Origin of the sequence: Paenibacillus sp. YAF4_2, assembly GCF_052113225.1 — a bacterium.
GTDB lineage: Bacteria > Bacillota > Bacilli > Paenibacillales > Paenibacillaceae > Pristimantibacillus.
The window spans coordinates 115,343-173,013 of record NZ_JBFRCT010000005.1 but is presented as its reverse complement, the minus strand read 5'-3'; the positions used below and the strand labels follow the sequence as shown (position 1 = coordinate 173,013).

The 57,671-nt window shown below is 48.7% G+C and carries 50 protein-coding genes, 1 pseudogene and 1 riboswitch (2 of these 52 running past the window's edge); of the genes and pseudogenes, 14 read left to right on the top strand and 37 right to left on the bottom strand.

Translation table 11 applies throughout. The features are described from left to right. From AB4Y93_RS13865 to rbsK, 7 genes are all read right to left on the bottom strand, one after another. A protein-coding gene (locus AB4Y93_RS13865) for an SDR family oxidoreductase (RefSeq protein WP_441892839.1) crosses the window boundary here: on the bottom strand, positions 1 to 269 show its beginning. The gene continues 580 nt to the left of window position 1, outside the view; 269 of the gene's 849 nt are visible here — the first part of the coding sequence; its start codon is at positions 267 to 269; its stop codon lies off the left edge, out of view. A 1-nt stretch (position 270) separates the two neighbouring features. Then, a complete protein-coding gene (gene uxuA / locus AB4Y93_RS13860; protein WP_441892837.1) occupies positions 271 to 1,344 on the bottom strand; it encodes a mannonate dehydratase in 1,074 nt (357 codons plus the stop codon). A 35-nt stretch (positions 1,345 to 1,379) separates the two neighbouring features. Next, complete coding sequence (locus tag AB4Y93_RS13855; RefSeq protein ID WP_441892835.1) at positions 1,380 to 2,084, bottom strand: GntR family transcriptional regulator; 705 nt, start codon at positions 2,082 to 2,084, stop codon at positions 1,380 to 1,382. 128 nt (positions 2,085 to 2,212) lie between these two features. After that, the gene (locus AB4Y93_RS13850; RefSeq protein ID WP_167278342.1) at positions 2,213 to 2,473 is read right to left on the bottom strand and encodes a hypothetical protein; all 261 of its coding nucleotides are present in this window, start codon (positions 2,471 to 2,473) and stop codon (positions 2,213 to 2,215) included. Between the two features lie 159 nt (positions 2,474 to 2,632). Then, positions 2,633 to 3,124, bottom strand: a complete 492-nt coding sequence (locus AB4Y93_RS13845; RefSeq protein ID WP_441892833.1) for a hypothetical protein — start codon at positions 3,122 to 3,124, stop codon at positions 2,633 to 2,635. A gap of 138 nt (positions 3,125 to 3,262) precedes the next feature. Beyond that, positions 3,263 to 3,994 (bottom strand): polysaccharide deacetylase family protein, encoded by a 732-nt coding sequence (locus tag AB4Y93_RS13840; protein ID WP_441892831.1) that lies wholly within the window; start codon positions 3,992 to 3,994, stop codon positions 3,263 to 3,265. A gap of 98 nt (positions 3,995 to 4,092) precedes the next feature. Then, on the bottom strand, positions 4,093 to 5,022 hold the full coding sequence (gene rbsK, locus AB4Y93_RS13835; RefSeq protein ID WP_441892829.1) for a ribokinase: 930 nt from the start codon (positions 5,020 to 5,022) through the stop codon (positions 4,093 to 4,095). Between the two features lie 264 nt (positions 5,023 to 5,286). Between rbsK and AB4Y93_RS13830 the strand changes: the two genes are divergently transcribed. After that, complete coding sequence (locus tag AB4Y93_RS13830) at positions 5,287 to 5,700, top strand: hypothetical protein (protein ID WP_441892827.1); 414 nt, start codon at positions 5,287 to 5,289, stop codon at positions 5,698 to 5,700. A gap of 37 nt (positions 5,701 to 5,737) precedes the next feature. On the opposite strand, the gene AB4Y93_RS13825 is transcribed toward AB4Y93_RS13830, so the two are convergent. From AB4Y93_RS13825 to AB4Y93_RS13815, 3 genes are all read right to left on the bottom strand, one after another. Continuing rightward, complete coding sequence (locus tag AB4Y93_RS13825; RefSeq protein WP_441892825.1) at positions 5,738 to 6,448, bottom strand: HAD family hydrolase; 711 nt, start codon at positions 6,446 to 6,448, stop codon at positions 5,738 to 5,740. An 88-nt stretch (positions 6,449 to 6,536) separates the two neighbouring features. Next, positions 6,537 to 8,315 (bottom strand): AAA family ATPase, encoded by a 1,779-nt coding sequence (locus AB4Y93_RS13820; RefSeq protein ID WP_441892823.1) that lies wholly within the window; start codon positions 8,313 to 8,315, stop codon positions 6,537 to 6,539. A 123-nt stretch (positions 8,316 to 8,438) separates the two neighbouring features. After that, the gene (locus tag AB4Y93_RS13815; protein WP_441892821.1) at positions 8,439 to 8,921 is read right to left on the bottom strand and encodes a DUF6530 family protein; all 483 of its coding nucleotides are present in this window, start codon (positions 8,919 to 8,921) and stop codon (positions 8,439 to 8,441) included. A 377-nt stretch (positions 8,922 to 9,298) separates the two neighbouring features. Between AB4Y93_RS13815 and AB4Y93_RS13810 the strand changes: the two genes are divergently transcribed. Continuing rightward, positions 9,299 to 13,054: a DUF7507 domain-containing protein gene (locus tag AB4Y93_RS13810; RefSeq protein WP_441892819.1), complete on the top strand. Its 3,756-nt coding sequence runs from the start codon at positions 9,299 to 9,301 to the stop codon at positions 13,052 to 13,054. Positions 13,055 to 13,110: 56 nt separating this feature from the next. On the opposite strand, the gene AB4Y93_RS13805 is transcribed toward AB4Y93_RS13810, so the two are convergent. Next, the gene (locus AB4Y93_RS13805) at positions 13,111 to 13,482 is read right to left on the bottom strand and encodes a winged helix-turn-helix transcriptional regulator (RefSeq protein WP_441892817.1); all 372 of its coding nucleotides are present in this window, start codon (positions 13,480 to 13,482) and stop codon (positions 13,111 to 13,113) included. 157 nt (positions 13,483 to 13,639) lie between these two features. On the opposite strand from AB4Y93_RS13805, the gene AB4Y93_RS13800 reads away from it, so the two are divergent. From AB4Y93_RS13800 to AB4Y93_RS13785, 4 genes are all read left to right on the top strand, one after another. Then, positions 13,640 to 14,854 carry an MFS transporter gene (locus AB4Y93_RS13800; RefSeq protein WP_441892815.1) on the top strand — a complete coding sequence of 405 codons (1,215 nt, stop codon included), beginning with the start codon at positions 13,640 to 13,642 and terminating at the stop codon, positions 14,852 to 14,854. Positions 14,855 to 14,952: 98 nt separating this feature from the next. Continuing rightward, complete coding sequence (locus AB4Y93_RS13795) at positions 14,953 to 15,801, top strand: aldo/keto reductase (protein ID WP_441892813.1); 849 nt, start codon at positions 14,953 to 14,955, stop codon at positions 15,799 to 15,801. Positions 15,802 to 16,347: 546 nt separating this feature from the next. Then, entirely contained in the window at positions 16,348 to 16,995 is a 648-nt protein-coding gene (locus AB4Y93_RS13790) for a TetR/AcrR family transcriptional regulator (RefSeq protein ID WP_441892811.1), read from the top strand. A gap of 28 nt (positions 16,996 to 17,023) precedes the next feature. Continuing rightward, on the top strand, positions 17,024 to 19,228 hold the full coding sequence (locus AB4Y93_RS13785; protein ID WP_441892809.1) for an MMPL family transporter: 2,205 nt from the start codon (positions 17,024 to 17,026) through the stop codon (positions 19,226 to 19,228). A gap of 323 nt (positions 19,229 to 19,551) precedes the next feature. Here AB4Y93_RS13785 and AB4Y93_RS13780 read toward each other — a convergent pair whose 3' ends face one another. From AB4Y93_RS13780 to AB4Y93_RS13755, 6 genes are read right to left on the bottom strand one after another with little or no spacing between them, the layout of a single operon-like run. Then, a complete protein-coding gene (locus AB4Y93_RS13780) occupies positions 19,552 to 20,550 on the bottom strand; it encodes a Rieske 2Fe-2S domain-containing protein (protein ID WP_441892807.1) in 999 nt (332 codons plus the stop codon). 46 nt (positions 20,551 to 20,596) lie between these two features. Next, entirely contained in the window at positions 20,597 to 21,625 is a 1,029-nt protein-coding gene (locus tag AB4Y93_RS13775) for a BMP family protein (RefSeq protein WP_441892805.1), read from the bottom strand. Between the two features lie 37 nt (positions 21,626 to 21,662). Further along, positions 21,663 to 23,186, bottom strand: coding sequence for an ABC transporter ATP-binding protein (locus AB4Y93_RS13770; protein WP_441892803.1), 1,524 nt, complete (start codon positions 23,184 to 23,186; stop codon positions 21,663 to 21,665). A 10-nt stretch (positions 23,187 to 23,196) separates the two neighbouring features. Further along, the gene (locus AB4Y93_RS13765; RefSeq protein ID WP_441892801.1) at positions 23,197 to 24,135 is read right to left on the bottom strand and encodes an ABC transporter permease; all 939 of its coding nucleotides are present in this window, start codon (positions 24,133 to 24,135) and stop codon (positions 23,197 to 23,199) included. Further along, positions 24,136 to 25,290, bottom strand: a complete 1,155-nt coding sequence (locus AB4Y93_RS13760) for an ABC transporter permease (RefSeq protein ID WP_441892799.1) — start codon at positions 25,288 to 25,290, stop codon at positions 24,136 to 24,138. A gap of 22 nt (positions 25,291 to 25,312) precedes the next feature. Further along, a complete protein-coding gene (locus tag AB4Y93_RS13755) occupies positions 25,313 to 26,698 on the bottom strand; it encodes an amidohydrolase family protein (RefSeq protein WP_441892797.1) in 1,386 nt (461 codons plus the stop codon). Between the two features lie 324 nt (positions 26,699 to 27,022). Here AB4Y93_RS13755 and AB4Y93_RS13750 point away from each other — a divergent pair, with 324 nt between their 5' ends. Continuing rightward, positions 27,023 to 27,481, top strand: a complete 459-nt coding sequence (locus AB4Y93_RS13750; protein WP_441892795.1) for an Lrp/AsnC family transcriptional regulator — start codon at positions 27,023 to 27,025, stop codon at positions 27,479 to 27,481. Positions 27,482 to 27,532: 51 nt separating this feature from the next. Here AB4Y93_RS13750 and AB4Y93_RS13745 read toward each other — a convergent pair whose 3' ends face one another. Both AB4Y93_RS13745 and bglX read right to left on the bottom strand, forming a co-directional pair. Further along, the gene (locus AB4Y93_RS13745) at positions 27,533 to 29,359 is read right to left on the bottom strand and encodes an APC family permease (protein WP_441892793.1); all 1,827 of its coding nucleotides are present in this window, start codon (positions 29,357 to 29,359) and stop codon (positions 27,533 to 27,535) included. 150 nt (positions 29,360 to 29,509) lie between these two features. Then, positions 29,510 to 29,690: riboswitch (cyclic di-AMP (ydaO/yuaA leader) on the bottom strand. Between the two features lie 297 nt (positions 29,691 to 29,987). Then, positions 29,988 to 32,159, bottom strand: a complete 2,172-nt coding sequence (bglX, locus tag AB4Y93_RS13740; RefSeq protein ID WP_441892791.1) for a beta-glucosidase BglX — start codon at positions 32,157 to 32,159, stop codon at positions 29,988 to 29,990. 174 nt (positions 32,160 to 32,333) lie between these two features. On the opposite strand from bglX, the gene AB4Y93_RS13735 reads away from it, so the two are divergent. The 3 genes from AB4Y93_RS13735 to AB4Y93_RS13725 all read left to right on the top strand — a co-directional run bounded on the left by AB4Y93_RS13735 (position 32,334) and on the right by AB4Y93_RS13725 (position 35,843). Further along, positions 32,334 to 33,485 carry an acyltransferase gene (locus tag AB4Y93_RS13735; protein WP_441892789.1) on the top strand — a complete coding sequence of 384 codons (1,152 nt, stop codon included), beginning with the start codon at positions 32,334 to 32,336 and terminating at the stop codon, positions 33,483 to 33,485. Between the two features lie 759 nt (positions 33,486 to 34,244). Then, positions 34,245 to 34,643, top strand: coding sequence for a VOC family protein (locus AB4Y93_RS13730; RefSeq protein ID WP_441892787.1), 399 nt, complete (start codon positions 34,245 to 34,247; stop codon positions 34,641 to 34,643). Between the two features lie 84 nt (positions 34,644 to 34,727). Continuing rightward, positions 34,728 to 35,843 (top strand): PdaC/SigV domain-containing protein, encoded by a 1,116-nt coding sequence (locus tag AB4Y93_RS13725; RefSeq protein WP_441892785.1) that lies wholly within the window; start codon positions 34,728 to 34,730, stop codon positions 35,841 to 35,843. Between the two features lie 312 nt (positions 35,844 to 36,155). Here AB4Y93_RS13725 and AB4Y93_RS13720 read toward each other — a convergent pair whose 3' ends face one another. The 3 genes from AB4Y93_RS13720 to AB4Y93_RS13710 all read right to left on the bottom strand — a co-directional run bounded on the left by AB4Y93_RS13720 (position 36,156) and on the right by AB4Y93_RS13710 (position 41,384). Then, entirely contained in the window at positions 36,156 to 37,835 is a 1,680-nt protein-coding gene (locus AB4Y93_RS13720) for an S-layer homology domain-containing protein (RefSeq protein ID WP_441892783.1), read from the bottom strand. 76 nt (positions 37,836 to 37,911) lie between these two features. Next, positions 37,912 to 40,104 carry a metallophosphoesterase gene (locus tag AB4Y93_RS13715; RefSeq protein ID WP_441892781.1) on the bottom strand — a complete coding sequence of 731 codons (2,193 nt, stop codon included), beginning with the start codon at positions 40,102 to 40,104 and terminating at the stop codon, positions 37,912 to 37,914. Positions 40,105 to 40,274: 170 nt separating this feature from the next. Then, positions 40,275 to 41,384, bottom strand: a complete 1,110-nt coding sequence (locus AB4Y93_RS13710; RefSeq protein WP_441892779.1) for a HupE/UreJ family protein — start codon at positions 41,382 to 41,384, stop codon at positions 40,275 to 40,277. 162 nt (positions 41,385 to 41,546) lie between these two features. Between AB4Y93_RS13710 and AB4Y93_RS13705 the strand changes: the two genes are divergently transcribed. Next, on the top strand, positions 41,547 to 42,788 hold the full coding sequence (locus tag AB4Y93_RS13705; protein WP_441892777.1) for a YibE/F family protein: 1,242 nt from the start codon (positions 41,547 to 41,549) through the stop codon (positions 42,786 to 42,788). 59 nt (positions 42,789 to 42,847) lie between these two features. On the opposite strand, the gene AB4Y93_RS13700 is transcribed toward AB4Y93_RS13705, so the two are convergent. The 3 genes and pseudogenes from AB4Y93_RS13700 to AB4Y93_RS13690 form a co-directional block, all read right to left on the bottom strand. Then, positions 42,848 to 43,132, bottom strand: a complete 285-nt coding sequence (locus AB4Y93_RS13700) for a hypothetical protein (protein WP_441892776.1) — start codon at positions 43,130 to 43,132, stop codon at positions 42,848 to 42,850. 203 nt (positions 43,133 to 43,335) lie between these two features. Continuing rightward, positions 43,336 to 44,079, bottom strand: a complete 744-nt coding sequence (locus AB4Y93_RS13695; RefSeq protein WP_441892775.1) for an SDR family NAD(P)-dependent oxidoreductase — start codon at positions 44,077 to 44,079, stop codon at positions 43,336 to 43,338. 38 nt (positions 44,080 to 44,117) lie between these two features. Continuing rightward, a pseudogene (locus AB4Y93_RS13690) lies at positions 44,118 to 44,627 on the bottom strand (SDR family NAD(P)-dependent oxidoreductase); the annotation flags it as partial. A gap of 15 nt (positions 44,628 to 44,642) precedes the next feature. On the opposite strand from AB4Y93_RS13690, the gene AB4Y93_RS13685 reads away from it, so the two are divergent. Then, the gene (locus AB4Y93_RS13685) at positions 44,643 to 45,539 is read left to right on the top strand and encodes a LysR family transcriptional regulator (RefSeq protein WP_441892773.1); all 897 of its coding nucleotides are present in this window, start codon (positions 44,643 to 44,645) and stop codon (positions 45,537 to 45,539) included. Positions 45,540 to 45,606: 67 nt separating this feature from the next. On the opposite strand, the gene AB4Y93_RS13680 is transcribed toward AB4Y93_RS13685, so the two are convergent. After that, the gene (locus AB4Y93_RS13680; RefSeq protein WP_441892772.1) at positions 45,607 to 46,407 is read right to left on the bottom strand and encodes a hypothetical protein; all 801 of its coding nucleotides are present in this window, start codon (positions 46,405 to 46,407) and stop codon (positions 45,607 to 45,609) included. Positions 46,408 to 46,574: 167 nt separating this feature from the next. On the opposite strand from AB4Y93_RS13680, the gene AB4Y93_RS13675 reads away from it, so the two are divergent. After that, a complete protein-coding gene (locus AB4Y93_RS13675) occupies positions 46,575 to 46,871 on the top strand; it encodes a hypothetical protein (RefSeq protein ID WP_441892770.1) in 297 nt (98 codons plus the stop codon). A gap of 66 nt (positions 46,872 to 46,937) precedes the next feature. On the opposite strand, the gene AB4Y93_RS13670 is transcribed toward AB4Y93_RS13675, so the two are convergent. The 11 genes from AB4Y93_RS13670 to AB4Y93_RS13620 all read right to left on the bottom strand — a co-directional run bounded on the left by AB4Y93_RS13670 (position 46,938) and on the right by AB4Y93_RS13620 (position 57,546). Then, the gene (locus AB4Y93_RS13670; RefSeq protein ID WP_441892768.1) at positions 46,938 to 47,144 is read right to left on the bottom strand and encodes a cold-shock protein; all 207 of its coding nucleotides are present in this window, start codon (positions 47,142 to 47,144) and stop codon (positions 46,938 to 46,940) included. Positions 47,145 to 47,225: 81 nt separating this feature from the next. Beyond that, the gene (locus AB4Y93_RS13665) at positions 47,226 to 47,426 is read right to left on the bottom strand and encodes a cold-shock protein (RefSeq protein ID WP_012772304.1); all 201 of its coding nucleotides are present in this window, start codon (positions 47,424 to 47,426) and stop codon (positions 47,226 to 47,228) included. A 308-nt stretch (positions 47,427 to 47,734) separates the two neighbouring features. Continuing rightward, positions 47,735 to 48,664 carry a hypothetical protein gene (locus tag AB4Y93_RS13660; protein ID WP_441892766.1) on the bottom strand — a complete coding sequence of 310 codons (930 nt, stop codon included), beginning with the start codon at positions 48,662 to 48,664 and terminating at the stop codon, positions 47,735 to 47,737. 60 nt (positions 48,665 to 48,724) lie between these two features. Beyond that, complete coding sequence (locus tag AB4Y93_RS13655; RefSeq protein WP_167278320.1) at positions 48,725 to 49,612, bottom strand: carbohydrate ABC transporter permease; 888 nt, start codon at positions 49,610 to 49,612, stop codon at positions 48,725 to 48,727. A gap of 19 nt (positions 49,613 to 49,631) precedes the next feature. Beyond that, positions 49,632 to 50,534, bottom strand: coding sequence for an ABC transporter permease (locus AB4Y93_RS13650; RefSeq protein ID WP_441892764.1), 903 nt, complete (start codon positions 50,532 to 50,534; stop codon positions 49,632 to 49,634). A 74-nt stretch (positions 50,535 to 50,608) separates the two neighbouring features. Then, entirely contained in the window at positions 50,609 to 52,312 is a 1,704-nt protein-coding gene (locus AB4Y93_RS13645) for a hypothetical protein (protein ID WP_441892762.1), read from the bottom strand. 188 nt (positions 52,313 to 52,500) lie between these two features. After that, on the bottom strand, positions 52,501 to 53,280 hold the full coding sequence (locus AB4Y93_RS13640; RefSeq protein WP_441892760.1) for a response regulator transcription factor: 780 nt from the start codon (positions 53,278 to 53,280) through the stop codon (positions 52,501 to 52,503). Beyond that, on the bottom strand, positions 53,255 to 55,024 hold the full coding sequence (locus AB4Y93_RS13635; RefSeq protein WP_441892758.1) for a histidine kinase: 1,770 nt from the start codon (positions 55,022 to 55,024) through the stop codon (positions 53,255 to 53,257). Before AB4Y93_RS13635 ends, AB4Y93_RS13640 begins: the two co-directional genes overlap by 26 nt. A gap of 181 nt (positions 55,025 to 55,205) precedes the next feature. Beyond that, positions 55,206 to 56,156, bottom strand: coding sequence for a nucleoside hydrolase (locus AB4Y93_RS13630; RefSeq protein ID WP_441892756.1), 951 nt, complete (start codon positions 56,154 to 56,156; stop codon positions 55,206 to 55,208). Between the two features lie 89 nt (positions 56,157 to 56,245). Beyond that, a complete protein-coding gene (locus AB4Y93_RS13625; RefSeq protein ID WP_441892754.1) occupies positions 56,246 to 57,001 on the bottom strand; it encodes an AraC family transcriptional regulator in 756 nt (251 codons plus the stop codon). Positions 57,002 to 57,054: 53 nt separating this feature from the next. Continuing rightward, positions 57,055 to 57,546, bottom strand: coding sequence for a hypothetical protein (locus tag AB4Y93_RS13620; protein ID WP_441892752.1), 492 nt, complete (start codon positions 57,544 to 57,546; stop codon positions 57,055 to 57,057). 122 nt (positions 57,547 to 57,668) lie between these two features. On the opposite strand from AB4Y93_RS13620, the gene AB4Y93_RS13615 reads away from it, so the two are divergent. Continuing rightward, positions 57,669 to 57,671, top strand: partial view of a hypothetical protein gene (locus AB4Y93_RS13615; RefSeq protein ID WP_441892750.1) — the start only. 285 nt of this gene lie beyond the right edge of the window; 3 of the gene's 288 nt are visible here — the first part of the coding sequence; the start codon lies at positions 57,669 to 57,671; the stop codon falls past the right edge of the window.

Here is a 57,671-nt window from a genome sequence, read left to right as displayed (position 1 = left end):
ATATCACAGCTGCCGAGTGACTCAAGTACAATCGCGCTAGCCTGCTTCACGCTCTCCGCATCCACCACGTTACAGGCAACAGCAATCGCTGTTCCGCCTGCTTCGCGAATATCACGTGCTACGGCTTCGCCTTTTTCCGCGGTCCGATTCAGGATCGCAACCCTCACACCCTGGCGTCCAAGCTCTCTGGCCATCTCCGCGCAGAGCACACCGCTTCCTCCGGTGATAACTGCAACTTTTCCTGCTAGATTCTCATGATTAGGTACCATGTTAGGCATTCCCCTTTCTATTACGTTCAAGTCCATCCCATACTCCCCACAGATACATGATGCCAAGCGCGCGGTCATACAGACCGTAGCCAGGGCGGCACTCTTCATCCCAAATATGACGGCCATGGTCTGGACGCACATAACCTTGGAATCCACTCTCGTGGTACGCCCTTACCACTTCGGCAATATCGACGGTACCGTCACTCGATTTGTGGGAAGTCTCGATAAAATCACCATTCTCATACACGCGTACGTTACGGATATGCGCAAAAGGAATCCGGTCCGCAAATTCACGTACGAGCGCTGGAATATCGTTATCTGGATTCGCGCCAAGCGAACCGCTGCACAGCGTCAAGCCGTTCGAAGGGCTGTCCACCAGCTTCAGCAGTCTCGCCAGATTATCGCGATTCGTCACGATGCGCGGTAGGCCAAATACCGAGTAAGGAGGATCATCCGGGTGGATGGCCATCTTGATATCATGCTTCTCGGCTACAGGAATGACCTGCTCCAGGAAGTATTGAAGGTTGTTGAAAAGATCCTCTTCCTTCACGTCCTTATAAGCCTCGAACAAAGGCGCAAGATGCTTCAGGCGCTCCGGTTCCCAGCCTGGCATCGAATAGGAAGAATTTCCGGCAATGCTCTCTACCAGCTCTTCCGCACTCATGCTTAGGATTTTGGCTTTATCGAAGAATAGCGCAGTAGAGCCATCTTCCATTTCTTTAAACAGATCGGTCCGCATCCAATCGAAAATCGGCATAAAGTTGTAGCAGATGACTTTAACGCCAACTGTCGCCAGCTTCTCGATCGTGCGTTTGTAGTTCTCGATATATTTGTCTCTTGTAGGCCGGCCAAGCTTAATGTCATCGTGTACGTTTACGCTTTCGACGACTTCCAGATGGAAGCCATTCTCGTCGGCAAGCTTCTTATAAGCCATGATTTTATCCATTGGCCATTCTTCGCCAGCTGGAACGTCATGCAGTGCCCACACGAGTCCCTCAACACCTGGAATTTGTTTAATTTGCGTAAGTGTTACAGAGTCATTACCTTCCCCATACCAACGAAATGTCATTTTCAATGTCCATTCACCCTCCCCAAGATTGTTCGCTATCGTTAGTCTATAAAATAATCCGGATGAGCTTTCCGCAACTGCGGCAGCTCGTTGTCCAGCTTACGAATATGCTGCGCAAGCCGCTCAGCCACTAGCTGCTCGCTTCCCGCACGAATCGCTTCATACAAGAGACGGTGCTCCTCTATTACACGATCTGTATGGCCAAATTGGTCTATAGCCAGATACCTTGCCCGATTGAGATGCCCGCGCATGTAATAGATCATCTGCAGCAGCGTATCATTACCGGCAAGCTCAAGAATAGCGCGGTGAAAAGCCTCATCCAGCTGCAGAAACTGTGCAATATCTTTTGCATCCGATGCAGCCTGCTGCTGCTTCAGCATTGCTTCGATCGAAGCGCTTGCAGCGGATCGATCACGTTCGCCCCATTTGGCAGCTGCAAGCTTGAAGGCCCCAAGCTCAAGCTGTTCCCGGATAAAACGGGCCTCGCTAACCTTACGCGCAGAGATAAGCGCGATTCGCGTCCCCCGCTGCGGCAGCACCTCCAGAAGCTGTTCGCTGACGAGCAGCCGGATGGCTTCCCGCACCGGTGTGCGGCTTACCTTCATCGTGTCGGCCAGCTCATTCTCGTAAATCATCGTGCCCGGTGCAAGCCGGAACGAAACGATGCTCTCCCGGATCGATTCATAGATCTGGTCGCCTAGCGTCTTGCGCTGCTTCTGCGGCTGCAGCGGCGATAATAACGTCATCTATGCCGCCTCCTTTCCTGTATGATTTCTATCTTCTACTTTACTTGTATTCTTGTATACAAGTAAAGACCTAAATTTTTTTTGAGCCTAACGATGTCCCGCATCGTTAAGCTCGTCCATTTCTACCGTTAACTAAACTCCGTCAGAATCAAGATGAGCGTGAGCGCCGATATACAAATAATTCCGCCAATTATGGAAAACAGCATGCTGCCAACTCTTCCCCGCTTGGCATCCTCATACCCTTGAATAAACAAGACGATGCCTAACAAGATCACAACCAGACTAGTCGATACACGGCTCGGGATATTCCCCGTTACGCCTAATATGATCAAAACAAGATATGCGGCTGTTGCAGCGTATTTGATGGTCCGCCACCGTTTCAGTCTCATCCCGCCATCAGATCCCCCTTGCCAAAGTTTCCACTTCCACAAGCATGTACCAAAGATTATACAGGATATGGAATCTTCCTGCGACAGAAAAAAAGGACCGCTGCCGGTCCCCTTCCAACCGGAATGTCAGCCGGACTTCGGCTTGCCATCCCCTATTAATCACCCGTAATAGGTTACATCCACTGTTGAACCAATTGGCATCAATTCTTCGGCATAATAACGGATTTTGCTCTTCGCATTATCTGTGAAAGGAGAGTGGCTGTAAGCGGCCAAATGCACAGTTCCCGTACGAACATCATACCGGTTGAAGGAGACAACAACCCCTGCAAACAAATTGTTCAAGACCGTAAACACGGCCGACTGGTCCAATTTGCCCCGCAGCGCAGTCTTTCGGAGATCCTCATCAGGTGAATCGCTAGGCACTTGATCCTTCGCCGCCTCGTCATAGGGCTTTACCATTACGCAAATATCAGGTGACATCCACTCGCTTGCATAACGGTGCAGCTTGGCGGCATCTTCTTCGGACAACGCAAGCTGGTCGTCCCATGCATAAATAATCGCTTTATGATGACCACAGCTGCGAATGGTGACATATCGAATATGCGGAAAACGTTGTCTAACTGCTTGTTCCCACCAAAGACGAGTTCCCATCGCAATACCACCTTTTCCCGAGTATTTTGGCATCCTCCACAAAACTGATAGCGCTTACAATATTGTATGGCTCACCGTTCAAACTATGCCTCAAAGCAGGGAAAGGTTCAACCTTTCCCTCTTCATTTTAACTGCGGTTTAATAAGGATTCAATACACTATCGCGATCATGAATCAGGTCTGAAACCGTGACCATCTCGAACCCTCGCTTCTGCAGCTCCGGTAAAATCAGCTTCAAAGCTTCAACAGTCTGCATCGAGCGCGGAACATAGTCGTGTAGCAGAATTATGTCCCCATTACGGGCGTTGTTCAGCACTTTGTTTACGATTTTGTGCACGCCGGGGGCGCGCCAGTCATTCGTATCCTGATGCCAGGACCATAACACTGTGGTGTAGCCGTACTTCTTGGCAATGGCAATCATTCGCTCATTATAAAAACCGCCCGGCGGGCGGAACAATAAGGGCTTCTTGCCTGTCAACTGCTCTAAAGCCTGCTCTGTCCGGACGATTTCACTTTGCATCGTTTCGGTGTTCTTTTTCTGCAGGAAATACACATGGTTAAACGTATGGTTCGCGACCTCATGCCCCTCTGCGATTTCCCTCTTCACCGTCTCCGGGAAGCTTTCTACCCGGGTACCCACAACGAAGAAGGTAGCCTTCGCATGATATTCCTTCAGAAGATCCAGAATCAGCTCCGTTGTTTCCGGGTATGGACCGTCATCAAACGTAAGAGCGATCTTCTTGCTCTCACCTGGCACTTCCCAAATGATCTCGCCGCGGCTTTCATAATAAGCTCTGTTTTTGGTTACTTCCGGGGCAGTAAAACCGCATAAAAGCGCCGTTACCGCCGCACCCAATATGAGTCGTCTCATAGCAATGGCGTTACTCCTCCTTAGGATGGCATCACAGGTATTATTCCGCAATTGTGCCGCCATATCCCTATCCGGCGAAAACGCTGTCCGCGACGTGATTAATTGCCTTGTTCTTTTGCAAAGCGAGCGACTTCGTCCTCTGTTGGCATACCGGTCTGCGCTCCAAATTTGGTAACCGCCAGCGCCGATGCCATTGAGGCATAATCCACCGCATCCCTAAGTGTCCGGCCGGAAGCTAGTGCTACGGCTAGTGCAGCATTATAGCAATCTCCTGCTCCAGTGGTATCGACAACCGGCATTCGATAGCCTGCAACCCTGATTAGCTGACCCTCAACTTCATCCAGGTAAGCCGAGCCGCTAGCACCAAGCGTCGTCACAACATGTGCAGCGCCAAGCTCCATCATCCGGTGAATGGCTGGCTCAAGTGAATTTCCGTCTGCACTCATTGCGGTATATCCGCTAAGCTCCGTCCGGTTTGGCGTAAAGTAATCGACCAGACCAAACAGTTCTTCCGGCAGCTCCTGGGCAGGTGCAGGATTAAGAACAACAAGCTTGCCAAGCGACTTCGCTTTACGTGCTGCATACAGCACCGTCTCCACCGGAATTTCAAGCTGCAGCAGCACGATATCTGCCTCCTTCAGCTTGTCCTCGCAGCGGTCGATATCTGTCGGCTCCACAAGTCCGTTTGCCCCAGGAACCACAACGATACTGTTGTCCCCTTCTGCCACGTAAATGGATGCAATACCGGACGCTGTGCCAGAAACCCTCCGTACACCAGTAATATCTATACCGTCCTTCTGAAGGCTCGCAAGCAGCTCTTCGCCAAAGGCATCATCTCCTACCGCTCCGATCATCGCCGTATGAGCGCCGAGACGTGCTCCTGCAACCGCCTGATTCGCTCCCTTACCGCCCGGGATAAAGCGAACGCGCTCTCCGGTAATCGTCTCTCCTACCTGCGGATAAGCTTTGGTCTCCACAACAATATCCATATTTAAGCTGCCAATGACGACAAGCTTTGGTCTGCTCACAGCTGATCCCTTCCTTCTTCGTAATTGCGGCGACTATACCACAGCATGTGGAAAATAGCAATTGAACTCCTTCACCCTTATAAATAGGCTGGGTTAAGTGTCCATTTCATAGATTAGTGGTCTCGAATCTAGTAACTTCTTCCGCCCCGAGCATAACTTAATAGCATAGTAGAATTCATTATCCTATCTAATAAAGAGGATTATCGATAGGCCGGCAATCAGATTTCCAATTATTTACGGATGATGAAGGCTATTAATCTTCAAATGAAAGGTAGTGATAAAATAATGGGATTTATCTATGTATATTCTACTGGTCCAGTTGAGAACACAATTGGTGGCGGCGCCACCCCTGGCGCTTCTGAAACGGTGTATGCTAAAGCGCTAAACAACAGCAACTGCAAACGCGCCAGAGTCATCATTCGCCTGTATCGTCTGAACGGCCATAAAGAACTTGTTGAAACAAGAACATTAAGCCTTGCTCCTCTTTCTTCAGGTTTTGCCGTTCTTGATGTAGCCGAACTTGTACAATACGAAGTTCGTTTCGTAACGTTCAGCAAAAAAGTTCTTGTATCCGCTTGGGGCAAGGACGCTGAAGGCAACCTGGTCGCTGCTCAGCGCTTCACACAAGCTGAGCTGCATAAAATCGTTAAAAAAGCTCACAAAAAACACGGCAAGTAAGCAAAGAGACCCGGAACCTCCGATCCGGGTCTTCTTTCTATAGCAGCAGCCGGGCTAATTGTTCATAGCTAACCGCAGTATGGGTTGGGACATGCTCCATCGATTCCGGATTTGCTCCGCGGTGGTTGAACCAGATGACTGACCAGCCCGCTTCCAATGCGCCGATAACGTCATTACGCCAGGAATCACCAATATAGATGCTGTTCTCCGGCCTCGTTCTGGTCATTTCATTAACATGGGCAAACACTCTCGTATCCGGCTTGTCCCATCCAACCTTGCCAGATATGAACTGCCGCTCCGGCGGGATAAGATGATCCAGCTCCATAGCCCGAATTTTCTTCAGTTGATGATTCTCTGCGCCATTAGTCAGCAAACCTACTACATAACCGGCCTTCACCAGCCGTTCGATCAGCTCCTTGGCCCCTTCGAACATCGTAATGTTAAACTGACATCCGATATATGCAGCTTGCATGGCGGAGGCCTGCTCTTCGCTCAGCGTAATCCCAAATTCCGCAAGGGATAATTCGAATCTGCGGCGGCGCATCAGCTCCGTGCTTGCCCCGCTCTCCATGACGCCTGCTCCGCCCATCTCCAGTGACAATTTATCACTGTAATAACGCATCCGGTGATACGCCTCTTCATAAGGAAATCCTTCCCGCTCGCCCACAATCGCCGATACGGCTTGACGGAAAGGGGATAGATGATCGTATAACGTATCGTCTACATCAAAAAATACACCTTTTATCAAGTTACAACCGCTCCTCTCTTGCTATGCCTCTTATTGTAACATCGGAACTGCAAAAGACCCAGCCGCATGGGCTGGGTCTTCCTAACACTTACGATTCAGGTTCCCGATGTTCAGGATCGGAATCCGACGTTTCCTTGTCCTCTTCCTCTTCATCTTCCTCCGCAACCAACTCAGCTGCTGGCGATTTCGATCCCTTGACCGCAGCCGTGACGGACAGCTTCACCTCAGACGGCTCCGGACGGGCTCTGCCGTACAAATCCTTGTAGATCTGCTCGATCTCCTCACCCGTCAAATCGCCATACCGCAGCAGATCCTCGGCAATGCGATGAACAAAGTCCGCATGATCCTTGACCAGCTTCTTCACCTGCTGCATTTGATCCTTCAGCAGCTCATTAATCTGAGGACGGAGTGCCTTGAGCGCATCCAATCTCGATCCGGCTGCGAGGAAGCTGTACAGCTCATCGCCCATCCCGACCATGCCAAGATAAGCCCCCGCACTCTCCGTTGCCTGCCTGAGATCGGAGGTAACTCCGTTCAGCTTCTTCCCGAGAAACTCTTCCTCTACCGCACGGGCAGCAAGACAGACCTGGATATGGGCCAGAATCTCACTGTCACTCCGGTTATACCGCTCATGCATCGGCTTCGTAGCCGCAAGCCCAAGCGATCCACCCCGGCGGATAATGGTAACCTTCCATACCCGGTCATGAGGCTTAAGCAGAAACTGGGCGACCGCATGCCCTGCTTCATGATAAGCGACGTTCCGCTTCTCATCATCCTTCATCGAGCGAAGCGGCTGCTTGAGACCCCATTCATAGGTCTCCATCGCAGCACGGAAATCCTCATAGCCTGCTACCTGCGCACCCCGCTGATGCGCAATAACGACAGCTTCATTAACAATATGCTTAATCTGCGCCGGACTGTATCCGATCGTATCAAGCGCGGCTTTCTCTGGTGTAAGCGTCGGATCGCATTTCACCTTCTTGAGATAGTAGCCAAATACGTCTACACGTCCGTCATAATCCGGCGAATCCACCCATAGCTGACGGTCGAAGCGTCCCGGGCGCAGCAAGGCCTGATCGAGCACATCGGGCAGGTTCGTTGCGGCAATAGTAAGGACAGGCGGGCGTTCTGCCTTCTTCCGCAGCAAGCCGAGCTGCCGAAGAAATTTCTTGAACTTCGAGCTGTCGAGGTTCGGTGGGTCCATCTGCAGAAGCAGCTCGTTAAGGAGTCCTGTTCCGCCACCCATACCGAGCATCCCCATACCTCCGCCACCGCCGCCCTGCCGGCTCATGCCAATGGCATCCACTTCATCAATGAAAATAATGCACGCCCCATACATAGTGGCAAGCTTACGGGCCTTTTTGTAGATGCGCATAACCTTCATGTTGCCGACGCCAAAAAACATGTTCTGGAAGCTGGGAGCTGAAGCGTAAGCGAACGGTACCTGAGCCTCGTTGGCAATAACTTGCGCCAGATAAGATTTCCCCGTTCCTGGCGGTCCGCAGAGCAAGAGGCCTCGAATGGCTTCGCCGCCCATCTTCTTGAAATCCTTCACGCCTTTCAGCAGGCTGACAATCCGCTTGGCATTCTCCACAATTTCCGGGTTGCCCCGGTAATCATCCCAAGTGGCGCCGGTCTCCCCCGGCAAAATCCAGTATGTCCGCCCTCTCGCAAGAAACCAGAATAAGGCGACGAACTGGATAATCATGAAGAAAACGGCGTACAGCATACTGAGCACAAAGCCTGCAATGCTAAGCGTGACTCCCCAAACCGGCGGTCCTCCAGCCCAGATAAGCGAAACCAAGATGACGAGGACTACGAGCCTGAGGAGGAATCTACGCCACTTGATCCACTGATAACTCCTCATGGCTTCACTTCCTTTTACGGTATGCCTTATTCTATGAAATGGCATTCCGCGCCATGACTAACATTCTCATGAAGCATCAAGTGGAAGAAGATTAACATCCTCCGTCAGAAGGACGAACATCTATTAATATCCAAGCTCTTTCAAAATGCGGGACAACGTGCGCAGACGCTCACCGTTCAGCTCATCATCATCACTAAGTGCCTGGCTGAACAGCTTAATATCCTGATTAATTTTCTCATTATCCGTGCATACCTCTACCGTCATCGCGTCTCCCTGCAGGCCAATCCGGTCCAGCGTTGGATGGTTCGGATCGTATAGATTCTCATACCGATATGAGTCCTCACGGAAATGCTGCATCGAACGTGTGACAAGGATCGCAAGATCGAGAACGCGGTGAAGCGGCAGTTCTTCGGATTGGCGTGACCATTTCTCCCCCGTATAACGCCATACTTTGGCCGAGATTTCTACCTTTCCTCTATCATTCCACTGGGCAAGACCAAGGGACAGCCCCTTCGCATCGGTATTTTCGGCATACCTGCCATCAACCTTCTCGTAATTTTCGGATACGATAACTGGCTTATGTTTTAAAGTTGTAGGGATCTTCATCTCTATTCCTCCGTCTTTTGTTTTCATTTATGTTATTTACTAAATTACTAAATTAGTAGTTTGATTATACTGTACCTGTCTGACCATCGTCAAATTTATGTATGTCTAAAATAAAAAGAGCATTCACCTCAGCACCCGGTAGCCAGAGTTGCCGATTCGCGGGATCAGGACATAATGCCTGGACAGCTTATTCCATCGAGGAGCATACAAACCTCCTATTTAATGGAAGAAAAATGATGCAGATGGAATAAGACTTCTTTTTCAGCAAAAAAGGACAATCATGGGCGGGACTCTTCTAGTCTATTTAACCTAATTAATCATAGGTATCAGTATTTGCGTACATTGCGTACATTGCGTACAAAGGAGGCCAAGCTAAGATGTCTTTTGTGAATCGATTCTTTCTTAATCGGACAGGAGCCGCAACTTTTACAGGAAACACCTTGGGATTAAGCAGATCGGAGACGGTAGGTGCACCGGGTACAGTGGATAGTATCGGGGCTTTTGTAACGACCAATACAGGGTTCACCTTCGGTACTTATCCCGCAGGGACTACGGGAAACTTTACGCTGGACAGTTCATCGGCCATATTAACCCTGCCGCCAGGGGCAACCGTGCTCTATGCCGAGCTGATCTGGGGTGGAACGTATATTAACAACGGCGTGAACCTGAGTGCATTCATTAATAATGCCGTCAGCTTGACGACCCCTGCCGGAACCTTCAGCATCAGCCCTGATCCGGCTACAGCTCAAGAGGTTGCGCTTAGTGTGGGAACAAACGCCTATGTCCGTTCAGCGGATGTCACATCACTTGTATCCGCTGGCGGCGCAGGAACGTATACGACAGGCGGCGTGGTCGGAACGATTGTTATACCTGACCCCACCTCCAACCATGCGGGATGGACCTTGGCAGTCTTCTATCAGGATGCGACTCAGCCGCTGAGAAATCTCTCTTTACGAGTTGGAGCAACCGTCATTCAAGCTTCACAGGGACCGGTCGATACTGTCATTACCGGTTTTGCTACTCCATTTGCCGGGGCCCTTAATGGCAGAGCTTTGGTTGGGGCACAGGAAGGAGATGCGAACAAGTCTGGTGATCGAATGTTATTTGGACCTACTGCTGGCAGTTTAGTGGTCCTATCCGGGCCAAATAACTTTGCCAACAACTTCTTTGCTTCGCAAATCAATAAAAATGACGGTACGCTCGATACGAGTGGAACCTTCGGCACACGTAACCAGGTGAACGGTTCCCCAGGCTCCAATATTATAGGAGGGCGGCAAGGCTGGGATATTACGAATGTGACTGTGTCCTCTACCCTACTTAACGCCCAGACCTCCGGAGTATTCCGATTAACAACAAGCGGAGACGGTTATCTGGTTGACTCCGTCGGCCTGCAAATTGATATTCAGGAGCCACAGATTACAGTGGTTAAAACGGCTGATTCCACAGCTACGGTTATAGGCGATACTGTGGAGTACACCGTGGTCATCACCAATGTCGGAGCAGTCAATACGACCTCCGTTGTCATGTTTGATACAGCGATTAACAATACGGAGTTAGTTCCGGGAAGCGTAACGGTAAACGGAATGGTGGTCGATGAAGACCCTGTGCTTGGTGTGCCGCTTGGTACCCTCACGGCAGGGCAAATCGTTACCGTCAAGTTCAGGGTGCTGGTTGTCTCCTTGCCTACTCCGCCGATTCTGAGAGATCAGGCAACGGTTGCTTATACATTCCAAGCGACGCCGGATGCCCCTCCAATCTCAACGGTTGTTCCCTCCGAGATTGTGCAGATTCCTGTCTTCCTTCCCCTGCTTGTACTGGAAAAAGAAGCAAATCTGGCTGCTGCTTTAGTTGGCGATATTATTACGTACACCCTGACGATTACCAATGTCGGTAATATTCCGTTTGCCGGGGTTGTCACCGATCCAATTCCCGTCGGGACCAGCTTTGTAAGCGGAAGCGTATTTGTAGACGGCGTCAATCAGTCTGGTGATAATCCAAACCTCGGCATTGATATCGGCGTCCTTGCTCTTGTTCAAGTCGTTACTATTACGTATCAGCTTCTTGTGGATACCGTTCCGCCTAATAACATTATTCACAACTTGTTTGAGACAGCCTATGTTGTCACCCTGCCCAATGGGCGGATTATAAAAGGTGTGCAGCCTTCTAACCCTGTTGACATCCCCGTCTCCTCTCCAATGCTGACGACGGTCAAAACAGCTGATCTGCCAAGCGTTGTCGTAGGCGATATCCTTACGTATACGGTTACGGCAACCAACAATAACGCAACTCCTTTGACCAACGTTATTTTAACGGACAATATACCTGTCGGCAGTTCCTTTATCCCGGGAAGTGTAACGATTGATGGTATACCTTTTCCTAACGCTAGTCCGATAGCCGGTATTGCCGTTGCTGTTCTGCCTGCCAATACAAGCATCATCCAAACCTTCCAAGTGAGGGTTGATTCCCTGCCTAATCCGCCTGTGCTTGTCAATCAGGCCGTGGAAAACTTCACCTCAGGCACCTTTACAGGTACCTCCTACTCCAATGAAGTCACGGAACCGGTCGTGCAGCCTGGTATCACTTTAGTCAAGCGGGCTGGCGTCGCAGAAGCAAACGTGGGGGATATCGTCAATTACTCGGTTACCGTAACGAATACAGGCAATATTGAAATTGTGCCGATCCTATTTGATCCGCTTAACGCATACAGCTCCTTTGTAGCCGGGTCGGTATGGATTAACGGTATTTCGGTTCCGGCTGTCAGCCCAATCACAGGTATCCCTGTTGGACCTATTGCACCAGGTGAAGCTGTTGTTGTCTCCTATAACGTCATTCTAATAACCGTGCCTCCAACCCAATTTTATGTCAACCAAGCGAATGCGACGTTTACTTATACACCGCCGGGCCGAACACCACTCGCAAGAACGGGTACTTCCAATGTTGTTCTCATAGAAAATCCACTGTATACGCTTGATGTGGTGAAGTCGGCAGATGTCGCAACCGCTATTGTTGGTCAAATTATTTCCTATAGGATTGATGTCACGAATAACGGAGCTATTCCGGCCACCAATGTTATTGTGACAGACAGCGTTACTTCGGGGACGTCAGTAGTTCCAGGATCCATACAGGTAAACCGTGTCCCTGCTATCGGAGATCTTACGACTGGCATAAATATCGGTACGCTGGCTCCTGGTGCTACTTCAACCGTTACTTTTCAGTCCCAGGTCACATCCATTCCTGCACCTTTCCCAAGAATCGACGATGTCGCAACGGTCCGATTCGAGGAAGATGATATCGACGGCACTCCGGCAATATCCAAAACCGTGTCAATAAGGGTTACACAGCCGATCATTACAGCTAGGAAGAACGCACTTCAGTCTACCGCCTTTGTGGGAGAAACCATCAACTATACGATCGAACTGAAAAATGCAGGTTCCTATAATGCCCTGGCTACTTGGTTTGATACTTTGCCGCCGGGCTCCTCCTTCGTAGCAAACAGCTTGACTGTGAACGGGTTCTCCGTACCAGGAGCTGACCATTATAAAGGGCTGTTTCTCGGAACAATGATCGCTGGGATAACGAATATCGTGACTTTTATACTGAAGGTTGAGTCTTATCCGCCAACCGGCGTGCTTGTGAATCGAGGCGATATTTTATTGCAATTCGAACTGCCGAACGGTCAGCTCGTGGACCAAACCATACTTACAAATCCAGTTACCGTCACCGTGTTGAGGCCGCCAACTGTTACAAAGTCCGTCAATGTCAGTGAAGTGTTTGTTGGTGATTCGGTCATCTTCACGCTTATCGTTAATAATCCCGAATTTACGATGCTAAGTAATGCGGTGCTCCAGGATATCGTGCCTGCAGGTCTGTCGTTTATCCCGGGGAGTGTCACCATTGATGGTGTAAGCTCATCTGTCGCCAATCCAGCAACAGGCATTCCGCTTGGATCAATCGGAGGCTTCCAGACGATCCGCGTTACCTTTGCCGCTCAAGCCGTGTTTGAACCAGAGAATCCGCTGACGGTGAATAGAGCAAGTCTTGCCTTCAATTACGTCTCACCAAGCGGCGCGCTCATTCCAGGTACGGTCCAATCCGATCCGGTTACTGTTCTGATCTCCGATCACGAGGAATAACGTTCAAAGCAAAAGGACGAAGCAGCCCGCTTAAAGCTGCTTCGTCCTTTTTATTATTAATCATTTAAATTATTAAGTACGTTATCTTCTAACATAGCTGCCTTACTGCCATATTCCTTAATAATATGGTGCTCGCCCCAATTGCATAAGGAATCCAGAATCGGGCGAAGACTATCTCCATATGCCGTCAGTTCGTATTCCACTTTTGGTGGAACCTGATTATACACAATCCGATTCAGAATGCCGTCCTGCTCCAGCTCTCTTAATTGCTGCGTCAGCATCTTTTGTGTAATGGATGGCATCAGCCGTTTGAAATCACTGGTTCTCTTCTTCCCGTGCGTGAGATGGCACAGGATCACGCATTTCCATTTCCCTCCGATGACATCAAGTGTTGCTTCTACGGAGATGTTGTATTTTTTTGTTCCCATTGCTGTCCCTCCTGTTCAATAGGTACTTTTAAGTGCCTATATTACTTTTTGGTATCTATATCACAAAATAGTGCGTACTAGTCATATCGATGCATTGCCTCCATAATAGCACTTACCGGCCGGTCAATACAACAATATGAAAACGGAGAGTGCACATATGGTTACCGCACAGAGCCGCACAGCGTTGGCGCTTCTCGCGCTTGCCATCAGCTCATTTGCAATTGGAACAACGGAATTTATCAGTGTTGGACTATTGCCACTAATTTCGGAAGATCTGGACATATCCGTTACAACAGCGGGTTTATCCGTTACTTTATATGCAGTTGGCGTAACCGTAGGGGCTCCGCTGCTAACAGCCCTGACTTCGAGGGTGCCGCGCAAGACGCTGCTGATCGCCATTATGATCGTCTTCATCCTTGGCAATGGACTAGCTGCCAGCGCGCATAGCATTACGATGCTGCTCATTGCCCGCGTTATCTCTTCCTTCTCGCATGGCGTGTTTATGTCGATTGGCTCTACCATTGCCGCCGAGCTGGTCTCGGAGGATCGCCGGGCGAGCGCTATTGCGATGATGTTCTCCGGCCTAACGGTTGCTACCGTTACCGGGGTACCGCTTGGTACACTGCTTGGCCAGCATATGGGTTGGCGGACTGCTTTTATCGCTATTGCGGCAATTGGCGTAATCGCCTTAATTTCGAATATGCTGCTTGTCCCATCCAATTTGCGAAAAGGAAACCGGACGAAGCTAAGCGAGCCGTTCAAGGTGCTGAAGAATGGCAGGCTGCTGCTGGCTTTTTCCATAACTATGCTTGGATATGGCGGCACATTTGTTGTGTTTACTTATCTGTCACCGCTGCTCCATGATGTTACTGGGTTTAAAGAGAGTACCATTGCGGGTATTCTGGTCCTGTACGGTATTGCGATTGCCATTGGTAATCTGATCGGAGGCAAAGCGGCGAATCGCAAGCCCCTTACAGCGCTGCTCGTCATGTTTATTCTGCAGGCTGTTATCCTGCTCATTCTGACGTTTACTGCACCGTATGCCGCCGCTGCATTAGTAACGATTACACTGATGGGCTTACTAGCCTTCATGAATGTCCCTGGTCTTCAAATGTATGTCGTACTGCTCGCAGAACGGTATATGCCAAAATCCATTGATGTCGTCTCTGCCCTTAACATCTCGGCCTTCAACGCCGGTATCGCCATCGGAGCTTATATCGGAGGTATTATTACCGACGAGCTTGGCCTTATCCATACCCCTTGGATCGGCGCAATCATGGTGCTCGGAGCTGTGATTCTGACGGCCTGGAGCCGTACGCTGGAAAAGAAAGAAACAGAGGGTGAACAACAGCTTCAAGCTTCCGCTTCTTAATGAGGTGAAGTAAAACAATTATGCTTACGAAGCATGAATCATCACAAGTGGCATAAATACGGCCATTGGTGTGATAATTCATTTTAGGAGGATCTCTCATGACAACAGCACAACATTTAAACGATAAAGTAGTTCTTCACAACGGTGTAGCTATGCCTTGGCTTGGTCTTGGCGTATTTAAAGTAGAGGATGGCAGCGTAGTTGTTAACTCCGTTAAAGACGCGATTAAGAATAGATACCGAAGCATTGATACAGCTGCTATTTATGATAACGAAACAGGCGTAGGCCAAGGTATCAGCGAAGCTATGACCGAATATGGCGTGGCAAGGGAAGATTTGTTCATTACATCGAAGGTATGGAACGCTGATCTGGGCTACGAATCAACGCTGGCTGCTTTTGAGACAAGCCTGAACAAGCTGGGTCTTGAATATCTGGATCTGTATCTCATCCACTGGCCAGTTGTAGGTAAATACAAAGACGCATGGCGTGCACTTGAGACCCTCTACAAGCAAGGCCGCGTTAAAGCGATTGGCGTCAGCAACTTCCACGTTCATCACCTGCAGGATCTGATGAAGGACGCTGAGCTTGTACCGATGGTCGACCAAGTGGAATATCATCCGCTGCTGGCGCAAAATGACCTTCGTGCCTTCACACGTGAGAACAACATTCAGCTCGAAGCATGGTCTCCGCTGATGCAGGGTGGTTTGCTTGACCATCCGGTATTAACGGAAATCGCAAGCCGCCACGGCAAGTCCGTTGCGCAAGTGATTCTGCGCTGGGATCTTCAGAACGGTGTCGTAACAATTCCGAAATCGATTAAAGAAGCTCGCATTATCGAGAACGGCAACGTATTTGATTTCGAGCTGTCAGCTGACGAGATCGCTCAAATTGATGCCTTGAATGAAGACAAACGCGTTGGTCCGGATCCGGACAACTTTGATTTCTAATAGTTGAGAAGTAGGGATTATCCCCAAGGCCAATGGCTTTGGGGATAATCCCTTTTTTCATGCGCCAGCGTGAGTCCTCCGCACCTACTTCTCCTCTGCATACCTGCATTTTGTCTTATTCACCATTTGCTCGTTTTCTCCACTTCGCACCTCTCGCCAACTATGTCCCCTCCCTGCCAGATCGCTTTCCTCAACGTGCTAACGAATCGTAGGATGCTTATTTGCCTCATTAAGGCTGCTTCTGAAATCTAACGAATCACAGTATCGTTATTCGGCAAAATCGGGCAATATTGAGCGCTTTTTCACGGAATAGCGTGTCTACGGTTCGTTAGAATTCCACGAGGCTATATTTGAGCGAAATAAGCATACTAGGGTTCGTTAGAAATGAGGAACATTGCGATCTTGAAGTTATATGTGGCTAATGCTTGAACTCGCCGCTATTTGCTTGCTTTTTAATTTATCAATTGATAAGATCTATTCAACAACTTTAATTTATCAAACGATAAATTAACTACTAAAGTATTTTTGACAGAAGGGAATCCAGCTATGGCACGAAGAAAAAAACAACCGCTCGACGAAGCAACCCGCTCCTTGATTATCAAAACAGCACATGACCTATTCATGGAGCATGGCTACCGATCGGTAACGACCCGCCAGATCGCCGAAGCCTGCGGCTTAACACAGCCAGCGATGTACCATTATTTTGCGGACAAAGAAGCGCTTTATACCGAGGTATTGCGTACCGTTACGGAAGAAACGAAAGCAGCAATGAATGAAATCATTACCGGAGACGGGACCGTGCGGGATCGATTAATCAAGCTTGTTGCCTACATCCTGCAATACATGCCCGATGATCTAAGCCAGATGGAAAGAGATATCCGCAATGAGCTTCGTCCGGAAACGCAGCAGCTTATTACAAAGTGGTGGCAGGAAAGCTATCTGCTGCCGATTGCTGCCTTGTTTGAAGAAGGGCAAAAAAACGGCAGTCTCCGGGACAGCAAGAGTTTTGGACTCGACCCGATTCCATCTGCTTTCTTCCTGCTTAGCGTCATTCAACGCAAACCGGGAGGCAGCAACAATCCTGTTCCAAAAGGCAGCGTCAGTCCAGTTCCGGTAGAGGCATTGGCTGCAAAGACGGTCGATATTCTACTATTCGGGCTCGCATCAGAAGAAGGTAGACAAGAGAGAAACTAATTTATAGCTTATAGGGAGATGAGAAAAGATGAATGGATTAAAACGGATCGCTGACGGTGTCAGCGGCAAACGCGGACGATGGATTACGCTTGTATTATGGATCGTAATCGTTGGTCTTGCGAATGCTTTCCTGCCGTCATCAAGTGATCATAAGGACGATGCCGCTGCCAATCTGGAAAGCAGCGCCCCGTCTGTTCAAGCCGATGCCTTGAATGAGCATAACGGGATTCCGGCTATTATCGCTTGGCACCGGTCCACGGGCCTGTCCGATGAGGATATCACGCAGATTCAAGCTTTATCTAAGAAGCTAGCCGATGAACCGCTGCCTTATCAGACGGAGCTGCCACCTCTTCATGAGATGCCGCTGCCAGCTCTGAAGGCCATGCTGTCTGAAGATGGTACAACGATGCTTCAAACGGTTGTTTTTGATAAAAATGCTTCATCTGATGACTTAAAGATCAGCTTGGAGCAGCTTGAGGGTGACGCGAACACCCTGTTTACAACTAAACCTTTTGATACGAGCTTAGAAGATGAAGGACTTGTCGGCCGCATCACCGGACCTGCCGGGATTGGCGTAGATGCAACCTCTTTGTTCAAAGGCGCTGACGTATCCCTGTTGATCGCAACAACTTTACTTGTCCTGATCATTCTATTATTAATCTACCGTTCTCCTATTCTTGCTCTTATCCCTCTTGTAGCCGTGGGCTTCGCATATGGCTTGACCGGACCGATTCTCGGCTGGATGGCCGACGAGGGCTGGATATCCTATGATTCACAAGGCTTATCCATTATGACGGTGCTGCTCTTCGGCGCAGGAACAGATTACTGCCTCTTCCTCATCGCTCGTTTCCGCAGTGTTTTAACAATGGAATCTGATAAAAAGAAGGCATTGCTCAAAGCGCTCAGCGACTCCGGCGGCGCGATTACGATGAGTGGCTTAACGGTCGTGATGTCGCTGCTCGCCCTGCTGCTGGCGCAATACGGTGCGATTCACCGCTTCGCCGTGCCGTTCAGCTTGTCGATTCTCATTATGATGATCGCGAGCGTTACACTTGTACCGGCTTTGCTCGCTATTCTCGGCCGTGCCTCGTTCTTCCCGTTTGTACCTCGTACACCGGAAATGCAGGCTGCCCGTGCCGCTCAGAAAAACAAGCCGCTTCCTGCGGCCAAAACAAAATCCAGCTTTGGTATGCGCTTAGGCGACGCGATTGTGAAGCGGCCAAAAACGATCGCGATCACAACGCTAATCGTGCTCGGTATAACGGCAGCTTTTGCGACTCAAATCAAATTCACGTATGATACTCTGTCCACTTTCCCAGAAGATATGCCATCACGTGAAGGGTTTACGTTGATTGGTGATCATTTCTCGGAGGGCAGCCTGGCGAAGGTTCAAGTACTGGTGCAGGCAGACGGAAAGGAGCTGCCGTTTGACCAGAAGTTTGGGAAATTAGTGAATATCAGCGATGTATCTGAACCTGTTCAGAATACGCGTGATGCCAATATTGTGTCCTATAATGTTGAGCTTGCGATGAACCCATACTCTATTGAAGCGTTGGATATGATTCCGACGATACGTGCTGCTGCTGAACAGACCCTTGAGGAAGCAGGCATCTCGGATGCCTCCGATAAAGTATGGATAGCAGGCGCTACGGCTGAACAGTATGATACACGTCAGGTGACTGGCGATGATGCTTATCGAATTATTCCTGTTATTATCGGGATGATCGCTCTGCTCCTGCTCGTCTACCTTCGTTCATTTGTAGCAATGCTTTACTTGATGGGAACGGTGCTTCTCTCCTACTTCAGTGCACTTGGAATCGGTTGGCTCGTTCTGCATTATTTCTTTGGCGCAGATGCCATTCAAGGCCTCATTCCGCTGTATGCCTTCGTCTTCCTCGTCGCACTGGGTGAGGACTACAACATCTTTATGGTGTCGAGCATCTGGAAGAAGAGCAAGTCGATGCCGCTTAACCAAGCAATTACCGAAGGCGTTGCGCAGACAGGCGGCGTTATCACTTCAGCCGGACTTATTCTGGCAGGCACCTTCGCCGTCCTTGCCACTTTGCCAATTCAAGTACTCGTTCAATTTGGCACGGTAACCGCAATCGGCGTCCTGCTTGATACCTTTATCGTCCGCTCCTTCCTCGTACCGGCCTTGACGGTATGGATCGGCAAACGGGTATTCTGGCCATCGAAGCAAGGAAGAATTGGAGAGGTTACGGAAAAGAATTAACTCGGCTAGCTCATTTCATGCATTTCCGGCCAAATCCGGGCGGTTTCCAACTCCTTAACGATGTGAAGCATCGTTAAGACGTCTCTACAGCTGCTTTTTAGAGTGCTTAACGATACCGCGTATCGTTAAGCAGGCTCATTTCACGCTTTTCCGACCAGTTCCGGCCGATTTTCAGTTCCTTAACGATGCGCGGCATCGTTAAGCGACCAACTTCACAGCTATTCAGCTAGCTTAACGATGTGCAGCATCGTTAAGCTAGCAATAAGCCCAAGCAAAAATAAGCTGTCCCCAATCGCAACCTGGGGACAGCTTATTTTATATAATTAAGTCGTTCCAAAAGTAACGCCCAGCTCGATCAGCCAGCGGCGATAGGCGACTGACAAGGTATCCGCCTTATGATTCAGCTCCAGCTGAAGATCAAGCGGCAGCAGCTCCGGCTTTTGCGTCTCGATAATCCAAGCATCCTGATCAAACACCGTATCCTGGAACTTGATAAACTGTTCATCCGGTACATCAAAGCCATAGTTGCGGGAGACTGACATATAGACGGTACACTCCTTCTCCGCGACAGGCAGGACAGTCAGCAGAATCCATAAGGTTTGCCCGGTTGCCGCATCCCGCTTGGACAAGCGCGCCGCGAGTGGACGGAACACTTCCTTCACGTATACATAAGTCGTTCCTTCCGCCATATCAGAACCGGAATGCGCGATCGGCTGGAAAATTGGAACATCACTGGTGTAGACGCGGTCTTTCTCTTTGAACACTTTAAAGTCTGGCAGCTCCGCATAATCGGGGTGGCCGAGCAGACCGCCGTGAACAAACATAAGATGGGCGAAGTCTGTAAAATTCTCAATCACTCGTGTTCCGGCTGCATGCACGGTATAAGGACCACATGGAAGCGGACGGTAATCAGCATTTTCGAATTCTTCAAAGTAAGGCAGGTCGCTCGTCGGCTCACCAATGCACACCCATACGAGTCCGTATTTCTCGACCGCATGATATTTCGTTGCTCTTGCCCTTGGAGGAATCTTGTCTGTCTTCGCCTGCGCCGGTATACATACACATGCACCGCTGCCGTCGTATTTCCAGCCGTGGTAAGGGCAGACCAGCGTTTCCCTTTCCACTCTGCCCTTCGACAGCATTGCACCGCGGTGCACACACAGGTCGCGAAGCGCATGCACACTGCCGCTTGCGGCACGGAAGACGGCTACCCGCTCACCAAGCACAATGACCGATACCGGTGCTTCCTTCAAATCTTTTGCAATATAGACCGGGTGCCATTCGCTTTCCAGTACGGTATCCCTCACTGTTTCCGTTAGCATATCAGCCACTCTCCCCTGGTATTGGATTGGATCTGCCTGCCTCTGACTATTCGGTGCTAATAACCTTCTCGCCGGATTTGAGCAACTCCACAACAGCATTAATCTTGTCCTTGATCTCTTGCGACAATTTATCTTCAAAGCCATGGAACGGAGCCAGATAGATCGCACCATCCTTCACGCCAAGTAGCTGTGATTCAGCCTTCATCTGTTTGTTCTTAATCCGCTCCACAACAACCTTCATCGCTTCCGGGTAGTCCTGGATTACACTTGTTACAACCGTGTCGGGGCCGCTGCTGTTCTGGTCCTGATTGGAGCCAATGGCGTAAACGCCTTTTTGCTGAGCTGCTTCAATTCCACCTAGCCCTGCTTGGTTTGCGTTCGTCATCACGACATCGGCGCCTTTCTCAATAAATGAAATCGCTGTTTCCTTCGCCTTCGCTACATCATTGTCGCTGCCCAGCATCGTGGTCAGTACATTAATAGAAGGAATCATTTCCTTCGCGCCAAGCTCAAAGCCTGCTACCGAGTTCGTAATTGGAGGAATCTCGGAGCCGCCAATCGCTGCTACCGTACCCGACTTCGACATCAAAGCTGCAATCGAGCCCATCAGATAGCCTTGTTCCTTATTGTTCAAGCTGAGCGAGGTCAGGTTAGGTTCTTGTGTGATCGTCGCGCTGTTCACGAGGAACCAAGTATCCGTGTAATCCGGTGCAATCTCCTTCATCACATCGCCGTACTCGAAGCCATGCCCGATAATAACGTCATAGCCGTCATCCGCATAACCACGAATAAATTCCGCTGCATCTGAAGTTCCAACCTTTTCGGAGTAAGCCGTTTCTGCACCAAGCTCCTCTTTTATCTTCATTAATCCTGCATAAGCCGTAGCATTCCATCCATTGTCATTAATAGGTCCCGGAGTTAAGAGAGCGACCTTCAGCGGCTTCTCTCCACTGCTGCTTTCACTGCCGGCATTACTGCTGCCCGCCGAATTTTTGCCGCCACAGGCTGTCACCACTACCATCACCAAGCAAATACACAGTACCGCTAATGATTTCCCGAACCTTCTCACTCTCATCCTAACCCCTCCAATTGGAATGATTTCTACCCTACCTCTATATGGCAAAAGAAGAATCCGGCCGGACACCTGCCATCAGCATACCGATGCGATCCAGATCCGCATTATCCCTATCCATCGTGTCAAGCAGCTCGCCCTTGTATAACACCGCGACTCGGTCAGACAAAGCCATAATTTCCTCCAGCTCCGTGGAGATGAGCAATATGGAGCAGCCCTGTTCCAGCGCCTCAAGGATCCGCTTATGCACATACTCCGCAGCCCCAACATCCATCCCGCGTGTAGGCTGCATGGCCACCAATACTTTGGGATTGAGCATCAGCTCGCGGGCAAGGATTACCTTCTGCTGATTGCCTCCCGACAGCCTTCCAACCGGAACAGAAGCCCCCGCTGTCTTAATGGAAAAGCTTCGGATCTGCTCCTCCGCGTTCTCCCGCATCTTCTTTCGGCTGATGATGCCGCCTTTACTGAACCGAGATTTACGATATTCCTTGGCAATCAGATTCTCCTCAATACTCATCTGCAGCATAAGTCCTTCCTTATGCCGGTCCTCAGGTATGTAGGCTACTCCCCGCTCCGTCATACTCCGCGGATACTGGCGCTGCAGCTCCTCCCCGTCCAGCACAATCGTGCCGGAGTCTTTGGCCCTCAGTCCAAACAACACTTCACTTAGCTCCCTCTGCCCGTTGCCATCAACACCAGCGATACCCAGAATCTCACCCTGCCGGATGCAAAATGAGATATTGTGCAGCACCGAAACACCATTCTCACGCGCATGAACACCTTCTACCTGTAGACGAACCGGTCCATCCAGGCTGGCAGCCCCACGCACCGGCGCCGCTACATCACGGCCAACCATCATCCGGGCTAGATCAGAGGTGAGCGTCCCCTCAAGGCTCTGCGTTCCGATCAGCTTACCAAGCCGAAGCACCGTCACTCTATCACAGATCTCCTGCACTTCCTGCAGCTTGTGGCTGATGAAGATGACCGTCTTTCCCTGCCCCTTCAACGTCCGAAGTACCTTGAACAAATCCTTCACCTCAGGAGGAGTCAGCACCGCTGTTGGTTCATCCAAAATAATAAACTCCGCTCCCCGAAACAGGGTCTTTATAATCTCGACCCGCTGCTGTTGCCCGACGGATAACTCACTTACCCGAAGCTCCGGGTTAACATTAAGTCCAAACCGGTCTGATAAGCTGCGAATCTCCGCACATGCCTGCTTGAACCGGAAGAAAGGACTGCGGCCTCGCTTCATGCCTAGCAGTACATTCTCTGCTACCGTTAAGGCAGGAATCAGCATAAAATGCTGATGCACCATCCCAATACCTGCGTTTACCGCCTGCCTTGGGGAGGTGAACTTTACCGGATGGCCTTTGAAAAGAATCTCTCCTTCATCCGGTGCAAGCATGCCCGAAAGCATATTCATGAGCGTGCTCTTGCCCGCTCCGTTCTCACCTAATATCGCGTGGATTTCTCCTTTTTGAATCGATAGATTTAATTGATCATTGGCAACAAAAGCACCAAATCGCTTAACCAGGTTTCGCGTTTCCAGAATAAGCTCCATCTTTTCACTCCTAACTGCTGCGGTCAGCGAGGCTTTTATAGGAAGCGGCGGTAGCCGCCGGCTGCTTGCTCTTGCCAGAGAACCAGGCGAGGGCAACCATCGTGAGTACATAAGGGAACATCAGCATGAACTGGTACGGAATTTTAATGCCAAACGTCTGAAAACGAAGCTGCAGCGCGTCCGCCCCGCCAAACAAGAGGGAGGCTCCCATCGTGCCAAGTGGCGTCCATTTACCGAAGATTACTGCAGACAGTGCAATAAATCCTCGTCCAGCCACCATATTTTCCGTGAACTGATTCAGAATACCAAGCGACAAGGAGCAGCCTGCAAGACCGGCCAGCATGCCTCCGATAACACAGCACATATACCTCGTACGATGGACACGAACACCAAGCGTATCAGCCGCCAGAGGATTCTCACCAACCGCCCTTACCTGCAGCCCCCAATTCGTTTTGTAGAAAATAAACGTCACAACCGGGATCAACAGATAAGAAGCATAGGACAGCACATTCTGGTCAAACAAGGCTTCACCAATATAGGGGATGTCCTTAAGCAGTGGAATCGGCAGGCTGGGAATGCCATTCACCTGCACCGCCTCTTGACCAAGTCCCAAAAGGCTTCTCCCGAATACGGTCGTGATGCCAAGGCCAAACAAGTTAAGTGCCGTTCCAATAACGACCTGATCTGCCCCTGTCGTAATGACAAGAAAACCAAACAACAGCCCAACGAGGCCGGTTATCACAATCGCAAGCAGCACTCCTGCACCTGCACTGCCCAGATAATAAGCACCAACCACGCCCGTTAATGCCCCGATGAGCACCATTCCTTCCATCCCGATATTCAGAATGCCGCTCCGTGACATGAACAGGATGCCGATTGCCGCAAGCAGCAGTGGAACAGATAAGCGAATGGCCGAAGCCAAATAACTGACGATGACCTCCTCGCTCATTTAGCTCCCCTCCCCATCATTTAGACTAAGTGTGACCTTAGACGGCGACGCCGCTTTCCGCTCTTTACCTCCAAGCCTCTCTAACAAGGAAGCAATAAGCCTTCTCTTCAGTCCGCCGAACCAATAGCGGTTACAGACAACAAGCACAATAATGGTTGCCTGAATGACATAGACGAGTGAAGTCGATGTGCCGGTCAGTCTCTGCATCGCATTCGCCCCGCTTCTTAGACCTCCGAACAACAAGGCCGAGCCAATATTGCCAAGCGGATGAGCTCCACCTACAAGTGCCACTGCAATACCGTCGTAGCCAAACCCCGGCGAGAAATTCTGGAACAGCCGGTTCTGCACACCTGCAATTTCTACATAACCCCCTACGCCGGCAATAGCACCACTTAACATCATCACAAGCAGCACATTACGGTTCACCGGAATACCCATCACCTTCGTCGCTTGTTTATTGAAGCCAACCGACCGGATCTCATAGCCCCATACCGTCCGGTTCAAGATGAAATACAAGACAAAAGCAAGAAAAACGGCGATCACAAATCCATAATGCAGACGGGAATCAAACAGCTTTGCAAGCAGCGCCGAATCTGGCAGTCTCGCAGTCTGAGGCAGCGTTCCGGAAGGGTCCTGCATCGGACCCGTCACCATGTAGCTGACAAGGTAGATACCCATATAGTTCAGCATGATCGTATTAATAATCTCGCTGGCTCCTCGGAAGATCTTGAGCGCCCCTGCGATGCCCGACCAGATCGCGCCGCCAACCGCCCCTGCTGCGATACAAAGCGGCAGATGAGCATAAGCCGGCAAACCCGGAATATAGAGAGCAGCCATCGTACCCGTAAGGGCACCGATGTAAATTTGACCTTCTGCCCCGATATTGAATAACCCGCAGCGATAAGCAAAGGTGTAACATAAGCCGGCGAATAAGAGTGGTGTCGCTTTGATCAGCGTTTCCCTGACGCTGTTCGCATCGCCGATGGCACCATCCCAGATGAGCCGGTAGGCTTCAAGCGGTGATACGCCTGCTGCCGCCATGACCAGTCCTCCAGCAAGCAGCGCGACAATAACCGCACCGGCATAGAAGCCAATCTCAACAACCGCTTTGATCCACTTCTCCATCGATTCATTACTGCCTCTTGCTTCCTTCATGTATGACCAGCCTCCGCCCTCTTTATTGAACGATGCCAAATACGGGAAACGCTGCGCTCAGCTTTCGCCTTAACGAGTCTACTCTTGCCTGCGCCCTGCGAATAATCTCCTCTTCATCTACCAGAACGCATTTCCCGCGATGAACAACCAGCTCGCCGTTCACGAATACGGAGTCCACGTCATTGCCATTGGCGTTATACACAATCGCCGAGCTAACGCGGTGGATTGGTGCAATATGCGCTTTCTGCAATTCGATAATTACAATATCTGCCTTCTTGCCTGGTTCGAGGCTTCCCAGATCTTGCTCCCTCCCGACTGCCTTGGCCCCATTACGAGTAGCCATCTCAAGCACCTGCATCGGCGGCAGCAAAGTTGAATCCAGCTGATCCACCTTGTGCAGACAAGCTGTAAACTTGAGCACCTCCAAATTATCCTGGCAGTTGTTGCTTCCCGGACCGTCAGTACCAAGTGCGACATTAATGCCTCTATCCAGCATCTCGGGAACACGCGCCACCCCGGAAGCCAGATACATATTGGAGACTGGGCAATGAATAACTGTTGCATCATGCTTCTGAAGAAGATCCAGCTCTGCGTCATTCAGCCAGATGCCATGCACGACCTGCGTATGCCGGCCAAGCATGCCAACCGCTTCAACCAGTTCAAGATTACGAAGGCCAAAACGTTCCATTGTATTGTCAATCTGATCCTTCGTTTCCGCGACATGAATGTGGGTGATGAGTCCATTCCGCTCGCTGTATTTGGCCGCCTGCTTCAAGAACTCTTCCGAGCAGCCATACAAATTAAGGGGACCCATTGCAATCGCGATCCGGCCATCAGCGGCTCCTTGCCAGTGATCCAGAAGCTTATCCGTGTTATTGAAAATATCCTCTATAGACTCTCTGAGACGAGGCTCATAGCTAAGATCAACGCCACCTCTTGCCATATGCCCCCGAATACCCGACTCCTCCATCGCTCTGAGAACACCATGATCATTGCCGGAGTGAGTGTGAACGTAATGATGATCCATGATATAAGTCGCACCGGATTTCAAATTCTCGATACAGCCAATCATCGCAGCGAGATAGAAATCCTCTTCCTCCATTGCGAGGGACGCCGGCCATATGATCTGCCGCAGCCACTGCGAGAGAGGCAAGTCATCAGATACTCCTCGAATAAAAGTCTGAAACAAATGAGTGTGTCCGTTCACAAGACCAGGAATGATCGCTTTACCCGCTGCATCAATGACGCAATCAACCTGCCTTAGCAGCGCATCTTTCGAGCCGTCTGACGGCCACTCTCCAACCTCTTGAATGTGGTCCCCCTCCAGAAGAACATAACCATTCGGGATCACCTGCATCTCATCATTCATCGTCATGACAGTACCGTTACGAATCAGTTGTCTTTTCATGCCCATCACACCCTCATGTAAGTTGAATGACTTGGTATTCGAAGTATTCGTAACCATTTTGGTGCTTATCGGTTTCGATTTCGATTTTTATGTAATGTTTTATGACATTAGTATAAGAGAGGCTCTAGGGAGCGTCAACCATATCGTAACCTGATTTGGGCTTTTTTGGCCTAATTGATAATCGTCTATAGACCATTATGGTTACTAGTGTTATATTAAGTGACATAAAATCCATCAAAATCGAAACCAATACTTAACATGTAACTAGCACAAAGTTCCGTAACGTGAAATTTCGCAAAAATAGACCGTTGAAGGAGAGATCCTATGCATTTGCCTCATATGGACGAGACGGATCAGGAGATTATTCGACTGCTGCACGACAATGGACGGATGTCCTATGCCAAGATCGGCGAGCATCTGAATTTATCGAGGGTGGCTATTCAGAAGCGTGTGGACGGGATGGTCGATAACGGCATTATCGAGAATTTCACCGTACGACTGAACACTACCCGGCTAGGCAAAACGATCTCCGCGTTCTTCGAGGTTGAGGTAGAGCCGCGATTCGTTGAGCAGGCCGGCGCTCTGCTATCCGATGAGCCTGAGGTGATCAGCATCTACCAGATGACCGGACCCAGCTCCCTGCATATGCATGCCCTGCTGAAGGATGAGCAATCACTGGAGCATTTCTTATTCAAGAAGATTTATGTGCTGGAGGGCATCGTCAACGTCAACACGCATATGGTCATCAAACGGTTCAAGCAAGGCACTGGGTTAGAGCTATAACAGGCATAAAAAAAGCCTTAGCCCCGGAAATCCGGAGGCTAAGGCTTTTTGTTATTTTTTCAAATGGTAAGGCACGGTTGTAATCACGACATCCTTGCGGTAAAGAAGCTGGGTACGGAGCATTAAGCTCGTTTGGTTATGCAAAATGTTCTGCCAGCCCTTCTTCGGAATAAACTGCGGAATAATGACCGTTACCTGGTAATGGTTCTCGCTGGCCTTGCGCTGCACCGTATCAATAAACTTGAAGAGTGGACTCGTTATCGAACGATAGGGCGAATGCAGCGTCACCAGTCTGACGTCCGGCTGGAATTTCTTCCACTTCTCCTCGAAGATCGTCTCATCCTCTTTCTCGAACGGGACGTATACAGCAATAATCTGCTCTGCCTTCAAGGACTTCGCATATAGAATGGAGTGCTCCACGACATGCGTTATACCAGCCACCGGTAATATCATAACATTGCCTTCAATGGGGACTACAGGCTCGCAGGTCGCCAGTCGCAGCTGTTCGCCAACAGCCTCGTAATGCTTCTTAATCCGGTGGAAGACGAAGATAATCAATGGCAGGAAAATCAGAATCGACCATACCTGCTCGAACTTGGTCAAGAAGAACATCATCGATACGATAAAGCTAATCAGTGCACCAATCGAGTTAATAATAAACTTGGGAACCCAGCCTTTTGGCCGCTGACGGATCCATTTCACCAACATACCCGTCTGCGACAAGGTGAACGGTACGAATACACCAACCGCATACAGTGGAATCAAGTGCTCCGTCTTTCCTTGGAAAGCTATAATCAGAATGATAGACAAGATACCAAGGCTGATAATACCGTTCGAATAACCAAGACGGTCACCGCGGACCGTAAACATTCGCGGAATGAACTTATCCTTCGCGAGGTTAACCGCAAGCAGCGGGAACGCCGAGTAGCCGGTATTCGCTGCCAGAATCAAGATCAAGGCCGTTGTGCCTTGGATAAAATAATACATAACGCCGCGTCCAAATATACTCTCTGCAATTTGCGAGGTAACCGTCACATCTTCCCTTGGTGCAACACCGTAGTAGTAAGCAAGGAAGACGATGCCAGCGAACAGAACTGACAGCAGCGCGCCCATGGCCAGCAAGGTTTTCGCAGCGTTGTTTGGCGCTGGATCCTTGAAGTTAGGAATCGCATTCGAGATCGCTTCCACCCCAGTCAAGGCCGAGCTGCCCGAAGCAAAGGCCCGAAGCAGCAGGAACAAGCTGATGCCCGCTACCGGTGTGCCAAGGGATGTATGCAGCTCAGGTGATACATCACCTGAAGCGATTTTATATACACCGACGCCAATCATAATGAAAATCGCCAGTACGAATAAATAAACAGGATATGCGAGGATCGATGCCGATTCGGTCACGCCCCGCAGGTTCAATATGGTGATACAAAGGACGAAAAATACGGCGATCAACACGGTATGGGTATGCAGGCTTGGAAATGCTGAAGTAATCGCATCCGTACCCGCCGATACACTTACTGCTACCGTCAGAATATAATCGACCAGCAAGGAGCCGCCCGATATCAGCCCTGGGAATACCCCGAGATTTTCCTTCGACACCACATAGGCTCCGCCGCCATGCGGATAAGCAAATATAATTTGCCGGTAAGACAAAATAAGTGCCGTTAATAAGACAAGCACCCCGATACCAATCGGAATGGAATACCAAAACGCCGCAGCGCTCACGGTCATCAAGACTAACAAAATTTGCTCAGGACCGTAAGCAACGGACGATAAAGCATCCGAAGACAGGATCGCAAGCGCTTTTGTCTTAATGAGTTTCTGTTCCCCTAATTCCGTGGACTTTAAGGGACGCCCGATCAGTAATCTTTTGATAAGAGTAAACACACAGGTCACCGCCAACAATGAAGTTAAACAACATACGCTTGGATACTCGGGCTACTCATCACTTGTCAGTGCTAATGTAACCATGTTTGCTTTTTTTTACACGAAAAAAAGACCGCAGAGTATCCTCCCGCGGTCATAAAAAACCGAAGTTCACCCTCTCTATCAACGCTTACAAGGTTAGCTGACGGATTCGGGCGTCTAGAGAATCGCCCTACAGCTCTCTGCCTGAACGGCAGCTATGCTGATTCACCCCGGCGGTAACTATAATGGCAGTTATCGCAATTGGTTCCCCTGCTTTCCGACTACTTCGGAAACTCAGCGAATATGAACATATGAAGTTGCTAATTGATCATAGTCCTCTCTCCCTTATCTGTAAACAGCGATAATATTTCAAATAAACGCAGAAATCAGGCTTTAACCGTCATGAATGCGGATACATTCTTGAATCGCTTGCAGAATGTCCTAAAAAGCCAGCCATGCTTTCTTTTACCTTGTTCCAAGGAGATAATTCCCTTAATAAGGGAGCAGATCTGCTATTGTGCAGGAGACATGATCCTACAGGGTCATTAAGCAACTAAAAAGAACGAACCAGCCATCCGGCTGATTCGTTCTTTTTTCGAAAAAACTTTTATTTCACAAACCGGAAAGCCTTTGCTTCCAGATCGCGGCTGTTAGGACCAACAAAGACATGGAATTCGCCAGCATCACTCTTCAGCTGCAGATCCGTGTGGTAATAACAAAGCTGCTCTTCGTTAATTGAGAATGTTACCTTCACCGTCTCACCAGGCTGCAATTGCAGCTTACGGAAGCCCTTCAGCTCCTTAAGTGGACGTACAACCTCACCAGCAATATCACGCACATACAGCTGAACAACCTCTTCCCCGGCAACCGAGCCTGTATTACTTACCTCAACCGATACTTGAAGTGTGTCTTCAGCATGCAGTTCGTCTGTCGACAGACTCACTTCACCGTACGTGAAGCTTGTATAGCTGAGGCCGTAGCCAAACGGCAGAAGAGGCGCATTTGGCATGTCCAGATACTTCGAAACATAACGCTCATTCGCATTCTGCGGGGTGAGCGGACGACCCGTATTGTAGTTGTTATAGTAAATAGGTACTTGACCAACCGAGTAAGGGAATGACATCGTCAGACGTCCCGATGGATTCACATCACCGAACAGGACGTCTGCGATTGCATTGCCGCCTTCCGTACCAGGGAACCAAGCTTCAAGAAGTGCATCCACCTCCTCGATAACGCCATGCAGATCCAGCGGTCTGCCGTTGAACAGTACAACAACCATCGGCTTGCCAAGCGGCTTCAGCTTCTGGATCAGCTTCAGTTGAGCCTGCGGCAGACGGATATCGCCGCGGCTTCCCGCTTCCCCGCTCATCTCAGAGCTTTCGCCAAGTGCCAGGATGATGATGTCAGCATCGGCTGCGACGTTGACTGCTTCCTGGAGCTGCTCTTCCGAACCAGAATCGATGTCGCAGCCTTTGGCTGTGGCAATCAGATCGGTACGTGCGGATAAACCAGCATGAAGCTGAACCGCTTCCTCCTGCTTACCCCAAATCGACCAAGGTCCAAGAATATCGCCGCTCTCAGCGAAAGGCCCGATGAGCGCCAGCTTTTGCCCGCTGCGTAGCGGCAGAGCCTGCTCATTCTTCAGCAGGACACATGATTTCGCCGCAATCTCGCGTGCAGCAGCACGATGCTCATCGCAGAGCAGCACTTCTTTTTCCCGTTCTTCACTAGCTGCGCGGTAAGGGTTCTCGAAGAGACCCAACTTGTCCTTCAGCTTCAGGACACGAAGGACACACTCATCGATAAGCGAGATGTCAACTTTCCCCGCTTCCACGAGCTCCTTCAGATGATTCGCGTAGTTAGACGTCATCATTTCCATATCAACGCCAGCTTCAATCGCCTTCTGTGCAGCCTCCGCCCCGTCTGCGGCAACACCATGAGGGATCATCTCACTCACTGCACCCCAGTCAGAGATGAGCATGCCGTCAAAACCCCACTCATCACGAAGCAGATTACGCATCAGCCATTTGTTGCCGGTCGCCGGAATGCCATCCACCGTATTAAAAGCCGTCATAACCATCTCGCAGCCTTCATCAAGCGCAGCTTTGTATGCTGGCAGATAAGACTCACGGAGCTGTCTTTCCGACATGTTCACCGTGTTGTAATCACGCCCGCCTTCGGCAGCACCGTAGGCTGCAAAGTGCTTCACGCAAGCAGCTACCCGGTCCATATCACCAGTGAGATCCTCCCCTTGGAAGCCACGGACGAATGCCCGTGCATATTCGCTGTTGAGGAACGGATCTTCACCCGTCGACTCCATCACGCGGCCCCAGCGTGGATCGCGAACCAAGTCCACCATCGGCGCGAACGTCACATGAATGCCGGTGACGGCTGATTCTTTTGCCGCGATAGCAGCACTGCGTTCTGCCAGCTCCATATCCCAAGTGCTCGCAATCGCCAGCGTAACTGGGAAAATCGTGCGGTAGCCATGGATTATGTCCGCCATTAACAGAAGTGGAATACCAAGTCGGCTGTTCTCCATATATTTTTTCTGCAGGGCAATCGTTTCTTTGGCACCAACGGCGCTAAGCACGGAGCCAACATTATTCACCATGCTCTCCGTTACACCCATCCAAGCCAGCGGGCCTGTCAGATTGGCATCATCTTCACTTAAAAAATTCGGGGTCAGCTGCATCAATTGAAAAATCTTTTCTTCCAGCGTCATTTGCTCGAGTAGTGCCGTAATCTTAGTCACGCGGATACCCTCCAATAGGATCATTTCTGCTTCTTTCACCATTATATCGATTGCCAATATCGAGCAACATAGCGATTGTTGCCGAAAACATCAACAATCTGGCTGCATGCAACAACTATTGACAAATAGGGCAATTTACAACTACCCTTTGGTAATGCCTTGCTCCATGCAGAATGACAACCAGACAGGAGTAATATTATGATTAAATCCGTTACAAAAGAGGATGAAAAAAGAAGCCGCTTGCCCGAAATTCAGCTTGTCCGCGCGCTTCTAATTATCGCCGTCATTATGATTCACTCGACTTCCTTTGCCACTTTGAATATGAAGGAATCAGACTATTATTTCATATATCATTTCTTGAATATATCGATGTCTTTTGCAACACCGGCATTCGTATTTTTAAGCAGCTTTGTTCTGTTCTACAGCTATTATCCGCGTCCACTCAATGGTGCGCTCATCAGCCGTTTTTATCGAAAAAGAATCACCTACGTCATCATCCCTTATGTGCTGTTCTCGATCATTTATTTTGTCTTGTATTACAATGCCTACACACCAAATATGCCTACAGACGAGACCATCCGAAGCTTTCTAATCAAGCTGGCAACCGGTAAAGCTTATACGCATCTGTATTACGTCTTTATTATGGCTCAGCTGTATGTTTTGTTCCCGTTGCTGCTGTTTGTGTTTCGGCGTTTCCCTAGGCTGATTAAGTGGGCTGTCCCCTTGGGGCTCGTTATCCAGCTTGCCTTCTTTACATGGAATGAGCAATATCTGCATCTGACCAATCTGATGAGCTGGGCACCTTCGTATGCCATGCAATATATGCTCGGGGCTATACTGGGCATCTACTATCCGCAGCTGCGCGGATGGCTTCAATGGTCGAAGGAAGGGGCCACACCTGAGCGTGTATCCGTATGGCTGGCTTCTTTTGGCGTATGGCTCGGCAGCCTGATCGCAATGCTCATCATTTTCTACGATATCCGGATGAACGGGACTATCTATTCGCCGCTCATGCTTGATGTACTGAAAATGTTCTATTCGATCACCAGCGCCATCATGCTGCTGCATATTGCACCAAGCTTGCATCGATTCCTGCCGAAAAAGGAGCTCCGTATCTTTGATTCGATCGCGGTATTTTCGTTTGGCATCTATCTGATCCATCCACTACTGCTGTTCTACTATCGGAAGTTCCCGCCTGAGAGCGGCATCTCCGTGTATTATCATCTGTGGTATGCCGCAGGCTTCTGCCTTGCGCTTGGCGTCAGTTGGCTGATTGTGGCTGGGGCTGCACGTTTCATGCCGGGGGCGGCTTTGTTGTTTGGGGAGTTGCCGCGGCGGGCTGGGCGATAGGGTTTGCTCGGGGATAGCTGCTTCGCTGCGCAAGAGACATACTCTTTCGATCGCTGTTGTGCCCTGGATTTCTTTGAATTTTACCGCTTCGGCGGTAGAAATCCAGGGCACAAAGGCGAGCGCTCCGCTTCTCAAGAGCATGTCTCTTGCTCCGCTTCGCCCCCCCTCACTCGCGGCCAAGCACCGCTTCAAAAACCCAAGACAAAAAGCCTTTATTTAATACAGTTAAATATCGCTTTCGCACGATCCGCTCAAGCTACTTCACTTCAACATCTGCAATCACCAATACCCTATACCACACCCTACCTGCCACCTTCAATGGAGGCCCATCTACACTGGAATTTGTACAACATAAATCCCTCTATCACGTTGTTCGCGCGAACTAGACTGTATTTTATACAGGATATATGCTGGTGGAAGCTTCATCTGAGCATCCACGCATCAATTACGCTGGATAAAATACAACATAGCTCCGACGCTGCAGACCTTCAGGTAAATACACTGCACAAAATACAACATCGACCACCGCTCCGCCCTCCAGTTGACCACCTTCCTACCTCAGTTTCTTTCTCCCCGCTCTGCTACTTCCTTCATCAGTTAAATCCTATCGTATTAACAATTAAGCTCCCTATTTTTACTCCCACCATCATGTCCACTATCCACTTCAACCAGAACTGCCTTATTGCTGGAACAAGCGCCCTATTGTATGATCTTGGTGGTTATTGTATTAATACACCAATTTCTAGAGGAGATGTGTTTATGAGTGATGCTGCAGTTACAGCCAATTTATCGGGTTCATCTATCGTTTTATTGGTTAATGATATACATACGGCTTCTGAGTTCTATAGGAATTTGGGATTTTCTTATGAAGAGATTGGTGGACATGTCCATGTATCAAGAGGTAACGTTACTTTTATTTTGCACCCTTCCCTAAACAAAGAGGATGTAAGACCCTCATCTGCAGCAGCTGGCGGCTTATACTTTGATGTATTTGCGTATACGGATGCCGTCGATCTGCTCGTGGAAGAGTGCCGAGCCAAAGCCGTAGAAATCGTTAATGGGCCCCATTATTCGGACCATTGGAGCGAGTTCACGATGAAAGATGCTGACGGTTACCGTATTGCTTTTGGCGGCAGTATAAGCACAAAGTCGGAATAATAATTAACCTTGAAACTTTTTCAGCTCCTCTTCCGTCTACTTGGTGTCTTCATTCTTCGAACATACCTTAGGAGGCCACTCGCCATGAAAAAACCATTCAAAATGCTTACAATTGCTGTAGCAGGATCTTGCCTGCTCGCATTTACTCCTGCACTTGCTATGGCGCAGGAAACAACAGTCGCACCTATCGTTGCTACATCCGGACCGATTACAGCTGTCCCAATCAGTGCAACGCTTCCAGATACACAAGCCGTTAAAGTTACATCAAATGTTATTGAGGAAACGTCCGAGCTGCTTACCGTGAAAATTTCCGTACCTGTTATAAGCGGTATGCTGGATACCTCCTATCAAGATAAACTCAATACCGCTATTAAAGAGAACGCAACCAAGGAAATCGACCGGCTGAAAGCTCTGGCTGCCGAGGACAAGAAGGCTGCGGAAGAAAATGATTATCCATTCCATGCCTATGAATTGAACGTATCCTATGAGCTCAAAGCTGATGGCAGCTCATCCGCTAATGGCATTCTTTCGTTTACCGTTGCTACCTACGAGTATACTGGTGGTGCTCATGGCGGCACTGGCGTGGAAGGCTTCAATATCTTAAATGGTAAGGAAGCTTCCAAGCTTACGCTTGAGCAAGCGCTTGGCGAAGGTGGTATTGCAGCTGCAAACAACGCGGTCCGTTATACCATCAACAAAAATCCAGAGAACTTCTTCTGGAATGCAATCACAACCTTCAAAATTGATGCCAATCATACTTACTTCATAGACGGTAAAGGAATCGTCAACCTGGTCTTCCAACAATACGAAATCGCACCTTATGCCGGAGGGATCATCAACATTCCGGTAGACGAAACAACAACGACAGGTCCTTCCCTTACCTTGTCCAACAAAGAACTGACTGCTGGCCCGAATAACACGCAACTCGTCCCACTACGTAAAACAGCTGAAGCCCTTGGGTACAAAGTAACCTGGAGCAATAAGTCGCAAAGTGCAGAAGTGTCCCGTGATGCACAATGGACATCCGTTACAGCCGGCAAGAACAGCTACTTTATTAACAAAATGGCTCCAATTAAATTAGGCACCGCACCAAGCCTGATCAAAGGCTCCTTGTACGTGCCGATTACGTTCTTCGGCGACATTCTTAAGCTTCAGGTAAATGCAAATTCGGCAGACGGCTCTGTTGTCGTTCGCGGATAGCTCAAATTCAAAATCGTTTAAGACCCTTAAGAGACCTTAAACACTACATTTCTCCCTTCATAGAGCAAGTTAAAGACCCTTAGGGACCTTAACTTCTCGAATATAGCCAAATATGCTCGGTTTCCCGACGTTCAAAAAAGCACTTAAGATCCTTTAAGGACCTTAAGTGCTTTGTTTTTGCCTTCGCACAGGAAGATAAGGCCCCTTGGGGACCTTATCTTCTCAAAAATAGCCTTGTCTGATCGATTTTCTATGAACCTAATCGGACAACGACAACCCCAACCGAGAAACTACACTCGGTTGGGGTTGCGTTTAATATAACTCGTTAAACAACATATGAAGCACTTTTGCCGCCTCTGCGCGAGTCAGGTTGTTCTGAGGAGTCAGGTTACCGTTGCTGCCGTTAATGATGCCCGACGCAATCAGCTTCGCGACGCTCGGCTTTGCGTAACCCGCTACCTTACCTGCATCCTTGAAGCCTGACAGGGATGCGGACTCCTTAAGAGGATGACCAGCCGCTGTGAAAGCACGATCCAGCAGCACCATCATATCCTGACGCGAAATGGATGCGCTTGGATTAAACTTGCCGTCGCCGGAACCACTCGCAAGACCAAGCGCCTGCGCAGTCATCACCGACTCATAGTAATAAGCTTTGGACGTTACGTCCTTGAAGCCAGCTCCTGCCGACTCTGCTTGCTTGCCAAGTACACCAACAAGAAGCTTCGTAAAGTCCGCTCTCGTAATATTGGCATTCGGGGAGAACGTATTTGCTGTAGTGCCGTTAATGATTCCGCGAATCGCCAGTGCTTCAATATCCTGACGTGCCCACGAAGATGTCGTATCCGTAAAAGTCTTGCTCTGGTTCACAATCGTATACAAACTGAAATGTGTTGTGGAGAAGCTCATCACGCCATCCTCCATGTGGAAACGTCCCGTTGGCACAATATGCAGCTGTCCGTTTCCATCAATATAGGCAGCAACAATCAGATCCGCCGCGATCTTCTCTGTAGGAGACAAGGTAAATGGAACACTTACCTGTACAGGAGCTTGCTCATTGCTCCACTCGATTGCCTTGCCATCCAGCTCAAAATGCAGCTCCAGCACTGGACGAATGCCTACCTGCTGCTGAACAGCAGCCGATAAGGAGGTCGGATCAACTTGTTTCACATGAAGGGTCAAGCTTTGAGCCGCGCCAAGCTGGCCGGCAGGAATGACATGATCCGGAATCGTCACCGTTCCAAACGGTGTGCTGATCTGAACTTCACGTTTCTCGTCTGCATTCAGCAGCGAGTAAGGCAGCTGATACGCAATTTCCTTCGCATCACCAATCTCCGAGCTTGTAACCTCGAACTTAATCGTCTTCACATTCTGGCTATTCGTAGTTGCCTTCTCCAAAGCTTCAAGGGCTGCTACATTGTCAATGACTTGGGAGTACAGATCAGTTGATTGGTCTCCCGAATTATCTGTATTGCCCGGCCCAGGCGTACCGCTGCCAGGTGTCGAATCGCTTGCCGAACGCGTAATTTGCAAGGTTTGGTTTGGAGTGAGGGCTTCACTTGTCGCCCCTCCTGTGCCATTCAGCCTGGTGAGACTTGTCTCAGCCAGTGTAACAGTAGAAGCCGTGTTGTCCGTATATTCAAAAGTTAGCGTACATGCCGTAAAGCTGCCTGTAAAATGATTCGTTGTATCAAAGAAACCAAAATAACTGATACCGTCTTTTTCCTTAATGGATACTTTGGATGCGTTGCCGATTGCCTGCGAATAGGTAACCAATTTCAGCTTCACATGGCTGTCCGTCTTGATGCCAAATTCAGCACTGCTGAAGGGAGATTGCGAGCTTAACACAAGATCGACCGAGAAGGAGGAGGCATTCTTGCCGACTTCAATGGCTTGCTTCGAGAATTGAGCGGTAGAAGATTCAGCCGCAAAGGCGCTAATCGGGAGAATCAGACAGCAGATGATTAGAAGACCTGCTAACAATTTCATTTTCATCATCATGAACTCCTCATGGTTTATAAAATACAGGAAAAGGCGGGTTAACGCCCTTCCCTGCTGTGGATCAAGATTCTTATTTGCCTTGGAAAATATGAAGAATGATAATCGTAAAGTCCGTTAAATCAACCTTGCCGTCAAAGTTTACGTCTGCAAGCTTTGCTTGCGACCAGTCCGTGTCCGTCGAGGCTGCACGGTAATGGTCAACCGCAACTGACAAGTCTGCGGAAGTCAACGTTCCATCTTTGTACAGGTCAGTAATGTCTTTGTAGGAACGGATCAGTATGGAGGATGGCTCGTTGCTGAAAATAGCCGAGAAATCATAGTTCTCCGAGCTGCTGTTCACCACCACATTATCGAGCTGAACGTCCGCTTGAATGTTATCGACATTTGGATTAATCGGCTTGAAGGTCAGCTTGATCAGATCCGTGAAATCGGAAAGTGTAAGCGGCTGCTCTTGGAAGCCTGCGATAATCCTTACAGTACCAGGCACGGCTTCATTCGCCTGCAGGAAACCATTGGTTTCATCCAGAAGCTGCGCACCGGTTTTCGCATCGAAAGTGAACTTAGTCGCATCGTATTTGAACGTCACGTCAACTGTATTCACATTATTTAATTTGCCAGCCGCCAGATAGAAATCCACCTGTGGGCTTTCTTCGCGAATAACCGTATCCGTCTTCGCGTAAATCTTCACCATCTTACCGACTTTTACGTCGAATTGTGCAGTGTAAGGAACCCCTACAACCGTGTACGTTACAGTAACATGCTTTGTGCCTTCTGTTACCGAATCAAAACCTGTGATCGTTACATCATTCAGCGACAGTGGTGTTTTCGAACCGTCAAGGTTGATCTTGCTTACAGCAAGTCCAGTTGTGTCAAGCAGCTCGCCTAATGCGTAGTTCTTTTTCGTTGGAGCTGTTACATCAAGACCTGTCATGTCCGTATGCACCATTGTGTACGTATCGACTTTTGCCATCGTATCAGTGCGGTATGTGTCTACTGAAATCGTGTTGTGGTCGATGTTGATCATCGAGAAGGTAGGAACTTTCAGCTGGCTTTTCACATCGGAGTAGTAATCATTAAGCGTTGTTTTCAGATCATAATATTTACTGCCGGAAGCGGAGTTCGCTGTCAGGTACATAATGCCTTTCGGGTTAGCGAATACGCCATTATCCATCGATTGTCCCTTAAGCGCTTGGTCACCTTCCATTTGGTACGTTTTCACGTAGGAATGGTCATGGCCCATGAATACAAGGTCGATGTCCAGCTTATCGAATACGGGGAACAACACTTTACGCAGGTTCAAAATTTCTGTATCCGTCGCATGGGATGCTGCGCTGTAGATGGAGTGGTGGAACGTTACGATTTTCCATCTTGCATTCGGGTTCGCATCAATGGCATCTTTCATAAACTGTTCATGCGATGCGCTGTTCGAGGAGTTGGAGTTAAGGACCATGAACAAAGTCTCGCCATACGTATAGTAATAGTCACCGCCGGCAACCGTTGTACCGTATGCCGTCGATTCATTCGGCTGGTTGTAGTGATACTGGTAGTTTACTGCACCATCATGGTTGCCGACAACTGTTGCAACCGGCAGAGTACGCAGCTGCGTTGGTTCCAAGAATTTGGTATACTCTGCTTCGCTGGATGCCGTGTTCACTTGGTCACCAGCAGACATAATGTAGCTCATATCCGGGAACATTTGACTGGCTTTGTTCAGGGTATTCGCCCAGCCTGCTCCATCCGTCGTCGCATTACCACCTGCACCAATCTGCGGGTCACCTACGAACATCACGCTGAAATCATGGGAGTCCTTTGTGCTGAAGTTATATGCCTGGCTCCAGTGCTCGTCCAAGCCGTCACCTACGCGGTATACATAATCCGTCGACTCACTCAGCCCTGTTACCGTTACTTTGTTGGAATAAAAGCCTGCTACCGCAGCCTTCGCCGCTCCGTTGAACGAAGCTGCCGTTGCTGCCGGGAATACACCGTCTACAACATCTGTCTGCTTCGCGATCTGAACAACCGTACCCACTGGCAGCGATGCTGCCGAGTACCAAGTCAGGTTCACCTGCGACTCATCAGCCCCCGGATTAAGCAAAATGTTGCTCACCGAATAAGGATCTACTGCTTGTGTCGTCATCCCTGTGTCCGGCTCATCCGCTGCATGAACCAGCGACGCAGCAAGCGACGTTGCCAGGACGGTTGCCACAAGTACGGAATACATTCCTTTGCGCACGCCTTTGTGTTGCTTCAAAACGTTAAACAATGTAATACCCTCCCACTTTTTGATTGCCCTCAGCCCTAGAGCTTGTCTAATGAGGCATCTACCAAACCTTAAGGGTATTATGTAATGGCAATATTATCTTGGTAGTGAAGTATTTGTAAAAAGATGTAAGAAATTAATGAAAACTATATAATCTCTATTCATTTACGGCATTAAAGGAACGCTCTTTGGATCAGCCAGATCAGGCCAAACACCGAGATCGCAGCTGACATCGCCGGCATTGTCCACCTTATGCGACGGGCGTAATGAATAACCGGATACATAAGCAGTACGATTATCAACTGCCCGAATTCAATACCCACGTTAAAGGTCAGAAGCGACGCTGCCAGTTGGCCGCCGTCCAGTCTCATCTCCGACAAAGTAGCTGCAAAACCGCATCCATGAATAAGACCAAAGCCAAAAGCAAGGAACATATTATGCTTGCTCGCATTTTTGTTCAAAATGCTATTCAGTGCCACATAGATAATACTTAACGCAATAACCGATTCTACGAGCTTTCCTGGCAGATTAATGACCCCAAAGCCAGCGAGCAGGAGCGTTACCGTATGTGCAGCTGTGAAAGCTGTGACTACAGTAAGGATCTGCTTGATGGAACGTGCGCCAATCAAAAGACTAAGCACGAACAGAATGTGGTCATAACCCGTAATCAGATGCTCAATTCCAAGAACAAAAAACTGCTTCACGGCACGGAACAGACTAATCTTGCCCAGCTCCACTTCCCGGTTGTCAAAGTTCAAAGCATAGCTTTGCTTATCACTGCCATCCTGCTTAAGAGCCATCGTGACATAGTTGATATGCCACTGGTCTACATCATCGTAGATCGGCTGATAATCCAGGACAAAATGTTCCGGCTTGGAGGATACATCAAACCTAAGCTTCGCTTCCGCATAAGGCTGATCACGCGCTTCCGTAACTTCAAGCGCCAGAAGCGCTCCATCAAGCGGCAGGCTGTCTGCATAAAGGCGGATCTTATCAAGCAGATAGGACTCTACATCCGACTTATGCTCCGTGACAAACTTCTGCAAGATCTCTTGGGAAAAGTCACCTACATCCGGATCATTCGGCGCTGTTGCCAAGCGCAGATCATACATATCAATTCGTAAATCATACGCGATCGATCCATCCTCCATCTGAATGTCGGAATAGGCAACACTATTGCCGCTGTGGGCCGATGCGGAAGTACCGTGGCCAAGCATGGCGATGAGCGTCAATATTGCGAGCATACTTGAAGCAAATAGCTGGCGAATCCACTTGTGATTCATCGAAACAACCTCCAGTACATGACTAATCTTTGTCCTATCGTAAAGCTCAATTGTTAATGGAGTTGTATTCCTTTCTTGAAGTAATTGTAAATTAATCCCTAATTAACAAACGATGATTATGATTGGGACAAATGGATATGAAGGACACGGAGGGAGCCTCAAGTGAACGTACTGTGGAGCAGGATGGCGCAGCCGAAATTCAGAGCAGGAGTTTTTATCTTATTACTATTGGTGTTTGCAGCATCGGTCTACCGTTTCAATCTTATGGACGAGTTCACCTTTAATCAACAGACAGGCAGCTCCTATGAGCGCTATGAGAAAGCACGCGTGGTCGATATTACGAAGGAACAACTCGAGAAGGATCCTAATATTGATGGACTATACCGCGGCACGCAGGAGCTGTCGCTTAAAATTCTGTCGGGAGAGCATAAAGGCGAGGTTGTACCTGTTACGAACTACCTCAGCACGATGTTTAACGTTCATGCCAAGGCCGGGACCACGCTGACGGTCAATATCGCAACAGCAAACGAGTCCAATTACAACGTTACCGTCTACAACTACTATCGGGCTCCCTATTTGTATGGCATGATTGCTATCTTCCTAGCGATTTTATGGGCAATCGGGGGTAAAAAAGGGCTGAAGTCAGCAGTCGCCCTGCTCTTCACCTTCGGCAGTATCTTTTTTCTCTTCCTGCCGATGCTCTACCGCGGCTATTCACCTATGCTCGCTGCCATCATTGTCGTCACCACAACGATTATCGTTACGCTGCTATTACTTGACGGCTGGAGCTCCAAATCGCTGTCCGCCATTATCGGCACGATGATTGGTGTTATCCTAGCAGCCGGCATAGCAACCTTGGCAGGACACCTTCTTCATATCAATGGATTCAATACGAATGACTCGGAGACACTTCTACTAGTTGCGGACAATACAGGACTGCATGTGCAAGGCCTCTTGTTCGCCGGCGTTCTAATTGCAGCGCTGGGTGCAATCATGGATATTGGCATCTCAATTGCCTCCGCTGTGCATGAAGTGTATACCACTAACCGGGAACTTGGTCCAAAGGCTTTGTTTATGGCCGGCATGAACGTTGGCCGCGATATGATGGGAACGATGGCAACAACACTGATCCTTGCCTTCACCGGATCCTCCCTCATGTCACTGCTTGTCCTGTATGCTTACAAAGTGCCATTTAATCAGCTTGTTAATATGAATCTCGTCACGATCGAGGTGCTGCAAGGGATGACCGGCAGCATCGGGGTTATTCTAACCGCACCAATTGTGGCCTTCGTGTCATCACGGCTCATGCCGTATTATGATCGTATGGCTGCCCGCAAACTGGCGGCGGCTGTGGAGATGGAACAAGCCAACTCTGCTATAGATAATGAACAGGCTGCTATGTAAGCCATAATAAAAAGCCATCTGCTATTTGTTAGCAGATGGCTTTTCTTTGTCTACTCTAATTAGTCTTCTTGATCGGCGAAGCCATGCTCAACAAGATAATCCATTTCCATATCGAGGATCGTCTCAATTGTGATCTCATCCAGCTTCACATCACGCTGCTTCAGCACATAATCAACCAGTTCATCGCTGTCGATATCAACGACTTGCCCTTTCGCCGAGCTTTGCGCTTTATCAATAAAGGCAGCCTCATGCTTCAGCACGAGGCTGATTGTTTCCGCAGACACTTTCGAACGCTCTGCGAGATATTTCACTAATTCCTGCTCATTTAATTGTTGCTCACTCATCTGACTCTTGCCCCCTCGGATACATTTATGGTCTATTGTACCATTCAAAGGGACAGAATCAAAAATTCGTTGCCTATGATGGTAAAACTTCCGGGACAAACTCGACATGGTCATCCGGAATGATGATACTGAGCAGGATGCGAAGTAAATTAATCGGGTTAGCTATGCGTATCCGCAAAGCTATGGCTTTTTTATCTGGCTATTTATTGCGCTGTATATCCACCATCAACCGTCAAGGTTGTTCCTGTAACAAACGACGCATCATCACTTGCAAGGAAAAGGACTGACTTCGCAATCTCTTCCGGCTTTCCGAGACGGCCCATTGGATGCAGATTTGTGAGGTATTGATGTGCCTCTTCACTGCTGCCTGCAATCAGAGGCGTCTCGATATAACCCGGACAGATGGCATTCACACGTATGCCCTTCTGCGCATAAGCAATCGCTGTACTTTGCGTCAGCAGTTTCACGCCGCCTTTGGCAGCCGAGTAAGCCGGAATCGGACCACGAGCCACATGGCTGTGAATCGAGCCGCAGTTCACGATTGCTCCGCCTGTACCCTGCTTCAGCATTTGATCAATCGTATACTTGTTGCAGAGGAATACACCTGTCAGGTTAATATCAATCATCCGATGCCAATCCTTCGTAGACAACTCATGTGTAACGCCTTGCCCACCGATGCCTGCATTAGCGAAAAGTATGTCAAGCTTGCCGTATTTCTTAACGGTGGCTGCAACCATTGCTTTCACATTGGCTTCATCAGCAACATTCGTCTTTACGAAGAAGGTATCATAGCCTTGTTTGTTCAGCTCTTCCGATACTGCAGCTCCACGGTCCGAAAAATCTGCGATGACGACTTTCGCACCTTCGGCTGCGAATTCACGAACAGTTGCTTCCCCAATACCACTTGCCCCACCGGTAACAATTGCTACTTTATTTTGGAAACGCATAGGATAACCACCTTTTATTAAATATAGAAGATAAGACCTTAACGAGCCATTGCCCCGCCGTCGATAACCATTTCTGTCCCCGTCATATAAGCCGATTCATCCGATGCAAGGAATAAGACGAGATTCGATACCTCATCTACCGTTCCCACACGACCCATTGGCGATACGACTTGTCCGAGCTTTTCTTTGTCGCTGTGTGTTGCTGCCGCTGCATAATCAACCATAGCCGTATTAATGTACCCTGGGTGGATCGAGTTGACCCGCACACCTTGCGTTGCGAATTCCATCGCCACATCCTTCGACATCGTACGTACCGCACCTTTGCTTGCCCCGTACAGGACATGGTTTGGCGAACCACCGATACCAGCGATCGATGAAGCATTAATAACTGAGCCCTTCTGCTGCTTCAGCATCACCGGAATGACATGTTTCATGCCAAGAAATACACTCGTTACATTAATGTTCATGAGGCGGTTCCAGTCCTCTACAGTCGTATCGAAGAGTGGCTTAATGACATAAATACCAGCATTATTGAACAGCACATCGATTGAGGAACAACACTAATGAACATTGATCAGCTGGAATACATCCTGGAGGTCGCTAAGGTTAAATCAATCTCTGCTGCTTCGAACAATCTGCATGTCACACTGCCCGCCATCAGCCAATCCATTACGCATTTGGAGAATGAGCTTGGTGTAAAGCTGTTCACCCGCTCCCGGCAAGGCACCTTCCCGATTGCAGAAGGCATTATTCTTATTGATAAAGCAAGTGAAATTATTGAGAAGGTGAAAGAGCTCCGTGAGGAAGCGCAAAGCTTCACCAATACGATCAGCGGTGAGCTTCGTATCGCTACAATACCTGGACCAATGTCTCTGCTGGTCAAGACAATTGCCGCATTCAAGCAGGACTATCCGAAAGTGAAGGTAGTGATCGAGGAGACCCATTCACTCGATATGCTGAACAGCATTCATCAGGATAAAATTGATCTTGGGCTCATTATTTTATACGAGGATTTGGAGGCCCGTGTGAACGACTTCGTCTTTACGAAGGTCGTCGATACGTCTATGCTCTGCTGTGTGAGCCAAAGCAGTTCGCTCGCCTTACGGAAATACGTTACCCCTGAGGAGCTGCAACGGTACCCGCTTGCCCTCTACAAGGAAGACTACATCAGCTGGTACGTCAATCGTCTCGCCAACCAATACGGCCCAATGAACATCATGTTTACAACCAATAATACTTCTGCCATTAGACAAGCCTTACGCGAAGAGATGGCCATCACGTTAGGCGTAGACTTCACCTTCGTGAACCGTGATGAGCCTTACCTCGAAGGTTTTAGAGTAATAAATATCCGCCATCCGGGAGACTCCCCAGTGCCGCTTGGCTGGATAAGAGCAAAGAATAAGTCACAATCCAGGATTATTAAAGCGTTCACGAATCGGCTCAAGATACAACTAGGATAGTGGCAAATAAAAAAGAGCATCTCATGATCGAGATACTCATTCTTCTTGCTAATTATGTATATGGAGATTAATGCACGGCGGCAATGGCGAGTATCTCGCATCTCTGCTCTTCCCGCTCTTCGTTAGTCATTCGCGGGCAGGTGTAGCATTTCATCCCGTTCTCACGGCGGTCATACTTACAGCAGGAGGAATGCATCAGCCACTTCTCCTCTGGCTTATACGGATTCTCCACATAACGGGGATTTTGCAGGTAATAAGGATTCCGTCTTCGGTTGAACAAGGCTGGATCCAGGAACTCCGTAAGTAACTTGCCGTCCTCCAACAATTGCTCCGTAAGCTGCTGCATGTTCATATGGTCAGCGATAAAGTCCTGCATCATCCTGAGATGACCGCTGAACTGCTGCCAGATCGCATCCGGCTTCAAATCGCCAGCTGCAGCGATCAGCTCCACCGCAGGTGTAACAAAATTAGTGAAATACTCCTCCCAATGCTGGAGCAGGAAAACCTTGCGCTCTTCCGGTTCGACGGGAACCGCTACAGAGCGGAGTTCTTTTATTTTATAACCAAGATGGGCATGATCATCATGCATTTCCACCTGGTAATTGATATTATCCGGGTACATATCCAGTAAACGATTGTACATCGATACGAACAACAGCTGAACAATACTCACTTTGCATATGGATGTTCCGATAAAAGAAGCTGGCAGCGCTTTCGAGGTTGCCTGCACAGTCTCTCCGCTTATTCGAAGCGCCTCTTGCAGGATTGCCGGATCAAAAAAGCTCGTTGTCGGAATCTCATACATCGGATGCTCCGCCCCTTCAGGCGAAATATGGTAATACACCTTCACGATCGTCCAATCAAACAACGTCTCCGACCTCCATTTCATTTATCACATGGACCTAAGGCCCGTATTACACCTATTTATTCTATGTATTTAGTCCTCTAATATGATAAAGATTCTCATATATACTGTCAATTTAAGCCGCATAAGATAGACACTTTTGCCTAAAGCTGTAAGGAAGAGGTGATGAGATGAGTATTATCATTGGAGCAGGGCTGGCAATAGCAGCCATCCTTGTTGGCTGGATCAGTTATCGGAGTGAGACGGGCAGGAAATTGCTCAGCAGCCTGGCCGCAATCGCGATCTTCCTCGCATCCACTGTGATAGCAACAGCAGCAACAAGGACAATTATGGACAACACCGTGTATATGACAGAGATTCATTCCGTGCTGGAATCGCCAACTTTTATCATCAGTACGGGGTATTTAATGATTTATGGTTTAGCTCGGATCGTTGTTGGGGTAGGAAGAAGTGCGGCGAGAACATGAGAACGCAAAAAAAAGCACCTCCTAAAATAGGAAATGCTTCCTCTTGTTCAGCCTGCTAATGGGCATCTATTTGCGTTGGCTGTAGCTTGTATTATCTACAATAGCCAGCATTCTCTCTTCTTTGATCATAGGGGATTGGCATAGGAAGCATACGGGAGCTTCGGACAGTGAGAAATTATCCCTCATCCATCCCTTGCATTGCTCACTCGAGCATGACCATACCACTGTTAGCTCAGTAGGCAGTTCTTCGGCCGTTTTTTTCCGAGAATACAATATAATCCCTCTTTTCTTCTAATCTGTAATGGCAATGAAAAAAAGCCCCAAACCGGAAGTTCGGGGCATTCTTCAGCAATACTACAGTTTTACAACGTTTTCTGCTTGTGGACCACGGTTGCCTTGAACGATGTTGAATTCAACGCGTTGACCTTCGTCCAACGATTTGAAACCGTCGCCTTGAATAGCGCTGAAATGTACGAATACATCGTTGCCGCCTTCAACTTCGATAAAGCCAAAACCTTTTTCTGCGTTAAACCATTTTACTGTACCTTGTTCCATTTGTAATTACCACCTTATATATGATTTACATGACATTCTTATTCTTTGAACTAACAAATAAAAAATTCACATATCGTACAAGATTATTTCATTTCGTAAAAATAACCCTCTACGAGATGTGAATTCAGGTCACGTTTATAAACACATTGTACCACATCCAAATGGAAATAGCTAATACCAATGGGTCCCATTAGGAAAAAATTTTTTTATGGCGAACACCGTCCACTTGGAACCCTATTCTGAGCTGCATTTTCCAAAGCCTTAAAGGAAGAGCAAGACTCCTCTCCTGCTCTCCCCCTGGCTTATCTTTATAATTCCCTTCTCGCCCAAGTACATTCATCGTTATCATTAAGTCCAAGGGATGAACGGATCATTTGCTCTACGACCGAATAATCAGCTGGATTCTCGCGGTTCAGCTTCATTCGCTCTTTGGTCGGAGCTACCCGGTTGCACATAAAGCGCGGCACCCCAAGCTCATTATTGGAAGGAGCGTGATACAGAAACGGATGGCAGATGACAATATCCCCTGGTCCACCTGTCGTTTCTACGACACGAAGTGAATACCCTTCTGGATCTTCGTAAGCAGAATCCATAAACGCTGTGAGGTATTCCTTCTTCTCCTGCAAGCTGGCGCCAGCTTTGTTCTCAGATGCCTTATGACTTACTACAAGCTTTTCCAGCCATGGGTGCTTGTTGCATTCTTGAATCGCTTCTCCAAGACCAAGGCCTTCCGGATGCTGCTCCAGCATCTTCGCTACAATATGATGCGAGCCTTCTGCCACTAATGTGCCCGAGCCGCCTTTTCGCACATCCGAAAACAAGCAGACAAGAAGGAGTCCTTGCTCCCAGCTGTCCAGATAATGGCGGAAGTGACTGCCGTCATAATGCCAGCCGCCCGGCACCTCCGGTCCGAAGTTAATAATGAAGCCGCCCCACATCGCCTTATGCTTCGTCCGGCCAAGCTGCCACCTGTCTTCGCCAAGCAAATCCTCAATTGCTGCCGTCAGCCGGTCTGTATTGCAGCCATCTGTCACCGACTCGTAGTAATCGCCAAGACGAATGACAGGCTGCTTCCAGGTGCTAGGGTCATCACGTTTCACATCATGCTTCTCCAGCAGCTCATTCCATAGAAAATCCTGTACCTTAAGTGCTTCTTCCCTTGGATATGCCTGCTCGACCTTAACCCAGCCCTTTTCTTTAAAATGTTGGACCTGCTTGTTCGTCAGTACTTTCGGCATGTTAAGCACTCCCTTATTCATTTATATTTGATACATTCCTTCTATATAAAGAAGAAGCTGCTACTCTTTCACCGAACCGATCATAATGCCGCTAATAAAGTATTTCTGCATGAACGGATAAATGAGCAAGATCGGGACCATCGTAATGACAAGCTTGGCTGCCGTTAAGCTCCGATTGGATACGGTCAGCAGGCTCTTCACTTGATCCACATCGCGGATCGACATATCCAGATTAACGACAAGCTGTTGAATATAGGTTTGCAGCGGGTAATCATCCGTATTAATCGAGTAAATGAGACCATCATAATAAGCATTCCAGTTGTTCACGACAACAAAGAGAGCAATCGTCGCCACAATGGGCTTGGATAGCGGAAGGTAGATCTGCAGAAGTCTGCGCCAAGGGCTCGCGCCATCAATGCTTGCCGATTCCTCCAGCTCCATCGGAATGGACCGGAAATAATTAATCATAAGAATGACATAGAACTGGCCAACCGCACCAGGGAGAACAAGCGCCCATATCGTCCCAAGGAGATGCAAGTCTTTTACAGTGAAAAACATCGGGATCATACTTGGCCCGAACAGCATCGTACCGACCACAATCCACATATAGACGCCCCGAAAAGGAAAGACTTTGCTGCTTCTGGATAGCGGGTATGCCGCAAGTACAACTAGAACCATATCTACAATTAAAGCAAGAACAACCCGCTTGAATGATACACCTATCGCAGTCAATATCGCATGATCTTTGAAAATCGTCGTATACGTCGTCATATTAAATCCTAGCGGATAGACCGTCACAAGCCCTGCTGTTGCCTTCGCACTGTCACTAAGGGATACGGCGAGAATATTAAACAGCGGGATAAGGGTTGTAACAGCCAGCAGAATCAAGATGAAGTAAATGATGGTATCTGTTATATAATCCTGCTTCGTTTTTTTGATGGTCAGCATTAACGTTCACCCCGTCCTTCTAGAACACCTTATAATCGCCATATTTCTCAGCCAGCCATTGCGATAAGAAAATAAATATAAAGGCAACCGCTGATCTGAAAAGCCCTACAGCAGTAGCGAATTCATATTGGTTGTTCTGGAATCCCATCCGATAAATGTACGTATCATAAATATCCGAAACCGAGTAGACGAGCGGATTATAAAGGTTAAAAATCTGGTCAAAGCCGCCGCTCAATATGCCTTGCAGGCTCAAGATCAAGATCAGGACGATGGTTGGTCTTATACTCGGCAGCGTAATATGACTCAATTTGCGCCACCTTGATGCACCGTCAACCTCAGCCGCTTCATAGAGACTTGGATTAATGCTTGTTAAGGCTGCCAGAAAGACGATCGCATTAAATCCGAAGCCTTTCCACACGTCGGTCAAATAAATAATGATCATGAACCATGACTTGCTGGTGAAGAACAATATCGGCTCGTTGTCGGACAATCGCCCGATAAGCCCGTTGATTAATCCCTCTACGGAGAAGAAATCTTTGAAGATACCGGCCATGATGACCCACGACAAGAAGAAAGGTAAGTACACAACGGTCTGTACCGAACGCTTAAACCATCTGACTCTCGTCTCATTCAGCAGCAAGGCGAACGCGAGTGCACAAGAGACGTTTAAGATGATCTTCACGACAGAAATCGTAATCGTATTGACGGTAATCCGCTTGAAGTCCGGAATCTCGAACAAGCTTCTGAAATTTTCCAAGCCTGCCCATGGCGAACCCCATATGCCTTTGGTCGGATCAAAGCTCTTGAACGCCATAATTGAGCCAAGCGTCGGATAGATACTGAATATAACCAGAAATAAAATAACCGGAAACAGCATGATATGATAGTGGATCACTTCTTTATTTCGCGTTGGCTTTAGCAATTCGCTCCACCTCTATTCGTACCAAACAAGTGCTGAGTATAAGCGTGCTTTCCCAGCACTTGTTTGAATGGCTATTATTTGCTGGCGATTGTGTTCACTTCAGCCGTAATTTCATCGCCGCCCATGCTTTTCCACTTCGTGACGAAGCTGTCGAAGTCATCCACCGTTTTTTTGCCGGTAATAATCTCGAGGAACGTCTGCTTCTCCAGATCATCAAGAGCTGTTTTCTTCTTCTGCATCAGATCCGTCGTACCGATAAAAGCTGGCAGCGTCTGCTGAACCGGATTTTTGGAGAGACCGGCAGCACCTACATAGAAATTGTTCGCCCCGCTCCAAAGTGCCATATCGGCGAATGGATCCGCTGCCGCCTGATACGTCTGAATGGTCTTCACCTGTGCCTGTGTCTCCGGTTCAGCCGTACTTACATCCTTCTCACCGTTCAGCACAGCCATAATATCCTTATAGCGGTTGGAAATTTCATGTGGATTCTTCGCACTTATCGATACTGGGAGCAGCCCCATCTTCGCGTCCGTATATTTGCCGCCTGCTTCGAAGGTAAGCTTGTTGTACCAGTCCAGCTTCTTCGCATTAGCATCTTGGGCGACATTAAGCACCTTCATAATCGCCTCTGGGTGCTTGAAGCCTTTCTTAATGACGACAAATGATCTGATCTTGCCGTATCCTCTTGCATGCGCGATACCGTCTTCGCCCTTCAGGACAGTGTCCTGCCAAACAGCGTTATGATCGTTCTTCACCGAATCCGGCAGCGGATACCATGGCGCCCACCAGGAACCGTCAAAAATTCCCGCTGATCCTTTGGCAACCGCCTCCACAGCTTTATTGCTGTCGTTCATCATGAAGTCCTTCGCAACAAGTCCTTCGCTGTACCATTTGGCCAGACGGGCTAGAGCATCCTTCACTTGAGGCTGAATCGAGCCGTATACGATACTGCCGTCATCCCCTTTGATCCACTGACCCGGATAGGAGTTATAAGCGCCGAATACAAAATCGAACGAAGCCGTATCTGAATTGTAGATATTTTGCTGAGTTGGCAGCTGGCCTGACTTGCCCATTGCCTTGAAGGCCTTTAATGCCGTCTCAACATCGTCAAGCGTCTGCGGCTCCTGAAGCCCGGCTTGATCCAGCCAATCTTTGCGCGTCCATACAACTGGGATAGCCGTTTCGATATCCGATAAGGAAGGAATGGCGTATAGCTTGCCGTCGAAAGTAACCGGGTCAAACACATCATCGCCGCCAAGCTTCATGCTGTCTCTTAAATAAGGGGAAGCGTAATCGTTGTATACCTGCGTCAGGTCCTCCACCATGCCTGCCTTCACAAGCTTGCTAAGGATGTTCAGGCCGTTTGGCTCTACGTTAATTGTGAGGACATCGGGGATGGTATTAGCTGCGATCAGCAAATTAACTTTTTGCTCGAAGGCGAAGTTCTGGTCGCTTGTTGTCCAAGCCAGCTTCGGCTTCACATTCAGATTCTCTTCGAACCACTTCTGCACATCATTGTTCTCAAAGCTCTCTCCTGCCGGCATATTTACCTCTGTTGATATCGTATTGCCTGTCGTAAACTCAACCAATTCCGGCATCTTACTGTAAGGATCCGGCTTCTCAGCCGGCGCTGCGGTTGCCGTTGCGGCCGCATTATTGGCTGCACTATTCTTCGGCGATTCTCCGCTTCCTTGATTATTCGAATTGCTGCATGCCGCCGACAACATTAGTGCCACGAGTAATGAAGTTGATACCCCTGCCTTGAGCGTCCGTTTCACCTTAATCCCCCTTTTGGAACCATTATGGCGTTTCACACCTTGATTATAAGCGCTTTCATTTGTGGTGAGAGATAGATAACGATCATTAGAAGAGGGGGAAAATGTAGCCGGAATTTTCCAAAGAGATGACAATCATCCTACTAAGTCAGCATAAAATTCTCTCCCTGCCGGTTATGCGCCAGCTTCATTCATGGCTTGCCGCCTTGCTCCCGATATTCGGTCGGCGTTCTGCCAATCTGCTCGCGGAACAGCTTGCTGAAGTATTTCTCGTCCTGGAAGCCAAGCTGATCAGCAATCCAATAGATCGGTTTGGTCGTCTGAAGCAGCAGCTCCTCCGCCTTCATGATCTTACGGCTGCGGACATAATCGCCAAACGGCGTGCCGACAATATCCTTGAAGCAGGTGCTGAAGTAGCCTCTGCTCATATTGGCTGCACGGGCTGCTTCCTCCTGATGAATGCCTCCCAGCACATGATCATTAATGAATTTCACTGCATGGCGGATGCTGCTGACCACTTCATCGGAATACTTTTTACGACTCTCGTTGTTGTGATCCGGGAATAGATCATGGTGATGATGGCTAGGCTGACCATGCTTCACTCGCGTCGCAATCCGCTCCAGCACCTCCTCCAGTTTCTCCTTCTCCAGCTGGGTTTTCACAATATAATCAATCGCGCCAAGTCGTAATGCATCTTGAATACAGCCAAAATCCTGATGGCAGGTCAGCACAACAGCCTTTAACTCGCGATGCTCCTTAAGCGCCTCCTTCATAAATTCAAAGCCCGACATGCCGGGCATGGTCAGATCGGTAAATACGACATCCGTCTCATGATTCCGAAGGAATTCCAACGCCTTCTCGCCGCTGCTTGCTTCACCGATGATTTTGAACCCATGCTTCTCCCAGGGCAGCACGGATATTAATCCTTTTCTAGCGTATATTTCGTCATCCAAAATTAACGTATGGATCATTAGGCGCCTCCTTTTTATACGGACCGTATATGGGAATCCGCAGCTCAAATGTCGTGCCGCTTCCTTTCGTACCGATAATGTTCATTGAAGCTACATCGCCATAATAGACATCAAGCATATGTTTGACATAGCTCAGCCCAATACCCATCCCGACTTTCTTATGCGCATCTGACTGCTCCACGAGCAATCGTCTAATGTCCTCTTCACTCATTCCCTCTCCGTTATCCTTCACTACAATAATGAGGAAGCCTTCCTCCTGATAGACGTCGATACGAATACAGCCGCTTTCGTCCTTCAGACCATGATAGATCGCGTTCTCCACGATCGGCTGCATAATAAAGCGCGGAACCTGAACATCTGCAAGATTCCGATCTACCTGAAGCTGCACATCAAAATGGTAGGCGTACCGGATACGCTGCAAATCAATATAGTCCTGCAGGACGGCAATCTCCTCAATCAGTTGAACGATACCGCCTTCCTTTCCGAGATTGTAATGCAACACACGGGTGAACAAGGCGACCAGCCGGTCGATTTCATGCTGCCCGTTCATGCGCGCCAGCCACTGCACGGTGTTCAAGGTGTTATGTAAAAAATGCGGATTGATCTGATGCATCAGCTTCTCAACTTCCACGATTCGTTTCTTCCGTTCCTTCTCCTCTAGTTCCTTGAACAGCTCGGACAGCCTGCCCCGCATCATATAAAATTGCTCGAGTACGCCATCGAACTCGATAATGCCTGTTGTTTTTGCCTTCGTATTGAATTTACTGCGCGTCACGAGCAAAATTTCCTTGTTAATCATGCGAAGCGGCTTGTACACAATTCGCCAGATCGAGAACCCCAGCAGCAGGCTGATCAAGATGGAGAGCAGCGACAGCAGAACGAACTTATTCATCCATTGGTACACATCGGCGCTGTATTCTTTTTTATTGACGGCAGCTAGTATGTACCAGCCTTGCTCTCCTTGCTGGGAGTAGACATAGTAGCCTTGCTTGATCGTCGCCGACTTGCCGGTTGCATTCAGCTTATTCACCGCTATCTGCTGCCCGATCGGGAACTGATCCTCAAGCTGACTGTACATAACGCGCCCTTCCTGATTAAGCAAAATGCTAGAGACCGACAGCTTATACTGCTGCGACTGCAGCAAGTCCTCGAACAGCTTCAGGCTAGTCTCCATATAAACGTACATGTCCGCCCCATCGATCAAATTCACCTTGCGTGCAATCGAGAATACCATCGAATCTCCCGAGGCGCGCCCCGTCTCATGTGGTCCGTAATAGGTAGCGTTAATGCCACTCCCTAGTTCAGGAAGAATCTTCGGACTAAATGCTTCCTTAACGCTCTGGTTCTCGAACAGTACCTGGTTCTTATTCGCATAATAGAAGAAAATGAGGCCAAGATCGGGCTTTGCGGCATTGATCGGAGAGATATTGTCGATAACCGCTTTTTTCATCTCATACTTGGTCATAAAGTCGTCCGTATTCATGAAAGTTTCGATATCATCCGCAACCTTCCCGTTGTACATGGCAAGCTGAAGCGCAGCATCCTCCAAGTTGTTGAACACATTATTCATGCTGATCTGAAGCTGCTTCACATTACTGCGTACGCCGTCGTCGATATTCTCGTTATGAAGGGAATAGAGAGAGAGATACGAAATATAGCCGATCAGGGAAAGTGGTATTAACGAGCTTAAGATGAGAAAAAAATAAGCCCGCCTCTTGAGCGAGTGAGATTTTTTGGTGCGCACGTCTTCCCCTCCTGTCTATTTCATCCGCTGAAAAATAGAAAAGGACCGATGCAGTCCTTTTATGAAAGTGACATGCCGGTCCTTCTTTATCCACTTACGTTCATTGAAGTGCTTCCATAATCATCCGAAACTACCAAAATCCAATACTGCCGACGTTTAGCACACGATTTTGCTCCAACGTCTACGCACCCGTTTCCTGCAGCTTCGTTTCCGCGGCGGCATGCTCCAGCTTACGGAAGAGATCCTTGAAGATACCGTCACGGTGCACCGCGCTGGCGCAGCGAATCAGATGCCTGCGTGTATCCACGCTCCACGTTACCTGATCGGTCAACACAGGACTGTGAACAAGATCAGCAGGAACTAGAGACGGATCTACCAGATAAGCGACGGCAGATAAATCCCAGATGACGCGGGAATACCCGTAATGATCACTGCAGCAACCTTCGTACCGTTCCGTGAGGAAAGCACCAATCTCTCCTTGGCCTTGCACAAAATGTTTAATTTCTGGCAGCGTCGTAATCAGATGCGAAGCAACACCATGGCACGGAACAAGAACCAGCGGCACCCCGCTGTCGAACATCACCCGCGAGGCATGAATATCTTGAGCCAGATTGAATTCCTTCGTATCTCGCCAGGACAGCTGATGGCCGCCAAGCCAGACGACAACGATCTTACTTATAATAGAAGGCTCGAGCAGAATCGCCGATGCAATGTTCGTTATTGCTCCAATCGCGATCACATAGAGCGGCTCATCATCAGGTGCTGCAAGCGCCTTTTGGACAAGATCACGGGCTGCCGGGCTGTCTACTGGAGTTGCTGCTCCAGGTAAATAACTGTCCGAACCGCGGAAAACATAGCCTTCCTCCTCGCGGCCCAGCCGAGTCAGGATTCTGCCTATCTCTTCATAGCTCTTCTCCATGCCGTCCTTTGGTCCATCGGACAGATCGTTCCAGAAAGGTGCCGCGTAGATCGCATCCAGCTTAATTCGTTCCGGTGAAAGCAGCGCATAGACAAGAGCAAACTGATCATCAATCTCGTTAAACGTATCGGTATCAAGTACAGCGCGCACTTGGCCTGCAGGAGGCGCAAGTCGGCTTAAACGTATAGAATCAGAAATGACAGGATAGTTCATGGCAATCACTCCATTTTGCTCAGAATAGTATATCTATTCTCATCATAAATAGAGAGGCTGGCTGAAACTAGCCGAATTCGGCTGTATTCTTATACGATCTGGTTATCCATTCGAAAAGCACGGGGAGCTACACCGGTATGTTTACTGAACAGCATACTGAACTGAGGCGCGTTGCTAAACCCGCATTCATGGGCAATCTCGATCATCGACTTCTCGGTGTGAAGAAGCAGCGCCTTGGCATTCTCCACCCGCTTCCGTATCACGAACTGGTTAGGTGAGTAGCCGGTTTCCTTTTTGAAGAAATGGCGAAAATGGTCGTAGCTATACCCTAAGCTGCTGGCAATCGCCTGAAGATCAATAGATTCCGACGCATACTGCTCCAGAAAGTTTTTAGCATAGTTAACTTTATCGTTCGTTGTTCCAGCACTGTCTGTGGTATCTACCAAGCGGCCAATCTCCGCAATAGCCTGGCAAAGAAGGCCGTGCAGCGTCAGATGATAATAATTGCGCTTGCTGCCAAGCTCCTCCTGCATCGCCCGAAGCAAATGCTCTAGCTTGTGGTCATGATCAATATACAGTCCATTAATGAGGTTAAACATGGCGTTATCGTAGGAGAAGCAGGCGAACAACACTTCGCTTTCGGTATGGCGATATTCATTATGCTTCGTGTGTGGGGGAATGATTGTAAACGTTCCAGGCGCATATGCATAGACGGATTTACCGATTTGCGTCGTTCCGCTGCCGCTGATGTAATAGACTATCTCATAACTGGCATGCGTATGGAAGTCGATAAAGCTGTCCGCCTCCCGGACAAAATGATAAAGAAAATCAAAGGAGCAGTTCATGAGGGTCCTCCTTGTATTCGGAAGTTAGTCCCAGTATAGCAAAAAAGGGAGAATTAATTCTGTTTTACGATTAGTCCTTTGTACGGAAAATGTACAAGTAACTCAGCCCCCGAAGCAAAGAGGATCTCGTGTGAAAGAGTCTTTTCGTCTACAATTAGCAGCTCATCGTAGCCCCAATCGTCAAAACCTCTGTGACCTAAGCGATCGGATGGTTCCATCGTTATTCCAACTCTGCTTATATTGTTATATTTGAGAATCCACTCGTCACTGGCACCCGTCACGACGATAGACAAGTCCACGATCTTCTTGTCATTATGCTGCGATTGAACGATCTTATATTCCTTCAAGTCATAATCATGAAAACTAAATGTACGGAAGAACTCAAATAGTTCTTTGTCCAGCCTGTCTTCTAACTTCGAGTACTCTGCCCAGTATTGTTTGTCATTCTCCCTCCACTCTGCTTCCGCTCTCTCTTGCTCTTCTGGATTGGATGAATTTATCGCTGACCACAAACTGGATTTAAAATATTTTATAGCATTAACCACCTTTCTATAGAAGAAACATTTTTCGATCGACAGCGTTTATATATGCACAGCTAACTTCAGATTGAGGTGAACAATGAAAATATTAGACGGGCTCTAGCTTCCCCCAAGGAGGTTAGAGAGTAATG

What these genes read in the sequence shown, in the direction of transcription:
- AB4Y93_RS13855 (WP_441892835.1), bottom strand. Translation starts at nt 2,084, where the DNA reads ATGACGTTATTATCGCCGCTGCAGCCGCAGAAGCAGCGCAAGACGCTA.
- AB4Y93_RS13850 (WP_167278342.1), bottom strand. Translation starts at nt 2,473, where the DNA reads ATGAGACTGAAACGGTGGCGGACCATCAAATACGCTGCAACAGCCGCA.
- AB4Y93_RS13845 (WP_441892833.1), bottom strand. Translation starts at nt 3,124, where the DNA reads ATGGGAACTCGTCTTTGGTGGGAACAAGCAGTTAGACAACGTTTTCCG.
- AB4Y93_RS13840 (WP_441892831.1), bottom strand. Translation starts at nt 3,994, where the DNA reads ATGAGACGACTCATATTGGGTGCGGCGGTAACGGCGCTTTTATGCGGT.
- AB4Y93_RS13830 (WP_441892827.1), top strand. Translation starts at nt 5,287, where the DNA reads ATGAAAGGTAGTGATAAAATAATGGGATTTATCTATGTATATTCTACT.
- AB4Y93_RS13820 (WP_441892823.1), bottom strand. Translation starts at nt 8,315, where the DNA reads ATGAGGAGTTATCAGTGGATCAAGTGGCGTAGATTCCTCCTCAGGCTC.
- AB4Y93_RS13815 (WP_441892821.1), bottom strand. Translation starts at nt 8,921, where the DNA reads ATGAAGATCCCTACAACTTTAAAACATAAGCCAGTTATCGTATCCGAA.
- AB4Y93_RS13810 (WP_441892819.1), top strand. Translation starts at nt 9,299, where the DNA reads ATGTCTTTTGTGAATCGATTCTTTCTTAATCGGACAGGAGCCGCAACT.
- AB4Y93_RS13805 (WP_441892817.1), bottom strand. Translation starts at nt 13,482, where the DNA reads ATGGGAACAAAAAAATACAACATCTCCGTAGAAGCAACACTTGATGTC.
- AB4Y93_RS13800 (WP_441892815.1), top strand. Translation starts at nt 13,640, where the DNA reads ATGGTTACCGCACAGAGCCGCACAGCGTTGGCGCTTCTCGCGCTTGCC.
- AB4Y93_RS13795 (WP_441892813.1), top strand. Translation starts at nt 14,953, where the DNA reads ATGACAACAGCACAACATTTAAACGATAAAGTAGTTCTTCACAACGGT.
- AB4Y93_RS13790 (WP_441892811.1), top strand. Translation starts at nt 16,348, where the DNA reads ATGGCACGAAGAAAAAAACAACCGCTCGACGAAGCAACCCGCTCCTTG.
- AB4Y93_RS13785 (WP_441892809.1), top strand. Translation starts at nt 17,024, where the DNA reads ATGAATGGATTAAAACGGATCGCTGACGGTGTCAGCGGCAAACGCGGA.
- AB4Y93_RS13780 (WP_441892807.1), bottom strand. Translation starts at nt 20,550, where the DNA reads ATGCTAACGGAAACAGTGAGGGATACCGTACTGGAAAGCGAATGGCAC.
- AB4Y93_RS13775 (WP_441892805.1), bottom strand. Translation starts at nt 21,625, where the DNA reads ATGAGAGTGAGAAGGTTCGGGAAATCATTAGCGGTACTGTGTATTTGC.
- AB4Y93_RS13770 (WP_441892803.1), bottom strand. Translation starts at nt 23,186, where the DNA reads ATGGAGCTTATTCTGGAAACGCGAAACCTGGTTAAGCGATTTGGTGCT.
- AB4Y93_RS13765 (WP_441892801.1), bottom strand. Translation starts at nt 24,135, where the DNA reads ATGAGCGAGGAGGTCATCGTCAGTTATTTGGCTTCGGCCATTCGCTTA.
- AB4Y93_RS13760 (WP_441892799.1), bottom strand. Translation starts at nt 25,290, where the DNA reads ATGAAGGAAGCAAGAGGCAGTAATGAATCGATGGAGAAGTGGATCAAA.
- AB4Y93_RS13755 (WP_441892797.1), bottom strand. Translation starts at nt 26,698, where the DNA reads ATGAAAAGACAACTGATTCGTAACGGTACTGTCATGACGATGAATGAT.
- AB4Y93_RS13750 (WP_441892795.1), top strand. Translation starts at nt 27,023, where the DNA reads ATGCATTTGCCTCATATGGACGAGACGGATCAGGAGATTATTCGACTG.
- bglX (WP_441892791.1), bottom strand. Translation starts at nt 32,159, where the DNA reads ATGATCCTATTGGAGGGTATCCGCGTGACTAAGATTACGGCACTACTC.
- AB4Y93_RS13735 (WP_441892789.1), top strand. Translation starts at nt 32,334, where the DNA reads ATGATTAAATCCGTTACAAAAGAGGATGAAAAAAGAAGCCGCTTGCCC.
- AB4Y93_RS13730 (WP_441892787.1), top strand. Translation starts at nt 34,245, where the DNA reads ATGAGTGATGCTGCAGTTACAGCCAATTTATCGGGTTCATCTATCGTT.
- AB4Y93_RS13725 (WP_441892785.1), top strand. Translation starts at nt 34,728, where the DNA reads ATGAAAAAACCATTCAAAATGCTTACAATTGCTGTAGCAGGATCTTGC.
- AB4Y93_RS13720 (WP_441892783.1), bottom strand. Translation starts at nt 37,835, where the DNA reads ATGAAAATGAAATTGTTAGCAGGTCTTCTAATCATCTGCTGTCTGATT.
- AB4Y93_RS13710 (WP_441892779.1), bottom strand. Translation starts at nt 41,384, where the DNA reads ATGAATCACAAGTGGATTCGCCAGCTATTTGCTTCAAGTATGCTCGCA.
- AB4Y93_RS13700 (WP_441892776.1), bottom strand. Translation starts at nt 43,132, where the DNA reads ATGAGTGAGCAACAATTAAATGAGCAGGAATTAGTGAAATATCTCGCA.
- AB4Y93_RS13695 (WP_441892775.1), bottom strand. Translation starts at nt 44,079, where the DNA reads ATGCGTTTCCAAAATAAAGTAGCAATTGTTACCGGTGGGGCAAGTGGT.
- AB4Y93_RS13685 (WP_441892773.1), top strand. Translation starts at nt 44,643, where the DNA reads ATGAACATTGATCAGCTGGAATACATCCTGGAGGTCGCTAAGGTTAAA.
- AB4Y93_RS13675 (WP_441892770.1), top strand. Translation starts at nt 46,575, where the DNA reads ATGAGTATTATCATTGGAGCAGGGCTGGCAATAGCAGCCATCCTTGTT.
- AB4Y93_RS13665 (WP_012772304.1), bottom strand. Translation starts at nt 47,426, where the DNA reads ATGGAACAAGGTACAGTAAAATGGTTTAACGCAGAAAAAGGTTTTGGC.
- AB4Y93_RS13660 (WP_441892766.1), bottom strand. Translation starts at nt 48,664, where the DNA reads ATGCCGAAAGTACTGACGAACAAGCAGGTCCAACATTTTAAAGAAAAG.
- AB4Y93_RS13655 (WP_167278320.1), bottom strand. Translation starts at nt 49,612, where the DNA reads ATGCTGACCATCAAAAAAACGAAGCAGGATTATATAACAGATACCATC.
- AB4Y93_RS13640 (WP_441892760.1), bottom strand. Translation starts at nt 53,280, where the DNA reads ATGATCCATACGTTAATTTTGGATGACGAAATATACGCTAGAAAAGGA.
- AB4Y93_RS13630 (WP_441892756.1), bottom strand. Translation starts at nt 56,156, where the DNA reads ATGAACTATCCTGTCATTTCTGATTCTATACGTTTAAGCCGACTTGCG.
- AB4Y93_RS13625 (WP_441892754.1), bottom strand. Translation starts at nt 57,001, where the DNA reads ATGAACTGCTCCTTTGATTTTCTTTATCATTTTGTCCGGGAGGCGGAC.